This is a genomic window from Halovibrio sp. HP20-59 (genome assembly GCF_033052795.2).
In the GTDB taxonomy this organism is placed as follows: Bacteria; Pseudomonadota; Gammaproteobacteria; order Pseudomonadales; family Halomonadaceae; genus Vreelandella.
On sequence record NZ_JAWJUW020000007.1, the window covers coordinates 57,672 to 112,576 of the forward strand.

65 protein-coding genes and 2 pseudogenes (2 of these 67 cut by a window edge) are annotated in these 54,905 nt (G+C 55.0%); 51 read left to right on the forward strand and 16 right to left on the reverse strand.

The window, feature by feature from the left end:
• A protein-coding gene (locus tag RZA33_RS10050; RefSeq protein ID WP_317507673.1) for a cation-translocating P-type ATPase crosses the window boundary here: on the reverse strand, positions 1-2,104 show its 5' portion. 353 nt of this gene lie to the left of the window's left edge; 2,104 of the gene's 2,457 nt are visible here — the first part of the coding sequence; its start codon is at positions 2,102-2,104; its stop codon lies off the left edge, out of view.
• Between the two features lie 150 nt (positions 2,105-2,254).
• On the opposite strand from RZA33_RS10050, the gene RZA33_RS10055 reads away from it, so the two are divergent.
• Positions 2,255-2,479: a heavy metal-associated domain-containing protein gene (locus tag RZA33_RS10055; protein WP_317507674.1), complete on the forward strand. Its 225-nt coding sequence runs from the start codon at positions 2,255-2,257 to the stop codon at positions 2,477-2,479.
• A 36-nt stretch (positions 2,480-2,515) separates the two neighbouring features.
• The gene (locus tag RZA33_RS10060; RefSeq protein WP_317507675.1) at positions 2,516-2,815 is read left to right on the forward strand and encodes a heavy metal-associated domain-containing protein; all 300 of its coding nucleotides are present in this window, start codon (positions 2,516-2,518) and stop codon (positions 2,813-2,815) included.
• A 294-nt stretch (positions 2,816-3,109) separates the two neighbouring features.
• On the opposite strand, the gene RZA33_RS10065 is transcribed toward RZA33_RS10060, so the two are convergent.
• On the reverse strand, positions 3,110-3,436 hold the full coding sequence (locus tag RZA33_RS10065; protein WP_317507676.1) for a four-helix bundle copper-binding protein: 327 nt from the start codon (positions 3,434-3,436) through the stop codon (positions 3,110-3,112).
• Positions 3,437-3,629: 193 nt separating this feature from the next.
• Here RZA33_RS10065 and RZA33_RS10070 point away from each other — a divergent pair, with 193 nt between their 5' ends.
• Together RZA33_RS10070 and RZA33_RS10075 are read left to right on the forward strand one after the other, a co-directional pair.
• The gene (locus RZA33_RS10070) at positions 3,630-3,857 is read left to right on the forward strand and encodes a heavy-metal-associated domain-containing protein (RefSeq protein WP_317507677.1); all 228 of its coding nucleotides are present in this window, start codon (positions 3,630-3,632) and stop codon (positions 3,855-3,857) included.
• A 525-nt stretch (positions 3,858-4,382) separates the two neighbouring features.
• On the forward strand, positions 4,383-4,835 hold the full coding sequence (locus RZA33_RS10075; RefSeq protein WP_317507678.1) for a hypothetical protein: 453 nt from the start codon (positions 4,383-4,385) through the stop codon (positions 4,833-4,835).
• Between the two features lie 119 nt (positions 4,836-4,954).
• On the opposite strand, the gene RZA33_RS10080 is transcribed toward RZA33_RS10075, so the two are convergent.
• The gene (locus tag RZA33_RS10080) at positions 4,955-5,176 is read right to left on the reverse strand and encodes a hypothetical protein (protein WP_317507679.1); all 222 of its coding nucleotides are present in this window, start codon (positions 5,174-5,176) and stop codon (positions 4,955-4,957) included.
• A 50-nt stretch (positions 5,177-5,226) separates the two neighbouring features.
• The gene (locus RZA33_RS10085) at positions 5,227-5,736 is read right to left on the reverse strand and encodes a hypothetical protein (RefSeq protein ID WP_317507680.1); all 510 of its coding nucleotides are present in this window, start codon (positions 5,734-5,736) and stop codon (positions 5,227-5,229) included.
• 279 nt (positions 5,737-6,015) lie between these two features.
• On the opposite strand from RZA33_RS10085, the gene RZA33_RS10090 reads away from it, so the two are divergent.
• From RZA33_RS10090 to RZA33_RS10105, 4 genes are read left to right on the forward strand one after another with little or no spacing between them, the layout of a single operon-like run.
• On the forward strand, positions 6,016-6,237 hold the full coding sequence (locus RZA33_RS10090; protein WP_317507681.1) for a hypothetical protein: 222 nt from the start codon (positions 6,016-6,018) through the stop codon (positions 6,235-6,237).
• Entirely contained in the window at positions 6,221-6,541 is a 321-nt protein-coding gene (locus tag RZA33_RS10095) for a hypothetical protein (protein ID WP_317507682.1), read from the forward strand. The genes RZA33_RS10090 and RZA33_RS10095 overlap by 17 nt, the downstream gene beginning before the upstream one ends.
• A 5-nt stretch (positions 6,542-6,546) precedes the next feature.
• On the forward strand, positions 6,547-7,029 hold the full coding sequence (locus tag RZA33_RS10100) for a PH domain-containing protein (RefSeq protein WP_317507683.1): 483 nt from the start codon (positions 6,547-6,549) through the stop codon (positions 7,027-7,029).
• A gap of 7 nt (positions 7,030-7,036) precedes the next feature.
• Positions 7,037-7,405, forward strand: coding sequence for a hypothetical protein (locus tag RZA33_RS10105; protein ID WP_317507684.1), 369 nt, complete (start codon positions 7,037-7,039; stop codon positions 7,403-7,405).
• A 95-nt stretch (positions 7,406-7,500) separates the two neighbouring features.
• Here RZA33_RS10105 and RZA33_RS10110 read toward each other — a convergent pair whose 3' ends face one another.
• Positions 7,501-7,818: a hypothetical protein gene (locus tag RZA33_RS10110; RefSeq protein WP_317507685.1), complete on the reverse strand. Its 318-nt coding sequence runs from the start codon at positions 7,816-7,818 to the stop codon at positions 7,501-7,503.
• A 169-nt stretch (positions 7,819-7,987) separates the two neighbouring features.
• On the opposite strand from RZA33_RS10110, the gene RZA33_RS10115 reads away from it, so the two are divergent.
• From RZA33_RS10115 to RZA33_RS10200, 18 genes are all read left to right on the forward strand, one after another.
• Positions 7,988-9,646, forward strand: a complete 1,659-nt coding sequence (locus RZA33_RS10115) for a DUF4942 domain-containing protein (RefSeq protein WP_317507686.1) — start codon at positions 7,988-7,990, stop codon at positions 9,644-9,646.
• 84 nt (positions 9,647-9,730) lie between these two features.
• Positions 9,731-9,949 carry a hypothetical protein gene (locus tag RZA33_RS10120; protein WP_317507687.1) on the forward strand — a complete coding sequence of 73 codons (219 nt, stop codon included), beginning with the start codon at positions 9,731-9,733 and terminating at the stop codon, positions 9,947-9,949.
• 173 nt (positions 9,950-10,122) lie between these two features.
• Positions 10,123-10,431 carry a hypothetical protein gene (locus tag RZA33_RS10125; RefSeq protein ID WP_035557818.1) on the forward strand — a complete coding sequence of 103 codons (309 nt, stop codon included), beginning with the start codon at positions 10,123-10,125 and terminating at the stop codon, positions 10,429-10,431.
• Complete coding sequence (locus RZA33_RS10130) at positions 10,428-11,036, forward strand: thioredoxin domain-containing protein (protein ID WP_317507688.1); 609 nt, start codon at positions 10,428-10,430, stop codon at positions 11,034-11,036. The genes RZA33_RS10125 and RZA33_RS10130 overlap by 4 nt, the downstream gene beginning before the upstream one ends.
• Positions 11,036-11,680 (forward strand): OmpA family protein, encoded by a 645-nt coding sequence (locus RZA33_RS10135; protein ID WP_240719799.1) that lies wholly within the window; start codon positions 11,036-11,038, stop codon positions 11,678-11,680. The genes RZA33_RS10130 and RZA33_RS10135 overlap by 1 nt, the downstream gene beginning before the upstream one ends.
• Positions 11,677-12,456 (forward strand): hypothetical protein, encoded by a 780-nt coding sequence (locus tag RZA33_RS10140; RefSeq protein WP_035557823.1) that lies wholly within the window; start codon positions 11,677-11,679, stop codon positions 12,454-12,456. The genes RZA33_RS10135 and RZA33_RS10140 overlap by 4 nt, the downstream gene beginning before the upstream one ends.
• A 10-nt stretch (positions 12,457-12,466) precedes the next feature.
• Complete coding sequence (locus RZA33_RS10145; protein WP_045812323.1) at positions 12,467-12,880, forward strand: lytic transglycosylase domain-containing protein; 414 nt, start codon at positions 12,467-12,469, stop codon at positions 12,878-12,880.
• Positions 12,877-13,239 carry a TrbC/VirB2 family protein gene (locus tag RZA33_RS10150; protein WP_035557825.1) on the forward strand — a complete coding sequence of 121 codons (363 nt, stop codon included), beginning with the start codon at positions 12,877-12,879 and terminating at the stop codon, positions 13,237-13,239. Before RZA33_RS10145 ends, RZA33_RS10150 begins: the two co-directional genes overlap by 4 nt.
• A 17-nt stretch (positions 13,240-13,256) precedes the next feature.
• Positions 13,257-13,550: a type IV conjugative transfer system protein TraL gene (gene traL / locus RZA33_RS10155; RefSeq protein WP_008958346.1), complete on the forward strand. Its 294-nt coding sequence runs from the start codon at positions 13,257-13,259 to the stop codon at positions 13,548-13,550.
• 17 nt (positions 13,551-13,567) lie between these two features.
• Positions 13,568-14,107 carry a TraE/TraK family type IV conjugative transfer system protein gene (locus RZA33_RS10160; RefSeq protein ID WP_322976204.1) on the forward strand — a complete coding sequence of 180 codons (540 nt, stop codon included), beginning with the start codon at positions 13,568-13,570 and terminating at the stop codon, positions 14,105-14,107.
• Positions 14,104-14,796, forward strand: a complete 693-nt coding sequence (locus RZA33_RS10165; RefSeq protein ID WP_035557832.1) for a TraK domain-containing protein — start codon at positions 14,104-14,106, stop codon at positions 14,794-14,796. Before RZA33_RS10160 ends, RZA33_RS10165 begins: the two co-directional genes overlap by 4 nt.
• Entirely contained in the window at positions 14,789-16,276 is a 1,488-nt protein-coding gene (locus RZA33_RS10170) for a TrbI/VirB10 family protein (protein WP_101145385.1), read from the forward strand. Before RZA33_RS10165 ends, RZA33_RS10170 begins: the two co-directional genes overlap by 8 nt.
• A gap of 4 nt (positions 16,277-16,280) precedes the next feature.
• On the forward strand, positions 16,281-16,778 hold the full coding sequence (locus RZA33_RS10175; RefSeq protein WP_035557838.1) for a TraV family lipoprotein: 498 nt from the start codon (positions 16,281-16,283) through the stop codon (positions 16,776-16,778).
• Between the two features lies 1 nt (position 16,779).
• On the forward strand, positions 16,780-19,392 hold the full coding sequence (locus tag RZA33_RS10180; protein ID WP_317507689.1) for a TraC family protein: 2,613 nt from the start codon (positions 16,780-16,782) through the stop codon (positions 19,390-19,392).
• 9 nt (positions 19,393-19,401) lie between these two features.
• The gene (locus RZA33_RS10185; protein WP_113270589.1) at positions 19,402-20,184 is read left to right on the forward strand and encodes a M48 family metallopeptidase; all 783 of its coding nucleotides are present in this window, start codon (positions 19,402-19,404) and stop codon (positions 20,182-20,184) included.
• The gene (locus tag RZA33_RS10190; protein ID WP_035557846.1) at positions 20,181-23,162 is read left to right on the forward strand and encodes a hypothetical protein; all 2,982 of its coding nucleotides are present in this window, start codon (positions 20,181-20,183) and stop codon (positions 23,160-23,162) included. The genes RZA33_RS10185 and RZA33_RS10190 overlap by 4 nt, the downstream gene beginning before the upstream one ends.
• 96 nt (positions 23,163-23,258) lie before the next feature.
• Positions 23,259-23,678, forward strand: coding sequence for a hypothetical protein (locus RZA33_RS10195; protein ID WP_035557849.1), 420 nt, complete (start codon positions 23,259-23,261; stop codon positions 23,676-23,678).
• Positions 23,679-23,717: 39 nt separating this feature from the next.
• Complete coding sequence (locus tag RZA33_RS10200; protein ID WP_232774555.1) at positions 23,718-24,341, forward strand: RES family NAD+ phosphorylase; 624 nt, start codon at positions 23,718-23,720, stop codon at positions 24,339-24,341.
• A 445-nt stretch (positions 24,342-24,786) separates the two neighbouring features.
• Here RZA33_RS10200 and RZA33_RS10205 read toward each other — a convergent pair.
• A pseudogene (locus tag RZA33_RS10205) lies at positions 24,787-25,431 on the reverse strand (recombinase family protein).
• A gap of 630 nt (positions 25,432-26,061) precedes the next feature.
• Here RZA33_RS10205 and RZA33_RS10210 point away from each other — a divergent pair.
• The 4 genes from RZA33_RS10210 to RZA33_RS10225 are packed head-to-tail and all read left to right on the forward strand — an operon-like array spanning position 26,062 to position 28,385.
• Entirely contained in the window at positions 26,062-26,928 is an 867-nt protein-coding gene (locus tag RZA33_RS10210; protein WP_322976205.1) for a CHASE4 domain-containing protein, read from the forward strand.
• A complete protein-coding gene (locus RZA33_RS10215) occupies positions 26,919-27,473 on the forward strand; it encodes a GGDEF domain-containing protein (protein ID WP_317507690.1) in 555 nt (184 codons plus the stop codon). The genes RZA33_RS10210 and RZA33_RS10215 overlap by 10 nt, the downstream gene beginning before the upstream one ends.
• A 21-nt stretch (positions 27,474-27,494) precedes the next feature.
• Positions 27,495-27,818, forward strand: coding sequence for an EAL domain-containing protein (locus RZA33_RS10220; protein WP_101145389.1), 324 nt, complete (start codon positions 27,495-27,497; stop codon positions 27,816-27,818).
• Between the two features lie 18 nt (positions 27,819-27,836).
• A complete protein-coding gene (locus RZA33_RS10225; protein WP_317507718.1) occupies positions 27,837-28,385 on the forward strand; it encodes an EAL domain-containing protein in 549 nt (182 codons plus the stop codon).
• A 612-nt stretch (positions 28,386-28,997) separates the two neighbouring features.
• Here RZA33_RS10225 and RZA33_RS10230 read toward each other — a convergent pair.
• The 4 genes and pseudogenes from RZA33_RS10230 to RZA33_RS10245 form a co-directional block, all read right to left on the reverse strand.
• Positions 28,998-29,363: pseudogene (locus RZA33_RS10230) on the reverse strand (YeeE/YedE family protein); the annotation flags it as partial.
• Between the two features lie 110 nt (positions 29,364-29,473).
• Complete coding sequence (locus RZA33_RS10235; RefSeq protein WP_176304696.1) at positions 29,474-29,647, reverse strand: hypothetical protein; 174 nt, start codon at positions 29,645-29,647, stop codon at positions 29,474-29,476.
• A 69-nt stretch (positions 29,648-29,716) separates the two neighbouring features.
• On the reverse strand, positions 29,717-30,145 hold the full coding sequence (locus tag RZA33_RS10240) for a TIGR01244 family sulfur transferase (RefSeq protein WP_035557861.1): 429 nt from the start codon (positions 30,143-30,145) through the stop codon (positions 29,717-29,719).
• Between the two features lie 20 nt (positions 30,146-30,165).
• On the reverse strand, positions 30,166-31,077 hold the full coding sequence (locus tag RZA33_RS10245) for an MBL fold metallo-hydrolase (RefSeq protein WP_035558003.1): 912 nt from the start codon (positions 31,075-31,077) through the stop codon (positions 30,166-30,168).
• An 874-nt stretch (positions 31,078-31,951) separates the two neighbouring features.
• On the opposite strand from RZA33_RS10245, the gene RZA33_RS10250 reads away from it, so the two are divergent.
• The gene (locus RZA33_RS10250) at positions 31,952-32,074 is read left to right on the forward strand and encodes a hypothetical protein (RefSeq protein ID WP_268762340.1); all 123 of its coding nucleotides are present in this window, start codon (positions 31,952-31,954) and stop codon (positions 32,072-32,074) included.
• 153 nt (positions 32,075-32,227) lie between these two features.
• Here the strand turns inward: RZA33_RS10250 and RZA33_RS10255 are convergent, their stop codons facing one another.
• Positions 32,228-32,500, reverse strand: a complete 273-nt coding sequence (locus RZA33_RS10255; RefSeq protein WP_035557864.1) for a hypothetical protein — start codon at positions 32,498-32,500, stop codon at positions 32,228-32,230.
• Between the two features lie 705 nt (positions 32,501-33,205).
• Between RZA33_RS10255 and RZA33_RS10260 the strand changes: the two genes are divergently transcribed.
• The 3 genes from RZA33_RS10260 to RZA33_RS10270 all read left to right on the forward strand — a co-directional run bounded on the left by RZA33_RS10260 (position 33,206) and on the right by RZA33_RS10270 (position 34,910).
• On the forward strand, positions 33,206-33,832 hold the full coding sequence (locus RZA33_RS10260; protein ID WP_035557867.1) for a class I SAM-dependent methyltransferase: 627 nt from the start codon (positions 33,206-33,208) through the stop codon (positions 33,830-33,832).
• A gap of 457 nt (positions 33,833-34,289) precedes the next feature.
• Complete coding sequence (locus tag RZA33_RS10265; protein WP_157826462.1) at positions 34,290-34,442, forward strand: hypothetical protein; 153 nt, start codon at positions 34,290-34,292, stop codon at positions 34,440-34,442.
• 192 nt (positions 34,443-34,634) lie between these two features.
• Positions 34,635-34,910 carry a hypothetical protein gene (locus RZA33_RS10270; protein WP_035557873.1) on the forward strand — a complete coding sequence of 92 codons (276 nt, stop codon included), beginning with the start codon at positions 34,635-34,637 and terminating at the stop codon, positions 34,908-34,910.
• A gap of 243 nt (positions 34,911-35,153) precedes the next feature.
• Here the strand turns inward: RZA33_RS10270 and RZA33_RS10275 are convergent, their stop codons facing one another.
• On the reverse strand, positions 35,154-35,996 hold the full coding sequence (locus tag RZA33_RS10275; RefSeq protein WP_083024693.1) for a hypothetical protein: 843 nt from the start codon (positions 35,994-35,996) through the stop codon (positions 35,154-35,156).
• Between the two features lie 141 nt (positions 35,997-36,137).
• Between RZA33_RS10275 and RZA33_RS10280 the strand changes: the two genes are divergently transcribed.
• From RZA33_RS10280 to RZA33_RS10360, 17 genes are all read left to right on the forward strand, one after another.
• On the forward strand, positions 36,138-36,494 hold the full coding sequence (locus RZA33_RS10280) for a hypothetical protein (protein WP_035557876.1): 357 nt from the start codon (positions 36,138-36,140) through the stop codon (positions 36,492-36,494).
• Complete coding sequence (locus RZA33_RS10285; RefSeq protein ID WP_035557880.1) at positions 36,487-36,897, forward strand: DUF6573 family protein; 411 nt, start codon at positions 36,487-36,489, stop codon at positions 36,895-36,897. Before RZA33_RS10280 ends, RZA33_RS10285 begins: the two co-directional genes overlap by 8 nt.
• A 224-nt stretch (positions 36,898-37,121) precedes the next feature.
• A complete protein-coding gene (locus tag RZA33_RS10290; RefSeq protein WP_317507691.1) occupies positions 37,122-37,712 on the forward strand; it encodes a DUF6927 domain-containing protein in 591 nt (196 codons plus the stop codon).
• Between the two features lie 183 nt (positions 37,713-37,895).
• Positions 37,896-38,348 (forward strand): hypothetical protein, encoded by a 453-nt coding sequence (locus RZA33_RS10295; RefSeq protein ID WP_317507692.1) that lies wholly within the window; start codon positions 37,896-37,898, stop codon positions 38,346-38,348.
• Positions 38,349-38,597: 249 nt separating this feature from the next.
• Positions 38,598-39,830, forward strand: a complete 1,233-nt coding sequence (locus RZA33_RS10300; RefSeq protein ID WP_008958313.1) for a hypothetical protein — start codon at positions 38,598-38,600, stop codon at positions 39,828-39,830.
• Positions 39,831-40,018: 188 nt separating this feature from the next.
• Positions 40,019-40,480, forward strand: coding sequence for a hypothetical protein (locus tag RZA33_RS10305; protein ID WP_008958312.1), 462 nt, complete (start codon positions 40,019-40,021; stop codon positions 40,478-40,480).
• A gap of 152 nt (positions 40,481-40,632) precedes the next feature.
• The gene (locus RZA33_RS10310) at positions 40,633-40,974 is read left to right on the forward strand and encodes a single-stranded DNA-binding protein (protein WP_008958311.1); all 342 of its coding nucleotides are present in this window, start codon (positions 40,633-40,635) and stop codon (positions 40,972-40,974) included.
• A 223-nt stretch (positions 40,975-41,197) separates the two neighbouring features.
• Positions 41,198-41,602 (forward strand): hypothetical protein, encoded by a 405-nt coding sequence (locus RZA33_RS10315; RefSeq protein ID WP_317507693.1) that lies wholly within the window; start codon positions 41,198-41,200, stop codon positions 41,600-41,602.
• A 94-nt stretch (positions 41,603-41,696) separates the two neighbouring features.
• The gene (locus RZA33_RS10320) at positions 41,697-42,512 is read left to right on the forward strand and encodes a DsbC family protein (RefSeq protein ID WP_008958309.1); all 816 of its coding nucleotides are present in this window, start codon (positions 41,697-41,699) and stop codon (positions 42,510-42,512) included.
• A gap of 449 nt (positions 42,513-42,961) precedes the next feature.
• Entirely contained in the window at positions 42,962-43,420 is a 459-nt protein-coding gene (locus tag RZA33_RS10325) for a hypothetical protein (protein WP_317507694.1), read from the forward strand.
• The gene (locus RZA33_RS10330; protein ID WP_317507695.1) at positions 43,417-43,752 is read left to right on the forward strand and encodes a hypothetical protein; all 336 of its coding nucleotides are present in this window, start codon (positions 43,417-43,419) and stop codon (positions 43,750-43,752) included. The genes RZA33_RS10325 and RZA33_RS10330 overlap by 4 nt, the downstream gene beginning before the upstream one ends.
• Positions 43,753-44,219: 467 nt before the next feature.
• Positions 44,220-45,161, forward strand: a complete 942-nt coding sequence (locus RZA33_RS10335; RefSeq protein WP_317507696.1) for a recombination-associated protein RdgC — start codon at positions 44,220-44,222, stop codon at positions 45,159-45,161.
• A 195-nt stretch (positions 45,162-45,356) separates the two neighbouring features.
• Positions 45,357-46,133, forward strand: coding sequence for a ParA family protein (locus RZA33_RS10340; RefSeq protein ID WP_035557937.1), 777 nt, complete (start codon positions 45,357-45,359; stop codon positions 46,131-46,133).
• Position 46,134: 1 nt separating this feature from the next.
• Positions 46,135-47,304, forward strand: a complete 1,170-nt coding sequence (locus RZA33_RS10345) for a ParB/RepB/Spo0J family partition protein (RefSeq protein ID WP_113270575.1) — start codon at positions 46,135-46,137, stop codon at positions 47,302-47,304.
• Positions 47,305-47,309: 5 nt separating this feature from the next.
• Positions 47,310-47,591: a helix-turn-helix domain-containing protein gene (locus RZA33_RS10350; protein WP_008958302.1), complete on the forward strand. Its 282-nt coding sequence runs from the start codon at positions 47,310-47,312 to the stop codon at positions 47,589-47,591.
• Positions 47,592-47,679: 88 nt separating this feature from the next.
• Positions 47,680-48,693, forward strand: coding sequence for a hypothetical protein (locus tag RZA33_RS10355; protein WP_317507697.1), 1,014 nt, complete (start codon positions 47,680-47,682; stop codon positions 48,691-48,693).
• A gap of 108 nt (positions 48,694-48,801) precedes the next feature.
• The gene (locus RZA33_RS10360; RefSeq protein ID WP_113270573.1) at positions 48,802-49,863 is read left to right on the forward strand and encodes a YaaC family protein; all 1,062 of its coding nucleotides are present in this window, start codon (positions 48,802-48,804) and stop codon (positions 49,861-49,863) included.
• Between the two features lie 51 nt (positions 49,864-49,914).
• Here RZA33_RS10360 and RZA33_RS10365 read toward each other — a convergent pair whose 3' ends face one another.
• From RZA33_RS10365 to RZA33_RS10380, 4 genes are all read right to left on the reverse strand, one after another.
• Entirely contained in the window at positions 49,915-50,646 is a 732-nt protein-coding gene (locus RZA33_RS10365) for a hypothetical protein (RefSeq protein ID WP_113270572.1), read from the reverse strand.
• A gap of 350 nt (positions 50,647-50,996) precedes the next feature.
• Positions 50,997-51,953 carry a tyrosine-type recombinase/integrase gene (locus RZA33_RS10370; protein WP_113270570.1) on the reverse strand — a complete coding sequence of 319 codons (957 nt, stop codon included), beginning with the start codon at positions 51,951-51,953 and terminating at the stop codon, positions 50,997-50,999.
• Positions 51,946-52,269, reverse strand: coding sequence for a hypothetical protein (locus RZA33_RS10375; protein WP_113270569.1), 324 nt, complete (start codon positions 52,267-52,269; stop codon positions 51,946-51,948). Before RZA33_RS10375 ends, RZA33_RS10370 begins: the two co-directional genes overlap by 8 nt.
• 140 nt (positions 52,270-52,409) lie before the next feature.
• On the reverse strand, positions 52,410-54,905 hold the 3' portion of the coding sequence (locus RZA33_RS10380; protein ID WP_317507698.1) for a Tn3 family transposase. It continues 477 nt past the right edge of the window; the window shows 2,496 of its 2,973 coding nt (coding positions 478-2,973); the start codon falls outside the window, past its right edge; its stop codon occupies positions 52,410-52,412.

Consider the following 54,905-nt stretch of genomic DNA (forward strand, 5'->3'; position numbering starts at 1 on the left):
TCAGGGCCGGAGCATCGTTGATGCCATCGCCCACCATGGCGACCCGACCGTCCTGCTGCAACTGACGTACGCGATCGGCTTTGCCATCGGGCAGTACACCCGCGTGTACTTCATCGATGCCCGCCTCGCTTGCGACCCGCCGCGCCGCGCGCTCGTTGTCGCCTGTCAGCAGCACGGTCCTGAGCCCCGCCTTACGCAGGCTGGCGATGGTATCCTTCGCTTCGGCCCGCAGCGCATCACCCAGGGCGAGTACTCCCAGCGCCTGGCCGTCGCGCGCGACCGCGATCACGGTTCGCCCGGTTTCCTCCAATGCTTGAATGCGCTCTGACACCGGGGAGAGTTCAACGTCACGGCCCGTCAGGAAGGCCGGGCTGCCGACCAGGATCTTACCCTGTTCGGTGTGGGCGATGACCCCCTTGCCGGGTACCGCTTCAAAAGAGTGAACCTTCGGCAATCGCACCCCGTACTGCAATGCCGCGCTGACTACCGCCTGCGCCAATGGATGCTCGGAAGCGCCCTCGGCGGCGGCCGCGAGCGCGAGCAGATCCTCCTCGGTACCGTCGAGGACCTCGATCTCACGTACCGCCGGCCGCCCTTCGGTGAGGGTGCCGGTCTTGTCGAGCACGATCGTGTCCACCAGACGCAAGCCCTGGAAGGCTTCGCCGGTGCGCATCAGGATGCCCTGCTCGGCCGCCTCGCCCGCACCGCGCACGATCGACAGCGGTGCGGAGATCCCCACCGCGCAGGGATAGCCCATGACCAGCACGCTCAGGCCGGCGAAGATCGCCCGCTCCAGATCAACTTGCCCGGCCAGGAGCCAGGAGCCGAGCAGCCAGCCGATGAAGGCGAGCGCGGCAATAATCAGTACCGCCGGCGTGTAAACCTGCAACACCCGGTCAACCAGATGCAGAAGTCCGGGCTTGAGGGCGCGCGCGTCTTCCACTTCGCGAATGACCTTTTGCAGAAAGCTGTCTTCGCCAACGGCGGTGGCTTTCACCAGGAGGGTGCCGGTGCCGTTGATCGAGCCGCCGATGACGGATTCGCCTTCGGCTTTCTCCACCGGCATAGGCTCACCGGTGACGAGGGCTTGGTCCACGGCCGAGTGGCCGCTGACCACCTGCCCATCCACGGGCACACGCTCACCCGGGCGTAACCGCACGAGATCGTCGACCGCGACCTCCTGGATAGGCAGTTCCTGCTCCTCACCATCGCGCACCACACGGGCCGTTTCCGGCTGCAGGTCCAGGAGCCGCTTCACCGCCTGTGAGCTGCGGGTCTTGACGATGAGTGACAGCCACTCGGAAAAGATATGGTAAGTCGAGATCAGCACGGACACGGCGAAGAAGGCCGCCGTGGGATAATCCTGGGGCTGAAAGATTAGACCGATGACGCCGCCGACGAGACCGGCGAAGGCGCCCGCCTCCAACAGCACATGCTGGTTCAGGATCTTTCGTCGTAACGCCTGCGTGGCCATAAACAGGATGTGCCGGGCGATCCCGAAGACCATAACGACGGCAAACACCGCGGCAATCCACGGGATCGCGCCACTGATCTGGGTTTGCTCTCGGACCAGCACAAAACCCAAGGCCATGGTGCCCAGGGCGACGGCGCCACCGATAGCCGTTGCGAGGCCGCGCGCCCTGAGGACGAGAAAGATCATGCCCAGGAGGCTGAGCAGGACGACCCCCTGCACGATGATCGAAGCGAATCCCGTGCGTTCACTGATCAGCGTGATTGTAAGCAGGCTCAGCGCCGTCGCCACCAGAAAGCGCCGACCTTCATTGACCAGATCGCGCTCGTCCTCCTCGAAAGGACGCACTTTACGTGGATCGGAGACGGTATAGCCGATGTCGCGCAGGGTCTGCAGCAGCGCCTCGGGCCGCGCCACACTCGGATCATACTCGACCAGTGCCTGCTCGTGGGTGAGACTCACCGAGACCTTGTCGACCCCGTGCTCGCGTCCCAAGGCTTTCTCGATCGTCCCGGTGCACAGCGAGCAGTGCAGGCCGCCGATCCGTGCCCGTATGCGCGCCCGATCCGGTCGGCTGGCCGGCTCCTCGCTCCATAATGGCGCGCCGATGTCGGATGGTGTGGATAAGGTCATGGCGCTCTCCCTGAAGACAGTAGATTTAACTCTACAGCTTGGAGTACGGTCCAATGTCAAGCCCAGAGGGCAATTTTGCCAACCCTTGACCCTGGAGGGACTCCAACCCTTATATTCTTACGAGATGCTACGGGAATAAGGAGGCCAGAGATGATTGAGGGCTTAAGCTACATCGTTACCGGCGACGAGAAAATTCACTGCGAAGGCTGCGAAAGCAGGATTAAAAATGCACTTCAGCGCCTTGAGGGTGTGCATCAGGTATTTGCCAATGCCGAAGGGCAGAGCATCCGTGTGAGCATCGATCGCAGCCGAGTCAGCCCTGAGCAGGTTGAAGCGCGTCTTACGCAAATAGGCTATGACGTTTCACGTACCTGACCATCCCAAAGCTTTAGCTGAATCAGGATCAAACTTATGAAGCGATTCATCACAGGTATTGCCGCAATGCTGATGTTGGCGTGGGGCAGTTCCGCCGCAGCCGAAACCTATGTACTGACTATCGAAGGCTTCGGTTGCGACCTCTGTGCCCATAGCGTGCAGTCCCGGCTCGAGCAGCTCACAGCGGTTGAAGAGGTGCGCGCAAGCTTCGAAGACAGCGAGGCCTTTGTGCAGACTCAGGACGGAACGGTTCTGACCGAGGATAAAGCTCGCGAAATCGTCGAGGGAGCGGGGTTTACGCTCACGAACTATCAGCACGTTACAGCCGAACAGTGATGTTATGAAAACGGTGAGGCACTTGCGCCTCTGATGCTGGCTTCACGGCATCATTCTGTTGTGCGCTGGCCTTGTAACTATCGCCTAAGAACAAAGTCTCAGCAGGTATCTCGTTTCGCATAGGAACGCCGCTCAGCCGCAAAATGCTAATATCGTTCCTCGAGCTCACATAGATGCAGATAGGTCTCGATATGGAGGGGTGGCAATAGCCTCTATTGTCACCCCTCCAAGCTACTAACAGGTATTTGCACGGCCGCCCTGAAGCGAGACGGCAGACACCTGTCGCAGTGTCTACTAAGCGGCCATCTCGCGGCAAGCCGTTGCACATTGGCGGCAAGACTCGGCGCATTCGCGCATCAGCCCACCATCCATTTTCTCGCACTCGGCCGCGCAGGCATCGCAAAGATCCGCACAAGTTTGGCAGGCACTGTTTGATTGGGGCAGGCCGCTGCTCATGAGACGAATACAGAAGAGGCAGGCCTCAGCACAGGCATAACAAAGCTTGATGCACTGCGCATTCTCTTTCTTACCTTGGTCGATACACTCCGCAGCGCACTGCAGACACAAGCGGAAGCAGTTCAGAATGGTCTGTGTAGACTGGTCATTTGCTGTGTTGGTCATTATGTCATCTCCTTCGGTTCGATTTGACGGGCTCCGCCCGACGCCCTTAATGCTCTTCTTGGGCACCTCAAACTCTAGAAGGCTGGAGCGGCTCCAAGGCAAGGAGATGGCGTGACATTTTGCAATTTCGAATCGCTTGACATTCGAGCGGCTCTAACCCTTATTTTCTCTATGCTAGTTAGAGGATGAATTTATGTTCAAACAGGTCAATTATGTAATCGTTGGAGACGAGAAAATCCACTTTGGCGGTTGCGAGGCCCGTATCAGCAATTCGCTGCGCCGTCTGGATGGGATTTATGATATATCCGTAAGCGCGGATGAGCAGAACGTCTCGGTCAGTATAAATACCGATTTCGTGAGTCCCGAGCAGATAGAAACCTGTCTAGATCAGTTGGGTTACAAGGTCGTGACTTTATCTTAACCGTAAACGCGCATAATTATCTTACGGTGCTGCTTGCCGCTTGATAATGGTACCAAAGTACAGCGAGGCTATAACCTGCCGCTAGCCGCCTCCATCAGTGCTGCGTTGTCTTGCACCCGGCGAAGTGGCCATAGGCATCACCAAGAAGCAGTTCGTCTTCGAAGGGGGTTGTGTCCTCCATGTTGACCACCCTTCCACCCTTCCACCCTTCCACCCTTCCACCCTTCCACCCTTCCACCCTTGCTCACTTGGCCCGCATACCAGTATCCGGTTTGTAGGGAATGGCTACTCACACTGGTGAAGGCTGTCGCGGCTAATCATATGATCAGTCCCGGAGCTGTACGAGGCGGACCTCAAAAAGATCCGCAGCGCTTCGGTATTGTGCTGGGACGGATGGCAATGAGAGGACGATTTCGCGTGCGAAACATTAGGTAGGAGCTGGAATGATCTTACAGGGCTGCCTGAATGAGGAAACTATGGCAACCTTGATCGGCAAGCTTCATAGAAACTGAGTGGGGAAATGTTATGTCGGAGTGGACGTGCGACGTGTGTGGCGGGCCGATTAAAGGGGTCGAGGACGGCTGGGTTGAATGGCTGTCTGGGAATGATGGGGACAAAGATCGTAGCCTACGCTTGGTCCATAACCGGCCCAGCTCTCCCAGGGCAAATGGCTGCCAGTATGATGGGACACTGGAATACCGTAAATCGGGAAGCACGGTGGCTGACCGCGACCTGGGGTTTTTCAGCTCGCAAGATGGCCTAATGCAGCTGCTCGAGTTCATCTCCCTGGACCGCTTTGCCGAAAAGGAGGAGGTACTGCAAATGATCAAGCGACTGCATGTGCCTGGGTATGAGAAAGCGTATCGCCATCTTGACCACGCAGTACAGGAGGGAGTCTTTGAGCCCGATGGGCCTCGCAACTATCCAGATCAGTATCAAATCAAGCTCACCAACGAGTGGCTTGATTCGCAGCGATAGCCTCTCTAGTAGGCATTGCTCTGTTTCGCATGCGGAACAATTAAACCGGCCTCCAACGAAAGCGGGCAGCATACCGTCAAGGTTGCTGCCCGATCGCGTACTTGCAGTCTTGCATGGGTTTAACTCGGCTCAGTGTCCTGGTCATCGAGCGTTTCAGAGGCAGCGGAAAGGGCCGCTTCGGCACAGGCTGCCGCGTTCTCGCCGACTTCTTCGGGACTGAGCTTACCCCCTCTCTCACCAAGCAGAATGGCGTGCATGGCAGTCATCGTGAAGGCTTCCAGTCTCGTCATGTCCAAAGCAGACTTATCGAACCGCGAGGTGTTGCAATTATCGTCAGCCATTTTGCCCTCCAAAAGCTTAGCGGCCACTACTTGAGTGGCCGCTGGTCGAATCAGATTCGTTCCCAGTCACCACCGGCATTCTGACAAGTAGTGACATTCTGATCACTGTCCTCGGGGCCACCAGTAACAGTGATGTGGTAATCAATGCAGGTACGGCCTTCACCATCGACATAGGGATCGCTCTTGGCGATGTTCTGTTTCATGTTGGCAACGTCCTCGAACCCGACTTCGGATTCGCCCTGCAATGCGGTGAAAGCGCTTCGCATCCCCATATCTGCCAGTCCTAGCGCGCCAGCGCCAACAGCACCGTAGGCAGCACCGCTCATACCTGCTTTCCCGCCATTAACCAAACCCTGAACGCCCTGCATGTGATTGGCCGAGTTTGCGCCTGCTGCGCTGGCGCTATTGTTGTTGCGGCCTCCAAGCACATCAGCCACGCCTGTGATCGCGTTGACGGCTGAGTTCTGCAACATGCCAGACCCTTGCGGAGCTGCGCAACCGGCAGCCAACAGCAACATTGATGTGGCAGCCAAACCCTTGAGAGCACGCTTGATAGTCATTTCGATCCCCTTTTAATCCCTTGTTTTGGTGGTCTTAGGCAAAGCTACTGTCCAATGTATAAATTATACAAGACGACGTTTTCAATTTCAAACTCTGCGAAGCATTTTAAGACAACGTATCCTCTGCGCTACCCAGAGCCATCACAAGTGCAGCGTTACCCAGTGTATCGCAGAGCCGTTGGTCAGTAATCACGGCAATTAGTAATGACAAGGCATCAATAAAAAGTGTCATATATTTATAGTTAAAAAATGTCGTCTAGTATAGTTAAAGTTGGTATTATGGATTCAAATACTCTAATTGCGAACGCGCACGACGAGCTTTCCCTGCTCTCACGACTTGTCGTAGATCGGGCGACCATGCGCGAAACCAACGGAAAACTGACGCTGATCATTGATGAGGAGGGGGCGCGGTTACTGACAATGGAACGGGTGCGCCAAGAAATTGAGTGTGCCGTAAAGAAAGTGTGTGGGCTGGAGGTTGCCTATGAGCGGGCCGCGTAATTCCCGCCAGGCAAGACAGCTTGTTAGGCGTCTTGAACGCGACTGTGACCTGAAGTGGCCAGGTGGCGCTGACAACGCGGCTCTGTTTCATGATCGCTCAGCCAGTCGATGGGAACTCCACACACTCGAAGGCCCCTCGCTACCTGTCATCTCTGGCCCTACCCCTCTTACCCACTTGCTGCGAGATGGGTTCGTCCTGATCCGCTGGCCGGATGACAGCATCGAGCTTTTCCATGTTGAAAATGCAGAATCACAATTGAGCCACCGGCTGCACGAAGCGGAGGTGGCAGCAGCCGGGAGTTGAAATCCATGAATAGCAAGACCACCTTCCGAGTTAGTCACCGCGCCCTATTGGGCCACTGGTTGCTCGTACCCCTAGGGGCTGTGTTGCACTTTGCGCCTCATGCCCCCTTCGCCCTCGCTGGGGCGAATGCTCCAGCACCTCTGACGAACATCCTTTCCTGGGCAGGGATGGGGCTAGCTGCCTGGGGGTTGCTGAACGTCGCCTACCAGCGCCTTGCTCACGAATACGCAATCGGCTCCGATCGCGTTATAGAGCGGCACGGCATCATCGCCAGACGTGTTACCCCCCTGTTTATTCATCACATTCGCTCGACCGAAGTACACCAGACGATTGTGGGCCGCTTACTGGGATACGGGACGGTGGAAATGTCGGCGGCAGGCACTAGCACAAGCGAGGCTCGTTTTGATCGCGTGGCCAATCCAATGAAGGTCATGGCCTCAATTAACAATCACCTTGAAAGCCTTGAGGCTGGGACTGGAGGGGAGTAGTTAAATAATGGACTCACAAATTTCCGCACTTGCTGATGTTTTGATTCCTGGCCAGGGCATTGTGTCGACGGATTGCCACCAGGCTCAGGAACTATTGCCCCATCGCCAATTGCTCACGCAAGTATTTTTGAAGGCGATTGACGACCTGAAAAGCAATAACCTAAAGCACCAGGTGTCGGCGGCTGAGTTTCTGGCTGGCCCTGTTGCTGAGGAGTATATCGGCCACCTTGGTTTGCCTGAGTGGACGCCCAAGCTGGCGCTACTGATCCATGCTCAATGTGAGCTTCGTACTTGCCTTGAGATACCCGAACAGCTAGAAACGACCCTTAGCCAGTATGCACCGCCCGAGGCAGGCGAGCGCCGCGCCTCTTTGTGATTTGCTGGGCCGCAAAAGCATCTTCATCCAGGATGTGACGCAGCGGGTTGGCTAGCCAGCCCGCTTCCCCTGTCAGTATTCCCCGCCTTAGCCTTCTACGGTTCTCCGTTCTCAGAGTCGCTGCTAGTTAGTCTTGCCCCTCCTTGACACTCTAGCCATTCATCCAGCGCCAGCAGCTTGTCCTTGGGCAATCTCACCTCGACTGCCACGAACACCCGCTCTACTTCCGCCTGTATTCGCTTTGCTGCCTGAGAAACAGCAGCTCTGGACACGCCATGCTTATTGGCTGCTTCGGCGTATGTGTCGCACACCTTCGTAATCACCTCTACAGCTGCATTACATGCACGACCATTCATTCTAAGCCTTGCCAGTGCTGCGTATAGCTGTTGATTGCTGATGTTATCTGTGGGCATGCTCTCTCCTTAAAAGTGTGCGTTGAACACTTTATTACTTGTCGTAAACAGTTATTCTGTATTAAAGTGTTTACATCATAACGAAGGCAGCCGGTCGGCGTCACCTACGCAGGAGGCCAGGCACCTCGGAAACTCGCTTGTAATAGATCACTAAATAGGGAGCGGCACCATGATTCACGAAGCCATTGATAGCCACGACAGCACTGAATACCTTGGAGATATGGGCGAGTTCTTTGCCCCGGCCTCGACAGATATGGTCGATGGGTTGGTGGGGCGCTACAACGCAATGCGTAGGCGTGTGGAAGAAGTGGCGGCACTGCTTGATGGTGATCGTAAGGGTGTCATCAACTACTTCATCCAGGGCAACCGCAAGCACGACAACACACGTTACTCATCACTGTCCGCAGAGAATATTTTTATTGAAGAAGGCGCGATCGCAGCGCTGAACGCTGAATATTGGGACCGGGCCTTGAAGATGACCGATGTTCTCGACTTCATGCCTCAGACTCGCCGCAGCGAGTGGTGGGAGCAGATTAACGAGATGAAAACCCCGGACTTCACTGAGGAAACCGTCAGGGCAACCCTGACCGAGCTGCTAATGATGCGCGGCACCTTCCTAGCTGAGCGTGTCGACGGTATATTCCGCGCCCTAAGCCGTGAGCATGTTACCAATCGGCCTGAAGGTTTCTACAAGAGGATGATCCTCAATTATGTCGTCACTTCCTATGAGACGGTGAATCATGACCAAGCAGGCCATATCAATGACCTTCGCTCAGTCGTTGCTAAATTTATGGGCCGCGATGAGCCAAACTGGCAGGCCACCAGCCGATTGATTGATATTGCACGGCGCACCCCAGGCAAGCGGTTTATGGTTGATGGCGGCGCTCTGTACCTGAAAGTCTTTAAAAAAGGCACGGCGCATCTTGAAGTACACCCCGAGATTGCCTTTCGCCTGAACCAAGTGCTGGCGCATTTGCACCCGGCTGCAATTCCTTCCGAGTTCCGTACACCTCCCAAGCGAAAGCCTAAAGACTTTGTGCTAATGGATCGCCCACTCCCGTTTGCGGTCATCAATCTACTCAGCTCCATGCGCAGCGTACCTACCCGCTGCCCCAGCCACCTGCGTCATCTCGAAATACGGGCACCGAAGACAGAGAACCCTTGGGCGATTGAGTTCGATTATGGCGCGAAGGACAAGGCAGCGCTGGCTGAGGCTGAGCAGGTACTCATGGCTATCGGTGGGGTTAAGATGGGCAGTGATAACGGCGCGTCGTCGTGGTTTGAGTTCGACTACCACACCAAGCCGGTTTTGGATGAGATTGTTGCCAGTGGTTGCATCCCTGACCATAAGAGCCACCAGTATTACCCCACCCCGGAACGCTTGGCGTATGAGGTTGTAGAACTGGCCGAGATCAACGACGAAGATACGGCACTAGAGCCAAGTGCTGGCCAGGGCCATATTGCTGATATGCTTCCCAATGATCGCACTACCTGTGTCGAGCTGGCACCTCTGCATTGCAAGGTGCTGGCGGCGAAGGGGTTTCGCTGCCATCAAGCCGATTTTCTGGAATGGGCAAATACGGCCAGAAGCTACACCAAAATAGTCATGAACCCGCCGTACAGCAAAGGTCGCGCCCTGCATCATCTTGAAGCCGCAGCGGGTTGTCTAGCTCCGGGCGGGCGGCTGGTGGCTATCCTCCCCGGCAGCATGCGTGGCAAGGATCTGCTGCCAGGTTGGGAAATGGCATGGCCAGCTAGCTATCAGGGCGAGTTCACCGGAACTGGTGTGAACGTGACCATCCTGGTGGCCGATAAGCCCGCCCTGTAAGAATTGAGCTGGCGCGGTCGATGCGATCGCGCCAGCTTTAGCATTTGAGTTAGCATCCCGAAAACACATCCTAACGGAAAGGTAATGGATCAAGGGCGCGACGAGGCTTACCGCTTGTCTCATGAATTACACAAAACGCTGGGCAGCTATCAGCCCTCTCCTTATCTTCCTTGGTCGCCTGAGGATATGGCGTGGCTCGCTGGCGCTGATGATGCCTCTGGAGCGTATTCGACAGTCGATTATGAGCAAAGCAGCACCTCCCCCTCTCCTCGCTCTAAAGAAACCCAGCTCTCCCTGTTCTAAGCCTCCCTCGATAGTCGTTTTCATCTCCCTCTAAGCCTTGGCAAGCGCCAGCAAAGCGACTCGCGCAAAAAAAATTTCTACTTCCCCCGGTTAAGTGTCAGTGGCTGCCCTATCTACCTGCGAGGCCCATTAAGGGCACCTATGAGAGAGCACCGCTGGGAGGCGGAATTGAGATGATGGCGATGCGAGGCAGCACGCTTATTGGCGTGGCCATATTAGTATGGGTCGCATGGATTGTTCTGGCGACCGATTCAGAAGCTCGAATTGAGCGTACCTGTCAGCCCGTTCTGTGGTTTGGCAATGTGGCAACTTCACTGACGCAGCTAACCTTTCCTAAGCAACAGGAATCGGTGCATGAGGCGTTTGAATCAGCTGACTATGCATGTCGCTTTACCGTGTGGCGCTTGCTGCACGAAGACGCCTGGATCGAAAGCCACCAAGGTAACGAATCTAGTGATCAGTCGGGGGAGAGCGACCAATGATTTCCCCTACCCGCCTGCTACACCCCATCCGTAGAATTCTCGGTGTCACCGTGGCCACCTTGGGGCTCGCTGCTGGCGCTCATGCCGGAAATGATCAGCCTCTGGCGCTGGTTGAGTTTGCCAGCTTCGATTGCCCGCACTGCCAGGCCATGGACAAACACCACTCTTCTATTCAGGCAGCCGTCGAAGCGGCGGGCCTGGAGTACCGCTATGCTCCTCTGCCTTCCCATACCGGCCTTGAACGAGCATGGCGCGAACGCGCCTATTACGCATCTCGTTCTATTCCAGGGGTCGCCAATGACGTTCGCAAAGCCTTTCTCACGGCTGGCGAAACCGGGGTTCCCCTCAAGGACTATGACGATGTGCTGGCGCACCTCCAATTGCATGTTCCCCAAGTTCGGTGGAACGAGTTTGCGGACGACCATATCAGCGATCCCAGCTCTGTCGAGGCGATTGAGCGAGCAGCGAGGCTTGCTGGTTGGGCAGGTCTTCGTGAGTACCCTGCCTTTGTCGCTGTGTCTCGTTCTGAAGTGAAGCTATTGAGCCTGTCGGGAGACGTTGCCGAGAGGGCCGAGGCGGTAATCAAGTACCTGGAGAACCTTTGATGACACTGCGAAACCCTGTGCTTGCTGTCGCGCTGACAGCTGTTCTCGCTGGCTGTGCAGCACATCCTCCGGCTCTGGAGCACGCACGGACGTCAACGCTACCTGAATCGTATAACACGATGACCAGTCGGCATGTGGTGATCCCTGCCTATACGCTTCAAGGGGTCAACGCGACCCGTACCACCAACTGGTACTACGGGGCTGGCCAGGGGCTTGATCGCTACGCTTACGGCGGCACCGTTTACGACGAGGCCTATTGGCAGCAGCGCCATGCCTCAATGCTGGATGACTACAAGGACGCCATGGAGTCTGTGCCTCTGGCGCGCTTCCATTTCGAGTTCGACTCAACAACGCTGACGCCTACCTCTCAGCGTGAAATGGCTTCCTTCCTGGAAGGAGAAGACCTGGCTGGCCGTGTGCTCATTGTTGGGTACACCGACCATATCGGCCCTGAGTCCTACAACATTTCACTCTCACAGCGCCGCGCTGATGCGATCGCGGGACAGCTCCATTTGGCTTGGCCAAAGGCCCGGTTCCTGACGGAAGGGCATGGCATCTATCCCAAGTTGGTTGACGGCACGACTGATGAAGCGCGGGCGGCAAACCGTCGCGCCGAGATTTTTTACCTGGAGGCAGACCAATGAACGTCTTTATCGCCCACGCCCAGATTCTACGAAAAGAGACGCCAAAGGAGCGCGGTCGTTCTGGCCTGATGGTGCTCAAGGTTGGTAAGAACAAGCGAAGCACAGAAGCCCTAATCCAATCTGTAAATCAGATCATTGTCCGAATTCCGAATCATCTATCTGATCGCGCAGCCAAGCTGGATGTTGATTCTTACATTGAAATTTTCGGCCATGTTGGCGGCATTGTGCGCCGTGCACACCACACGGGTGAGCAGCACCTGAGTGCCGAGTTGGTGGCCAACAACATCCAGCCGGCTGCCCCGATGATCGAGGGCAACATCGAAAAACATCTTTTCAATCGTTTCATTGCGATTGGCTTGCTGAGGGGGGTGAAAACTCCCGAGAAGGAGGGACCACCCTCCACAGCGTACCTGCAGATCGGCCCTGACCGACCGGACCTGGGGCGCTCCTTTCAGCATACCGGCGTGGTGTCCATGGCTGCTTTTGGGCGCGTTGTCGATCGACTTGTCGAGTACGAGGCCGGCACCGCCCTTCATGTTGAGGGACGAGTTACCGGCCTATTGCGAAAGATCCCCAAACCAGGAGCAGAAGGCGGCTTCGAGGAAAGTCTGGAGGTCGGGCTGGTGATGGATCGTGTCAGCCCCACTGCCATGGTCGCTGAGCGGATGATGACGCCGTTTGATGTGGCCAAGCCTGAAGCGCAGAACACCCCAGAAGAAACCAACGACGAAGCTGGCGCTGGGGAATCCGCGGCAGTGGCTGAAGAACAGCGCTAGGAGGTGGTCAATGATTGCCCTACCTGATTGTGTCCCTGAAATCGCTGATTACTACCAAGTACCCATCGAGATTGTCGCGGCAGTGCGTCTTCAAGAGAGCGGCAGCCGAGGGCAATTAGTGGGTCGCATAGGTCCGAACAAGAATGGCACTTACGACCTAGGCGCTATGCAAGTCAATACATGGTGGCTCGACCAGGAAACCAACCGGAATTACCTCCAGCAATGGGGAATTACCGAGCGTGAGTTGTTGGAAAATGAGTGTACGAATTTCGCTGTAGGGACGTGGATTCTCTACGACAACATCACGCGCTACGGCGAGTGGGAGGCGGCATTGGCCGCTTACAACGCTGGGTCGCCGAATAGTCCGGCAGGCCAGCAATACGCAAACGAAGTCCTCGCGACATTAGGAGATCAGTACCAATGACTACTTCCGTAGATACCCAGGCCACAACCAAGCAGGGCAAGCTCGCTCATCTAGTCGAATGCCTCCGCATGAACAAGAAGCGAGCAGCAGAGCGCTCACTGTTGGTTGCTACTACCGCTTTCCTGGCGATGCCAGCATGGGCACAGGAAGACTTTGAAGACTTCGCTGACAAGGTTGAAGAGCTGGCGCATGGGCCCTTCGGTATCGGCATTTCCATTCTGGCGCTGATCATCGGTTGCCTGGTGGGCCTTGGACGTCAATCTGCTGCCCCTGCGTTCCTGGGTCTAGGGATCGCCGGTGCCTTTGCGGTCGGCCCCTTCATGATCAAGGAAATCTTCAGCTGGTTCTCAGGCACCTGAGTTAGGAGTCGCGGGTCATGTCTAACGAGTCCTATCGGATACCGCAGGATGTTGATGCCCCTATCCCCATCTTCGCCTGGGAGATGACCGAGGTGGTTGTCGCCATCATGGTGATCGGCGTGGGCATCATCATGCGGTTTTTTATCCCAGGCCTATTTGCGGGGATCTTTCTCATGATGATGGCTAAGAAGATGCGTGCCGGCCAGAAGCGGGGACAAGTGCAGCATGTCTTGTGGCGGATGGGGCTCAAGTTAGACCCGCTGCTTGGCAAATACGCACCTAGGCCAATGCGATTGGAGTACATTCGCTGATGAAATACCTCAATGCATTGCGAAATCAGTGGGTCGCTGCCAGGGGCTGGATGTTCTGCACCCTGCTCCTGACTGGGTTGCTGATCTATGTCTTGCAGAGCTATGTCCAGCTCAGCGCCAATATGCCAACCCGGCTGGTTCCCTACAACCTGCACGTCGTGGATGGGCCGGTCGAGGTGGGCGCCAGCGCTGGTTATACCGATGCGAGCTACCTCACTGAGATAGCCATGGCGGATGCCCAGCTGCACAGCTCTTGGACCCCAAGGAACGTGAGAAGCCAATACGCTCGGTTCCAGAACCGGATGACGCCGGCCCTCTATGCCAAGGTCGGCAATGATCTACAAGCACGGATTCCAGACCTGGAGAAATCTGAGCGTACCCAGGCCTTGTTCATTGAAGGGACCCAAGTCCTAGACGGCACAGTGCGAGTTTATGGGCGCTTGCGGGCTTGGCATGGCACCGAACAGATCGAAGACGAACCGATTGCTTACCGTGTCCGCTATTCCTTCAGCGGTGGCGTTCCGTATGTCGCTGGTTTCTCTTTGGAGGACGAATGAAAAAGCCTAAGATGCAGGGGCTGGTCATGGTGGCGGCGCTTGCCGTCGCCACCTTTGTCAGCGCCAGCGATGATGTCCAGAAGGTGGTTGTATCCACCGATGCTTATAACCGGCTGGTATTCCCAGAGCCGTACTCTACGATTGTTATCCCCCCCGAGGCCGAGTTGCGTGACAACCCTGTGCCGACTGATGGCAAACGTGGTCTCCTCATCCGTCCTGCAGACGAAGCCGACCCGTTCTCTATCTTCATCCAGCTGCGAAGCGGCGAGGCCTTCACGGTGAAGCTAGCGCCGGAAAGCGGCATCGATGCCCAGGTGTTCCGGTATCGAAACGCCCCTGACCTATCCGCAGAGCCCGAAAGGGAAAGCCGGCCCAAGGATCGTTGGATTGCTGACACTATCCTGTCCGCTTTCCAGGGGGCTCGCCCTAGCGGGTTTGAGCCGGCTGGCGCCCCGCCTAGTGCCCGACTTGAAATGCCTAATGGCGGCACGCTCAAGCTCACAGCGGAAACCCAGTACCGTGGTTCCGGCCATGTCGTGAATATTTACCGGCTGTCTTCTGATACCTCCCTTGAAGTCGAGCCTCGTGACTTCTACCGCGATGGCGTCGTTGCTGTTTCCTTGGAAGGGGACACGGTAAGTGAGCGCGATCAGCCCCGAATGATCGTCGTGGAGGTTGACCGTGGCTGAAGATCAGAACAACCAGCAGCCGAATGAATCGGGCCAGGACAAGCCTTCTAGGGTGGCCAAGGCCCGAGCTAAGTCCAAGGTAGTCTCTCAGAGCCTGTTGGAGCGAGCGCAGGGAAGAAAGTGGCTTCTATATGGTGGTGGGGCCTGCCTAGTCATCTGGCTTGTGGCAAGTAACGCTATTAGCGCACGAGACAACAGTAGCAATAAAGCGCCCCCTCCCCCGGAATTTATGGACACCACGCCGGATACACGGCATGGGGAGGAAGTCACTATTTCCCGACTTCAACAACAGTTAAGGGAGGCTCATGAAGAATTGGCAGACCAGCGCGAGAGTCAAGAGCAGAGGGATGCACGACTTCAGGCGCAGCTCGAAGAAATGCAGGCTGGCATGGAATCCGAACGCGAGCAAACGCGGGAAACCATGGAGTCGCTGCGCACACGACTAGCCGATATTTCTAGCGGAGATGATGGCACCAGTGAGGTTCGCATTGGCACATCTTCAAACAGAAGCACCGACGCCAACCGTGCCCCGTCTGACTATCTTCGCCCCCCCCGAGGCGACGACGCTAGCGCGGTACCTCCGCCCCCGGTAGCGCGTCGAGATGGTGACTCTGGCCGTGCCGGTTTACCCCCGAGGCAACAATCGTCGACACAGGGCGGCGTCATTCCTTCACAGTTTCCACAGCTCCAGAAGGAAGAAGGACCGGCTGACCCGATCGTACTCAATGGCTCAAGTGGTGAGTCCAGCGCTCGCATCTTACGTAATGAAGCGGCTCAGCAGGATGACGAAGAAGAGGATCTGGGGCCACCTAAAGCTGGGTTCCTCCCTATGGGGTCGTTCTCTGAGGTGGCAATGTTGACTGGCGCTGACTTTGGCGCTGCCGAGCGTACCCGCAACAACCCTCAGCCGGTGCTATTCCGCATTCAAAACGATGCATTCCTACCTGGCAGTGCGCGGTATCGCCTCGCTGACTGCTTTGGTATGGGCGGTGGCTACGGTGATTTGTCGAGCGAGCGAGCGCATATCAACGTCTCTCGTATTTCCTGTGTCGATACACGGACTGGAATGATGCTTGAGTCTCCAATCAATGGCTACATCGTGGACTCGGATGGCCGTCTGGGGCTTCGCGGCAAAGTTGAGCGACGTGCTGGCGCCCTGCTGGGTAAGGCCATGCTTGCTGGCTTCGCAGAAGGCGCCAGCAGCATTGCTGCAACAGCAGCTCAAGGTGCTGAATCGGCTGTCACAGGCAGCGGCGTTGTCACCACCATCGACCCGAACAGTGTCGCCGAGGTTGGCATGTACGGCGGTGCAGGCCGCGCGATGGAGATACTGGCAGAGCGTTACATCGAAGAGGCTGAATCCATGTTCCCGGTGATCGAGGTTCCATCAGGGCGCCGTGGCACTGTTGTAATCCAGGAAGGCCAGAAGCTCGAGTGGGAAGCCTACGAGCTGGCCGACAAGATGCCGAGCGAGGGCTAATACGATGAGCTTAAAGTTGATGATCCCCTTGACCGCCCTGCTGTTCCTCGGTGGGTGTGCCACTGTCCAGCATGATTGTGAGCTGGGAAGCGAGTGTGTCGGTACCGGCGATGTTTATGAAGCTGCGGTGGCAAATAGTGGTTCCTCTGAAACAGTGATGGAGGGCCGTAAGGATGGCTCAGAAGCTGAAGAAGAAAAGATCGAGCAATGGCGACCCTATAGCGGGGGAGGCCTAACCGATATGCCTGTCTACCAGCCAGGTAAACCGGTGCGTATCTGGGTGGCGCCATGGCGCGGTGATGACGGCATTCTACGATCGGGCGAATACCTGTATGTGACTCTGCCTGATGACTGGAGTTATGGCCAGCTGCGTGACGATGGCATTGGGGCAGGCATGATCGGACCTTCTCCGGGTGTTCAACACATCGCGCCGAGAGGGCAAGACGCCAGCGTGAATCCTTATCGCATTCAGCCGCAAATGCAGATCGTCCCGGAGAATTGATATGAAGATAACCGCGATGACTCGTATGCGGCACCAAGTGCGCCGCATGATCCAGCAGGGCGCTCCCGATTATGGCGATCGCGCCCTCCCCCTCCAGGCAGCCGAGGCGCTGACTGAGCGGGATGATCCCGCGAGCCTGCTCCCCTACATCGACTATGAAGATAACTACTGTGTCCGGGATGATGGTAAACATCCTCAGCTTGGCTTCGGCGTCCAGTTTGCGCCATTGATGGTGGCTGGCAAGGACATCGAGGAGCAAATCGAGTCGCTGATTACGCGAGCGCCAGCGGACACGGTTATCCAGTTCGTCGCCCATAGTTCGCCGGCCATTGAGGACCGGATAAATACCTGGCAGGCACGGCGGTTACGTTACTGCAAAGACCCTATGCTCCAAGAGCTGGTAGAGCGCCGTAGCAAGCACATGCTTGACGCCGCGGCCGGGAACAAAAGCCTCCTACCGAATGAGCGTCTATATCCCCGGGAGGTGCATTACTTCGCCTTTTTCACCATGACCTTTGGCGGTGACCCAGAGCATGCTGAAGAGATTCGTTCATGGCGGCACATGTGCGACGAATTCCGGCAGTCGGTGATGGGGACATTCAGCTCTATGGGCCTGTCCCCTGCCCTGATGAACGAATTGGGTACGCGACGTGTGCTGCGCCGCATAGCCAACCCACAAATGGTGCCAGGGGAGCTTCAACGCCTGGAGGAGGAAGGTGGTCACTTCATTGATTCCATTTTCGATAAGCGCACACGCATTCGAGTGAAGTCCTCGGGTGCAGTCCAGTTTAGCGACAATGAAAGGGAGGTGGATGTTGTCCCTTTGACCATCGACACCTACCCGGACTACCTGCGTCTCTACATGACAGGTGACATGCTTGGGGAGTTGAAGTCGGCGACCGATCGGATCGCGCCGGCCTACTGGATGTATACCACCATCTACAAGCCGAACACCGAAAAGGCTCGTGATGACATCACCATGCGAATGGGCATGATCTCAAAGCAATGCATGAGTGATTCCGAGTGGTACAAGGGGATGATGCCGCACCTCTTCACGCGGCGTAGAGATACCCAGCAGCTGCTCAACGATACTCGCTCAAACTACTGCCCGGTACGCATGTGGTCGGGGATCAATATCATCACCGAACCCGAGCGAGCAGCTTCGGACGCGGACTATGTTTCCTCGTTGTGGCGGAAAGCAGGCTTCAGAGCCTCGCGTGAACGCTATATCTCGCTGCCTATCTGGTTGTCGTCTTTGCCATGGGGCTACAACCCACGCATGGACAAGCCTACATCAGGCCTTCAGCGGGCACAGATGGTGTCCAGCCTAAACGGCGCTTGCGCCTCAATCTGCCAGGGCGATTGGGGCGGTAACGGGCCAGTAGTACGCAAAGACCCACAGGGGAACCCTTACCTCTACGCAAACGGACTGTTGCTGGTTTCTCGCCGCGGTCAAATGTCGTGTATCGACATTTTTGATTCGGCCACCTCATACAATTTTTCGGTGATCGCGACCTCGGGTGCGGGTAAGTCATTCCTTGCCAACGAATTCGTTACCGACATGCGCTGTCGTGATGGCGTGGTCCGTATCATTGACGTGGGCGGCTCTTATAAGGAGCTGTGTGAACTGCTGGGCGGTCAGGAACTGAGGTTTGATCCTAACCATCCGGTCTCACTTAACCCATTCTGGGGTATCAAAGGCAAGCAGCGTTACGACGATGATGAAGGTGGCAGCGAGATCGCAGAAATGATCCCGGTGCTGAAGGATGCCATATCTCAGATGGCGTTCCCCCTAGGTGAGCCCGACAACTACGAATACCAGTTGATCGAAAAAGGCATCCTTGAGGCGCACGATAAACATGGCGAGGTCATGGAAACCAAGCATGTCTATCAGTGGCTTGAGTCCCGGGCAGACAGTGATCCGGTGGCCAAGAGTATTGCGTTGCAGTTGGAGCCGTATGCCGTAGGTCGGCATGCCGCATGGTTCAACGGTGAGCCCCAGCTGGATCTTTCCAATGAGTTCACCATACTCGAGCTGGAAGAGCTAAACGTCGATCGTGAGCTTCGGAATGTGGTCATGACACTCCTGATGGCTCGGACGACGCGGGACATGTATCTGCGCCCACGCAACATCCCGAAAATGATGCTGATCGATGAGGCATGGGATCTACTCGCGGACCCGAAAAGCGGGAAGTTTATCGAAACCGCCTTCCGGCGCATCCGTAAGTATTACGGCAGTGCCGGCTTCATTACTCAGGGCTTTAAGGATACCGACCTGTCGCCGGCCGCTCAGGCTGCCTTCGACAACGCGCCATGGACATTCGTACTCAAGCAGTCTGGTCCCTCGCTGGACTACGCCCAAAAGAACGGTAAATTGGGCGGTGAGGATGAATTCCTGTTCGATATGCTGCGCGGTGTGAAGCCCGGTGCCGGCTATTCGGAGGTCTTCGTCAAGCACGAGAGCGGGGGTGGCCTTTTCCGCTTTGTGGTCGATCCTTACTCCTACTTCCTATATTCGACCAATCCCAAGGACCAGGCACGCCTGATGAAGCTCACCGAGGAGGGCCACAGCACCCAGGAGGCCATCCGCATGCTGGCCGAGGGCAAAGGGTAGGCTTGGCCTATGCTAGCGCTTCTGTCTGCCTTTTCGGCCTGTTTCGCTGGGGCGCTTGGTTTTACTGTGATGGTGGTATTGCCGGTCGTGGTCTTCATTGGCTTGCCCCTGGAGTTTATGCGCCCCCCTGGCGAGCTGATGACTGTCACTTGGCTGGCCAAGGCCACCTTCCTCGCAGGTGGGGGCCTGACTGCCCTCGCCTGGCTAGGGCTTAGGCTGGCGCCAGCCAGTTACCGGATCGGCCGACTATTCCCAGGGGCTCGTGAGATTGCAGATCATGTCTGGGTTTACGAGACCCCTGCCCTTCAGGCCTATGCAATACCGAGCCTTACGGGTGGCGTTGTAATCGTTTCCCGGGGCGCCCTCAATCTGCCTCCTGATGAGCTTGAGTGGCTGCTGGCGCACGAGAGGTCACACCTTCGCCGCGGCGATGCGTCTGCGAGCCTATACTGGTGGACGCAGCACAGCATTTTGCGGGTGGCGCTTTGGCTGGCGCGGTTGATCTATACAATTCTTCGTCCCATTCCCCTGATTGGCCTGTTGAGCGGCTTGTACTTTTCTGTGGCGAGCTTGGGGATTCGCTTGGCATTAGGGCTTTTCAAAGTCTTGGACCGCCACTTAGGGCATCTAATGGAATATCGTGCCGACCGTGACGCGGCGCGTGTTGCCTCTCCAATAGCAGGCTGCCGGCTTCTCAGTAGGCTCTCTACGGGTCTTGAATCGAGCTGGGGGCTTTTCTCGACACATCCGCCGACATATCGGCGTATCAAGCGCCTGGAGCGTATGACATGAGTTTGATGGGGTATCGCTCGACACTGCTAAGATCCGTTATTGCTCTAACTATCTTCTACAGTCTCGCCGCGGCTACTGCTTTTTACTTCATGGGGCCGGAAACGCTGCAGGAGTGGCTAGCTGGCGCTGGCTTTTGGGTAGAGGGTGACGAAGAGATAAACCCCGCGAACGCGGCATCAGCGGCCACTGAGGTCGTCCTGGCAAGGTTGCGTGTTGTCTGGCCATGGTTAGCCGGGGGAATGGCTGCTGGCTCTGTGATCGTTCTGCTCATAGTGGGAATGGGATTAATAACACGTCGACAGCGCGCTAAATCTCGCGGTGAGTTCCGGGGCATGGATCTCTCAATTACGTACATGCCTTATCCTGATCCGATTAACTTCAAGCCAGTGAAAGCGCAGCTGTCGGGTAACGTTCCGGCACATCACATGCCGCTAATTAACCAGTTGCTCGGTTACCTCCAGGCTCACCCTGATGCTTTTTGCGGTGACGGCCACAGTACGACACTGCTTGAGCACCATCTAGGCGTGATCGATGAGGCCTTCGAGTACGAAGGTGCCGATCCCCTCCTCCCTCTTGCCGCGGCAGCACATGATATTGGCAAGACTGTTTCGCATGCGAAACAGGACGGGCAGTGGGTCCGCCTATCCTACCACGATAAACAGAGCGGGCGTCTGTTGGCAAAGTTCCCCGCGTGGTGGGAGCTGCCTGAGGATGAGCGAGCCATACTGTTGCTGGCAGTAAAATACGAGCATTCTCCCAACCTGATGCCAGTGGCTTTCCCTGGCCTCAGTAGCAAGGGGGTGCGCCGCGCAGTCACTCTCCTCCAGCAGCTGCGAGAGATAGACGGCCTCGCTACACGAGGCGAGAAACGCAAGGTGCTTGAGAATCTGAACGTCCAGGAGCTGGCGATCGAAACGTTCTTGCGAGTGGTTCCCCAAGTACCCTATCAGGTGAAAGGTTTAGCGAAGCGTGTCAAAGCGGCAGGCTTCCGCGTTGGTGAGCGGCTTTACCTCTCCGAACATCATGTTCGGGAGACAGCCCTTTCCAAGCTGGATGATGACGTTGCCGCGGCCTTTGGCGGTGACTTTCGAGCCCCAGGTAAATCAGGGGAGTTTACACAGGTACTTTTGGCAGCATTGGCCGATCGCGGCTGGCTCATCACTGAAATCGAGGGAGTGCCAGAGGGGAGCGAAGCGGCGAAGACCTGGACGTTGCCATCTGACCAAGCGTTGTGGCGGGTACGTTCCGGCATAATCGAGTTCAGGGGAATGATCGCGGTGGAGCTGCCAGTAGAACACCAAGGCCTATACCCGCGAGAAACCGCTTATGAGGTAACCGTCCTCGGCCCCCAGGGCAAGCACAGTAGCAACGCTGGCGTTGCGCCAACAAAAGACAGTGGTAAGCGGGAAGAGCGCATGACTAAGCCTAAAGGTATTCCAGCGTCAGACGTATGTGATGTCAGCCTGTTTGCTTCAGTGCCTACGGGTACGGGTGATGCAACGAAAACCAGTGGGAATGCTGCACAGAAGAGTTTAGGGGCAGCGAGCAAAACCTCTACATTCAGCCATGAATCACTCACGAATACCGACGTGGCTTCCGCCTGGCTGCTAGATGATTCCCAGGCGGCAGGTGGGAATACTGCACAGGAAGAGACGCGACAGCCCACCCCTTGCGGTGGGGATGCTGCACAGAAAGGCAATGGCACCCAGAACCAGCAGGCCTCCGCAATGGTTGAAACAGGCGAAGGAAAAGATATAGCCGGTGCCAAGCCGATGGATGATCTCCATGCGGCAGGTGGGGATACTGCACAGGAAGAGACGCGCCAGCCCATCCCTTGCGGTGGGGATGCTGCACAGAAAGGCAATGACACCCAGAACCAGCAGGCCTCCGCAATGGTTGAAACAGGCGAAGAAAAAGATATAGCCGGTGCCAAGCTGATGGATGATCTCCATGCGGCAGGTGGGAATACTGCACAGGAAGAGATGCGCCAGCCCACCCCTTGCGGTGGGGATGCTGCACAGAAAGGCAATGGCACCCAGAACCAGCAGGCTTCCGCAATGGCTGAAACAGGCGGAGAAAAAGTTATAGATGGTGCCTGGCTGCTGGACGATTCTCATACGGCAGGTGAGAACACTACACAGGAAGGCACGGGCCAGCCAATACCTTGCGGTGGGGATGCTGCACAGAAAGGCAATGATGCCCAGAATCAGCAGGCCTCAGCCAAAGCTGAAACAGGCGACGAAAAGGCTATAGTTGGCGCTTGGCTGCTAGAGGATGTCCCCGGTGTCGGTGGGGATATTGCACATTATGAGCAGGATGGGATGAGTAATTCCATTCATACTAAGACTCCAGCAGGATTTAAAAGAGAATCAGAGGGAGCTTGGTTACTAAATGAGATTGTTGAGGCGGCCGGTGGGAACGTTGCACAGATAGCGACCAATGACCAAATTTCGCCCACAACAAGCGGGGGGGATGTTGAACTGATCGCTGAGCAAGCCGAACCCACGAATGACTTTTCAGAGATTAGTCAGCTGACGCTAGGGGCTGACGCAGATAACCATAGTGATGTTTCGGCTGAGCTGGGTGACTGGAGCCCAGAGGCCGATAACGCACCGAATGATACCCATATTCAACTTGGCCTGGGGGAGGCAATGCTGGCCACAGCTGAGCATGAGTCCCCAGTGACACAGCCGAGCCATCAGCCAGTCCCTACTGTCATGGTTGATAAAACGACGCAAGGTGCTACAGAACAGCAGAAATCGGCTGTGTCTGGGCAGAAAGATGTACGGACATCCTCACCTATCCAGCGACGCCTGAAGAAGCGAGGTGGGACCTCGGCTGGTCGCCAAAAGGCTTTAAACAACGAAGCGCCAGCGGATAAAAGCGAACAGACAGGCCAAGTGAAAGCGAGCAGAGGGTCATCCAAGCCTGCCGGTGCCAAGGCGGAAGTAAAAGGAGTGCCTAAGCTGTTCAGTTGACCAAACATCACCTTGCGGAGATGGACTTCGAAGCGCTGAAGTTATATGATGCATTTATGTAGCAACATCGCTGCATTTTTGCAGGGAAAATAGGCTATGAGCGTTGAAGCAATCATCGAGCCGTCCGATTACGTTGCTCCCGACACTTTCAATCAATTCCTCGCTGACTTGAAAGCTCGGGCACGGCAAACCAAGAGCCCAATCATCAGCCCGAGGATGTTCTGCCTTGCCCTGGGCATGGATGTACAGACGCTGGCCTCGCGGGCGCATGTCCACCGCGTTACTGTAAACCGCGCCCAGGGGGCTGAGAAGCTGCAGACTTACTTACGGGATGCGGTGCGAGTCATGGGAGCAGCGGCTGACATAAATGGTAATTTTCAGGATGCCGCGTTCTGGTTTCGTAATGAACCGATCAGCGCATTCAATTTCAGGACACCAGAGCAGTTGGTCAGCGAGGGACGAGCTGAGGATCTATTGAACTATGTTCAATCACTTCACGCAGGCGCGGCTGGATGATCCTTACCAGCCTGGCAGATCAACCAGCCTATCGTGTCCATGTCCCCCGCTGGGCCATCGCCCCCCACAAGTGGCGCAGGCGCCGCCCAGCATGGCGGTCGCCTCAATCGTATCGGGGTTCCCGCACTCTACCTTGCTCTGGAAGAGCTGACCGCGCTTGAGGAGTGCCGGCAGCTCTCGACCCTGATGCCACCCGGTCTTATTGTGAGCTACACGGTAGCGTTGGCCACAGTAGTGGACTTCAGCCATGGGTACACGGCTGACTGGGACTCTCTCTGGCAGGAAATGGGTTGTGACTGGCGTAGAATTTTGTTTAATGATCGCGTTGAACCGCCCAGCTGGTTGCTCGCTGACCTAGCCTTGGAGGCTGGTGCTAGCGGCATACTGTTCCCGTCGTTGGCCAATCCACGGGGTGTAAACCTCGTAGTCTACACCGACGCCTTCATTTCACGTCACACCGCCCCTACCTCTCTTCGAGACCTGTCATACGGGAATGAGAAGAGAAGGATGCAAAATCATGATGATGTGCTGATTGTCCGAGGCGATGCTGATCTACGTTGCTACTGGCTAGCGATGGAGGGGCAGCCCTTTGCAGATGTCGAGCCAGCGGAGTTCGGGATCGAGCGGCAGAAAGCGCAGGTAAGGTTCCTTACTTGGGACTGATCCTACTCTGCCACAGTAAGGCTATCAATTGATGGCAAACGGAGAACCTGCCCGTTAAGCATGGGTTATACGGGCTTGTAGTTCGCCCAGACTGTTGATTTCACGCTTCCCCAGGCTGTCTGCTGAGGGAGGCATTTTCAAAACCGCTTGATCCATCCGGTCAGTCATGCTTTTTGAAAGCTCGAATAATGAGAAAAGCTATGAACAGCGCTAAGTGGAATAAGTTGCTAGCTCGGTGGTGCCTTCTTAAAAATCAGTATCAATTGGGTTCAGGGGACTGCAGCCAGTCCAAGTTCTTACTGGCCTATCCTTAAATGCTCCAAGTTTAATACTATTATGCTTACACATATCGGCTGATTTTCTGCCATCTTTGATCATAAAGTCGATATAAAGCATCACTATTAGGCTAGAAGTGTCCGGAGAACACAGAGCAGTCCAGTTTTCTTTACACATGAAGCTTGCCCCTCCAGGTGTTATTTTCAGAAGACGATCGCACTGCGTGTCTGAAGTCGGTTGCACTGTGGTCTGGGGCTTCGGACTGGCTGGCCTCCAAAGCGGCGTAAAGGGCCGTCTTGCTGACCTTGATGCGTGCGGCGGCCTCGCGGATGCTCAGCCCATTGGCGAGGTGCTCCCTTGCCCGCTTCAGCTTGTCGTCGGTGACAACGGGCTTGCATTCTCCTTTGCGCCCACGGGCGGCGGCAGCGGCCAGCCCCGCCTTGGTGCGATCACGGATCAGATCACGCTCGAACTGCCCCAAGGCGCCGAACACGTGGAAGATCAGCCGCCCACCCGGCGTGGTGGTATCGATGCTTTCGGTCAGCGACCGGAATCCGACGCCACGCGCGTCCAGAGTGCTGACCACTTCGATCAGATGCGGCAGTGAGCGTCCCAGTCGATCCAGTCGCCACACAACCAGCACATCCCCGTCGCGCAGGAACCCCAGCGCGGCTGTTAGGCCGGGTCGTTCTTCCTTGGCCCCGGAGACGGTGTCATCAAAGATTCGCTCGCACTCCGCCTTGCGAAGCGCATCGGTCTACAAGGCGGTGTTCTGCTCTGCCGTCGGGACCCGCGCATAGCCAATCAGCGCCATTGACTGCCCCTTTTGTCCGCTAATCCGTCCGTTTATCTTATTGTCCCAAAATACATCAAACAAGCTGTTGTCGGACAATGTCCGGATTGGCCGCCTAATGATCGTTTCTCGGACAGGCTGCATTGTGCGCCGCCATGCTGAACCAATTCGAGGATCGTTTGACACGGCTCGTTCACAAGTCCGCTGCACACCGGGCGAACCGCCCAATGTATGGGTACAACCACCTTCTGACAACGACAGGCAATCAATGGGCTCAACACACGCGTTCGACGCGCTGATGAATATGGCGGGTTCATCGTTCCGTCACCATCGCTCGCTGCCCTGACTGCCGGCAGCCGCGGTGCCTCCAGCAGTGCTTCTCTATCCAGCGTTAAAGGGAGTGGTGGCCGATTACGGGTGAATAAAATACGCTTTCAGTGTAACTTCCTTACAGATAAGTTATGAGCTATATCACAGTCTGTTCGCACAAGCGCGACAAGCGACGGGCGACGAAGGCTCTTTGGCGAAAGAGCACGCGGATACTCTTCTTAAGGCTTCGACATGGACAACGTGTAAGTGCACGCCGGACAAGAACGCGGGGATAGCGCCCCTCAGGACGAATTGGCCTCCATCGAGTCCAGTGAACGGCTTATGAGAGCCCTGGGGCGCGGTCTCTTAATCAGCCTGGTCACGATCTTGATCGCCGTGGCCGGGGTCTTCGGGGTGGTGATCCTGTCGTCGCAGTCGCTCGATCGCTATGCCGAAGCGAAGTCGCGGGAGCAGGTGCAGCGACTGCTCGATCTCGAGCTCGAAGAACTGGCCAACCGCAGCCGAGATTATAGCTGGTGGAACGAGGCCGTCGAGCTGGTAATCTACCAGCGAGACACCGACTGGGCCATGGAAAACGTCAGCGGTTATCTGCAGAACCAGTACGGTACCGACTGGGTAGTGAGTCTGGATCGCGAGGCGACACTGTTCCACGGCGTACACAAGGGTACGGAACTGGAGGCGCTGCCCGAGGGCCTGCTGACCGCCGAGTTCAAGCAGCTCATGGCCGAGGCCATCGACACCGATTTCGCCGACCCCGAGCCCGCATCTGACATCCTGGATATCCAGGGAGCGCCTGCCCTGGTCGCCGTGTCGCCGTATGTGGCCTACGACCCGACCCCGTATGCCACCGATCAGGCGCATGGCTATCTGATCCTGGTCAACTACATCGACGAGGCCATTCTGGGCGCTTGGCGTCGTGATTTTCAGATCGAGGCCCTGCGTCTGCTGCCTGCAGCGGCAGCTCCCCCTCGGGAGACAGGCCAACTGGCGTCCCTCCCCCTGGCAACACCGAGCGGCGAGCCGCTGGGCACCCTTCAATGGCGTCCGGAGCATCCTGGCCAGAGCCTCCTCACACAGCTCCTACCCTGGGTGATTGGAGGCGTGCTACTGATCCTCGCGGGCAGCCTCTTTTCTATCGACGGCTGCGAGCCTATGGCAGGCTGGCCCATGGTCACCTCATGGAATTGAGCACCAGTCGGGAACTGCTTTTTCGTCAGGCGAACTACGATTTTCTCACCGGATTGGCGAACCGGTCGCTGTTTATAGAGCACCTGAACCACGAGTTGGCGCGCTGCATCCGCCATAAGCTGAAGGCCGGAGTCCTCTACGTTGACCTGGACGGTTTCAAGGCCGTCAACGACACCCTGGGCCATACCGCCGGCGATGAGCTGCTGTGCTGGGTGGCCAAATCCATGGCGAAGCTCGTGCGCACCGAGGACGATGTGGCACGCTTCGGTGGTGATGAATTCTGTCTGTTGCTGACCGACGTCGCCTCTGAGGAAGATGTGTCACGGGTCGTCGACAAGATTCATGCCCTGCTGGCGGGCCCCGTTGAGGTGGGCGGCAAGCACATGCTGGTCGGGGCGAGTATCGGGATCGCGATGATTCCCGACGACACTCAGGATCTCTCCGATGTGTTCCGCTATGCCGATATCGCCATGTACCAAGCCAAGTCGAGGGGCACAAACCTGTTCTGCTTCTATGATGCAACGATGGAGGAGCGCTCGCAGTAACATGCAAGGCTGAAGGGTCTGTTGGCTCATTGCCTGACCCATGAAGAGCTGTACCTGCGCTATCAGCCTATCTATTCTCTGGTGAGCCGTGAGATCACCGGCATGGAAGCACTGCTCCGGTGGCGCCACAAGGAACTGGGGGAGGTGTTGCCGGCCGAATTCATTCCCGTGGCGGAAGAAACGGGCCGGAATATCACGGTCTCGATCAATATCTCGGCCAAGCAGCTGCGCGACCTGACGTTTCCGTTCAAACTGAAACAGCTGCTGGAAAAACACGGCGTGGAGTCTTCCAGCATCAAGCTCGAGATCACCGAGAGCCTGTTGATCTTGGAAAGTGACAACTAGCACCGTGTACTGCTCGACCTGGCGAAGCGAGGATACCGCCTGGTGCTGGATGACTTCGGCACGGGGTATTACGGCCTTGGCGACCTGGGCCGCTATCCCCTGGAAACGGTCAAGATCGACAAGTCGTTCGTGTCCGGCCCGAAAGCCTCCTCGCTGAACGCCTCGCTGGTCAAGACCATCGTCTTCATGGCCAACCACTGTGGCATGAAGACCATCGCCGAGGGGATCGACACCCCCGAGCAGGAAGCGTTCGTGCGCGATACCGGCTGCACCCACGGCCAGGGCTTCCTCTTCAGCCGTCCGACCTCGGTGGCCGACATCATTGCCCTGATGGCCCCGCCCTCGCCTTCCCCAACGGCGTCCTGGAACGAGAGCGTCTCGGTCTCGGGGCATGCCCCATCAGGCGCCAGGGAGTCATCCCTGTGTCCGGCCATGCACTATCGTGGTGCATGGTCGAGCATTGTAGTTGCCCGTTGCCCGTTGCCCGTTGCCCGTTGCCCCGCCCAAGGCCCACTGGCGTGTCGGGCTGGCTGGCCTTCAAAACGGCGTAGAGGGCCGTCTTGCTGACCTTGATGCGTGCGGCGGCCTCATGCCCCAATTCAAGTGTCACCAAGGCTCCGATGATGGACGTTCGGAACTGGGCCTGTGCTCAGGTCGGACAGGATGGTCACGCCTTGCTCTGCAATTGGTGATGTATCTGATGCCATGCCTCGACCCGCCCATGGTGCTTAGGAGGACTGAGCATAGTCGAGGTTGGTGAAGGCGATTGCTGAAACAATTCTTTCAGAAGACCACTGCACACCGGGCGGTCCGCTCGATGCGCTGGTGCAGCCGTCTTCTGAAAATGACACCAGGACTTCCTGGAGGGGCAATTTTGCGTAAATAAATTACGTTAAATTTTCTACGTAAAGAAAACGTACCTATTATTCGGATTTATAGAGCCATGGTCACTACTACGCGTCCGCGAATGCGGCCGGCGAGCAGATCATCGACCGCCTCGATGGCGTCGTCGAGGGCGATGGAGCTGGTGATAGCATCGAGCTGCTCGGGAACCAGCAGCTGCCCCAGACGCCGCCAGGACTCGACGCGATCCGCGTAGGCGCGCATCACGCTGTCGATCCCCGCCAGGGGCACGCCGCGCAGGATAAAGGGCGCGACGCTGGCGGACAGGTCCATGCCCTGGGCCAGACCGCTGACGCCGTGACCACTAGTACAGCCGCTGCCGACTTTTGTCCCGACGCCGACCAATAGACCTGCCAGCAGCATCAGCCCGATATCTCCCGCCGGCTGACCGATGACCTCATCCGGTGCGCCGGAGACATTACCTAGCCCACCTCCCAGTAAAATAAGGATGAGTGGGCCGCTGAACAGACCCAGTAGGAAGGCCAGGCGCCAAGCCGAATCTCCTGCGGGTTGCTCCAGCAATAGTCCGGAGAGGATTCCGCTGACGCCGGAAATACGACCCAGCGTTGCCATCAGCCATACAGCTGCCAGGCCGATCAGCACACCGCCGATCAAACCGGAAAGACTTGCCGCTATGTCCACGTTGTGTCTCCTCTATGTCAGGTATTTGAAATATGCCGGACAAGCCGTGTCGAAGCATCGTCATTGTCGGGATCGCTCAGCTCTGCAGAAGAATGAGCGTGCAAGGCATGTCAAGCATCGAACGTGTTCAGGAAGACATTACCGCTGAAATTGCGTAGGAATGCTGTCTTCAGCAGGCGGTTCATCTCTGGCCCCTTGACCTCGCAAAGGTGCAGTTGTAACCCCGCATCACTCAAACGCGGGTTGATCGACTGCAAACTATCCAGTGCCGAGGCATCGATCAAGTTGACGGCCTGGCAGCCACTGAGCGATGGGGAAATAGCGGCGCAAACTGGCCATGCCGGTCAGCGCTATTAGTTGTCATTGGCCTGGTTTTCGAGGCTCTCGCGAAGCGGCTCTAGGTCATAGCCGGCCGACTTGGCAGCACCGACGAGTTCCGAAATCGGACGATGCGAGACCTGTGAATAGGCCCAGAGATGAGCGACCCGTGTGCCGGTCCGGCAGAAACCGATCACGGGAGTCGGCGATAACTCCAGGGCATCGGCAAAGGCGGCAATGTCCTGCTGGGAATACTTGCCGGGCTTGACGGGAACTTCATGCCAGACCATACCCAGTGATTCTGCCTTAGCCTTGAGAGCATCGGGATCCGGCTGGTCATCACTTTCCCCACGCGGGCGATTGGAGATAATGGTGCGGAACCCTTGCTCGGCGAGCTGTTCAAGTTCGTCGAGGCGAGGTTGTGCTGTCACATAAAGACGATCATCGAGCGGTTTGATATCCATAGGTTACCTCCTTGGTCGCTTTAGGAGCGCGCCTCATCCCAGGCGGCCCCCGGTAGAGCATCGAGGGGAATCTTTAGGTAACGACGACCATTATCCTCTGGCTCTGGCAGGTCGCCGCCCCGGATATTGACTTGCAAGGCGTGCAGGATCAGTTTAGGCATGGGCAGCTTGGCGTCACGCTCGTTACGCAAGGCGATGAAGCTGTCCGCTGTCGGGCTGTCTCGGAGATGAATATTGGTTTCGCGCTGGACTCTCACCGTGCTTTCCCACTCTGGCTCGCGATCGCCGGGCATGTAGTCGTGACCAGTAAAGAGCCGAGTGTCGTCCGGCAGTGCCAGGATGGCCTGAATGGAATCCCACAGTTTGTGAGCATTGCCCCCGGGGAAATCGGCACGGGCCGTACCACCATCCGGCTGAAACAGCGTGTCGTGCACGAACGCCGCATCGCCGATGACGTAGGTGATCGACGCCTTGGTATGGCCGGGCGAGAACATAATCCGGCCTTCTATCTCGCCCACGTGGAAAGTATCGCCCTCTACAAAAAGGTGATCCCACTGGCGGCCGTCATCCGGAAAGTCGGGCCAGTTGTATATATCCTTCCATAGCGCTTGCACTTGTGTAACGTAAGCTCCTATAGCCGTTGGTGCTCCTGTCTTTTCCTTTAGATACTGTGCTGCCGAAAAATGGTCCGCGTGCGGATGGGTATCCAGAATCCATTCGACCTTCAGCCCTTGGCTGGCAACGTAGCCCAGCAATTCATTCGCATGGTGCGTTGCGATAGCGCCGGACTTTTCATCGAAATCTAGGACTGGGTCGATGATTGCGCAGCGCCGAGTCACAGGATCGCTAACAACGTACTGCACGCTAGAGGTCCGCATGTCGTAGAAGCCGACAACATCTGGCTTGCCTGGCGAGTGTCGAAACGTTTGCATGGCATCCTCGGTTGTTGGTAAAAACGTTACTAGGTTAGAACAAAAAAACATAATGTCTAGCATCAGCAACCAAACCGCACAAATCATTTATCGCGGCAGCCTTCAAGGAGAAACACCTACTCTGTTTCGCTGGATTGACCCATTTCAGGGCTTCGTGGACTATAATGATGCGATAGAAATCCTGATGAGGATGAAGTTTGCCGACCTGTGCTAGATCATGCAGGGCCAAGCTGACGATACTTGCAATGGCAAAAATCCCCATTGGTAAGGAGGCTTGTTATAGCTGATCATGGCCGTGTACGGCGGGCTTTGGGTGCGTGCGTAGCTACAAGGGCATGCTCGACAAATACTTTGCCATCCATGGCTTCACGGATCGCAGCCAACACGGCTGACACAATCAACCGCCAGTCTGGGTATGCGGCTCGACTAAACATGACTGATTTCCTAAGCATTCCTACGCAGGTTTCCGTCGGCCCAACGAACTGGACCGGGAGGAGATATCGAGCATGCACTGAAGCAAACGTCGCAAAGCTTAGATTGGCTGGGGTCTTCCTAGGAGAAACAGTGCTGACTTCTGCCAACTGTGACCATTAGATATCTAGCGTGATTTTTGTCCATTTACCCTTCTGCAGCGTGGAATTCGGGCTCAACGAGCTCGAGGAGTATGCGCTATAGGTGCTGTACAGGGACTGAAGTACTGACTTTGTAACAATCAGCCCACGAGGAAAGGGTAAGAAGATAGCTCGTGCAAATCGACAAAAAGCGAATCCAAGTCAGGATGAAATTCAAGGCGTGGCGTTATCGGCAGGAAAAGCTAAGCGAGGTGTGCTTAACGTAACCATTACTGTAAATGAGATAGAAAGGGAGAGAAACAATGATGGATGGAATGATGAACGGTGATGCAATGATGTGGGGGATGGGGCTGATAGGGCTTCTTGTCCTAATACTGCTTGTGCTCGGTATTGGGGCTCTCGTTAAGTATCTATTTAAAAAATAAGCGAGACCTTAAAAGCGGTGAGGATACTGAGGGCTCTCAGTGAGTACAACCATTTGCTTCCCAAGTTCACACAAGGGCAGATAGCCGGCATATACGAGTGCCATGTTATTCCAACTGAGGCGCGGGACATCCGCAGCCACTCATTGCCTGTTGCTAAAGAACAAGTACTATACGAGTGCGGCAACCCCAAGCACGAGGAGCAGGATTACAAGCAGACAGAGCAGGTCCATCCCACCACATCATCAATCCGCCGCAAGCCACCATTTCGCCCATCGTCAGTTCTTCTCCCTGTAGTGTCGGTTTCTCCTGCATTTCAATCTGCACCGGATGTCCGGCGGCTTTCCACTGCGGATAGCCCTCGGTCAGGCTTATCGCCTTAGAAAAGATTGGTATTCTGACAGCGATATACCCCGCCGTCTGGAGCATCGGTAAGCTCTTTACCGGTGCCTGGTCAGACCGGGTGGGGCGTCAGGGGCTCATCGTCTGCCAGCAGTGGTCATTGTGGTGTTTGCTGTCTCCGTAGGGTTTTCGGGATTTGCGACGGGCGCGTTCCTATTGGGATAGGTAAAGCGATGGTTTATCCTACCCTGTTCGTCGTCATCGGTGATGTCGTGCATCCAGCGTGGTGATCCTCGGTTGGCATCTATCGCCTCTGGCGTGATCTTGGCTATTTCTTAGGCGCTATTATCGCAGGGGTGGTAGCGGATACACTGGGACTGGCTGCGGCGTTGTGAGTGGTGGTGGCTTTGACGTTCGCCTCGGGCCTATTCTCGACGCTGCGCATGAAGGAGGTACTCCAGATCACCGCACGGTCTCAGCGCAGCTGGATCCCTAACCAAGCTGGGAAGTGATTTACCGACCATCTCCTTGCCCATAGGCCCGGTCACGCCCGCGCCAAAAAGGAGAAAGACATGACGAGCATCACTCCTTCTTCTTGCCCGATGGGTCTTGGGCGCAATAGTCGTAGCAGTAGACATTGCCGGAAAGTTCAACACCTAGGACGGGAAAGAGCGCGTTGTAGTGCCCCAGAGATGGAGGGCAACAAAGGGCACAAGCTGGCTTAGCGGGGGTGCTATAGGCTTACAACACAATGATATGAGTTTTATCCCTATCGAATGTGGAGGAAGTGCCATGGGTTTTTATAGCCGCCACATACTGCCGCATCTGATCAACCTGACGATGGGAGCGGGGATGCTTAAGAAATATCGTCAACGTACCGTGGCCAAAGCTCGGGGGAGTGTCTTAGAACTTGGATTTGGATCTGGAGTTAACCTACCTTATTACAACCCTGAGCTTATAGAGAAGTACTATGCAGTGGAGCCGGATGGTGGCCTTTTAAAGCTTGCGCAAAAGCGTATTAACAAAGCCCCTTTCAAGGTGGAAGTGCTGCAAATGGGCGCAGAGCAGATAATACTACCTGATGACAGCATAGACACGGTCCTGAGTACTTGGACACTCTGCACGATTCCGGACATAGAAGCGGCTCTAGCCCAGGCGCGAAGGGTGCTCAAGCCCGGGGGACAATTGATTTTTGTCGAGCATGGACTCGCGCCAGAAACCCGCGTTGCCAGCTGGCAGCAACGGCTGACTCCGTATTGGAAGCGTTGCGCCGGTGGCTGCCATCTGGATCGGCAGACAGATGTGTTGCTTCTCAATGCCGGCTTTGTACTCCAGGATCTGGCTACAGGCTATCTCGGTCGTCCCAAGACCATGACGTTCATGTATGAAGGCGCGGCCAAGCCTCCCGCTGTCGGGTGAGTGAACTGGGTTCGCTGGCGGTAGATGGCGAACTCCGGGGCGCGAGATGTGAAAAAAATCAATTACATGCTACATAGCTGCTGGTGTAGCCCAGCATGCATGGCGGAGCCAGCGGCCCAGTAACGTGATCGCCAGCATGTTATGTCTCTCCACCCCTGTCTCGGTACGGTCACCCTCGGCTCTATCTCGGAGTGACATTCTGGTTTTTATCTTGAGCCCAGGTAATGAGGTCTCGGGTTCAACAGTGGTTTACGAGGCTCAACAGGCCCAGTACCCGGCAAACTATCGGCATTATGGTGCTTTTCTTAATTGGCATTGCCCTAATCGCCAGTGTGGTCTTTCGCTAGGCCACTGCTTTTGCATCTGCCGTTCTGCATGTTAAGGACGGTAGGTCTATGCTATCGCTGGATCGGCGATGTGTGCGGCCTCGGCCTGCTGTGGGGGGGTGAAACTGGTCATGGGCCCCGTAGTGCGAACGCCTTTCCCCGCCGCCTCTAATCTCTTCGCCAAGGTAACGGTGGTGGCCAAGGAGAAGGGTCTGTTGATCTACCTTCGGCGCACTCTGAACGGCCTGCTCGATGAACTGCTGACGCAGACCAGTCTCACCTGACGCTGGTCAAGAACGACGCAACGAGCCGGACATTGGCATCGGCAGGCGGAACCGCGCTAGTCGAGTCGCCCGCGTGATAGCTATCGTTCACGGAAAATTCGCTGTGCACCCTATTTACGAACCTGAGTGTCACCCTGCCCCCCTATCTCCTCTTGAGACCTGTAATCCAGCAGGAATGAGAGGAGTAGGATCATGAGCGTAAAGTTTCAACAATGGGTCGCCACGGTACGACGAAGGATGCAGGATGGCCAGCCTCTGCTGGGGCCGGACAGCCTGCAGGCACTGACAGACGATGTACGAAAACTCGGTCTTGGCGCTATGGGTGCCGGAGTTCTGGGTTTCTTCGCTCCTAGCGAGAAAATCACTCTTGGTGCATCAGTTGCCATGTTTTTCGTAGGTGCTATCATTTGGGTAACAGGTATTGCGTTTCTTGTAAGAATTGAGCGCAACAGTGCAGAAAAGGATTGAATTTATGAGCCCTTTTGGATGGTTAGTTACAGCTTTTGCAGTCTTTATGGCGGCCGTGTGTTTATTCACGTTCGTTCAAATTGAACGCAGCAAGCATCATCACCATCAGGACGGCAGCAGCAGTTAGCTGAATTCTGGCGATTGTCATTCTCGTCAGAACAAGAGACATTGATCTCACATTCAACAAGCTCTTCCTTCGCGAAGAGCTTTTTTATTTCCGGTTACCAGAGGCTGGCGGATGGTTCAGCTAACCACTTCCTTGGCGAGGGAAAAGGCCACAGCCACCAGTGCAAGGCAGCCCAACGCCAGAGGATTGGTAAGAAAACGACACACTGCATAGCGGTATGGATGGGCTTCAATGCGGTCTTTCGTGGTCTGCAGGCTTGCAGCCTTTCGCTTGAGCTTCGCTATCTGCCCTTCCTGTTCTTCCAGCTTTCGCTGCTGATCAACTAGCCAGTCACTCGCATTCACCTTTTGGATATTCAATCGCCAGGCACGCTCGGCATCGTCAGTCGTCAGGTTTTCAGCAAGCATGTATTTTGATCGAGCGGTTATCTGCGATTCGGTTTCACTAGGGATGAATTCAATACCGAACTGCTCATAGAACCGATCACGCCTAACCTTGTTATTTCCATCGTGTGCGCCTGGCTTTTCATCTTGCCACGACAGCTCGATCTTCATTACCTCTGCCAACGGCCACTGCCTGGCCCAAGTGACGATCTCTGCCATCAGGTAGGTGCCGATACGAAACCCGCGTAAACCGTTAAGAATCATTTGAATATCTGCGGGACCTCTGCATTCACCGTGAGTGAGTCTGACCCGCTCCCTATCTGTTGAGCTTGAAGGCGAATATGCAGCTGACCATTCGAGTTCATTTCCCTCAGGAGGCCGCTGGGTATCGATCCGTTTGACTCTAAGCGTGAGTCGAGCGCCCTGGCCAACAATTTGTTCTATCCGCTGGATCATCAAAATCGCGTCTGGGGTCTCGCTGTTGGGTGTCTCTCGGTGGCGAACCTGGATAACACGCAGATTCTCTCTGGGCGCTCCCTCAGTAGTGCTGTCCTGGGCTGTTGCTTTACCGACCATAGGCATCTCCTGAATTGATTGTTTCGCATGCGAAACAGGTAGGGGGCTACCAATACCATACTTTTCAACGTCAGCAAGGCCCCTATCTCTTCTTGAGACCTGCTTTGCAGGAATGTGAGAGAGAGAAGAGAGAGAATCCCAATGGAAACATTTGGCGAGCGTTTGGAAACGATCATCTACAGCCGTCGCGGCGGTAACTTCGGTGAATACTTAGGCGTTGAAGGTCTGAGCCGGAGGGTGCGAATAAGCGAGCAGGTGTTCAAAGTCCGCTCATGTGTGGATGTGGATTCTGACTGGATGTGGGAGGTTACGCACGAACCAAGCGGCTTGTCTGAGCGTTCTAATGAACGCTGGGGGCTATGCTTTGCTGCTGATCGACTGGCTCGCGTTGTTAGACGTGAGAGCGCCTGGAAGTTGCCGACTGGGCCTGAGGTTACACCCATCCCAATGGCTGCTTTTTTGGCGTCACGCCAACAGGGGGCTACAGCTCATGTTTGATGAAACTGACATGATCCATAGCTATTCCCGTGCGGATGCCATCGAAGATGGCAATTTGGTAGATGTCAGCGAACGTGCTGAGCACGCCGCCGGCAACATGATGGGTTTCAAGGTGCCTGTTGCCATGACTGCTGCAGCCTGGGAGGCTTTGGTGGCGTGGCATGACGGTAGAAGCCCTCATGAGATGCAGCAGCAAGAGGATAAGCGGTTAGGCGATGTATTGCTTGTCGCCCTTGAGGCTGCTGCGAGAGAGCGCAACGAGAGATATATCGACTTCATCGTTGATGTGATTGAGCAATCCGAAACCGGCTCTATCGTTGTGCCAAAACATGTTGTTATGACTATAGGTCCTGGGGATACCCCTAAGCCGGTGATAACGATCATGCTACCCGAGGAGGACTGACGCGATCGCGCAGTTATCACTCCTCTTTCTAAGCCCCTAGTCAGCCTTGTGCTGCCTGGGGGTTTTCTATTTTAGACGCCCGGGAAGCATGGGCCATGCTTTTGCGGCTGGCTCTGCAAAAGGCGCCAGCCGCTCTGTTTCGCATGCGTAACATTTTCTGTCAGCTCCTCCCCTACCCCTTGTTGAGACCTGCAATTCCGCAGGAATGAGAGAGGAGCAAGATCATGGGTACATTGTGCATACCAAAGCCGTCTGACCGTAAAGCCTACCTGGACGAGGAATACACCAACCAGGATGGTTCTATCGAAGTGCTGAAGTCGAGCTTCGTGGGCTCTACCTACTACGCTGCGATCAAGATCCAGCGGGCAGTAGAGGCCCCGGAGCAAGCGCCAATTGAGTACACGATAGCGGCGGTCGTGAAGACTAGCTGTTCGCAGGGTGAGTTTTGCTACAAGTCGATGGATGAAACGATGGGGCCAGTCTTGTCACAGTGCCCTGCGTCCATTCTCAAGCTGCTATCCCCTCTTGGGGAGCTTGAGCGGCTAGGGGTAGTTGCAGGGCTCAGCCTGGAGTATGCCAGCGAATGGCGCGAGAGATGCCTAAAGCATGTTGAGTCGAAGAAGCAGCGTGTGCGCCTGAAAGATGGCGATCGCATAAAACTCCCGTACACAGTACGGTTCGTTGGAGGCCTGGAGTGCGACACGTTCACCAAGGTAGATTTGCCTCGTAAACGTAATGTTTTCAGGCCTGAGGGCTCGTCCGGTTTGGTAAGGCTTCAGGCCCGCCACCTGGATGATGCCGTAGTGCTCGCATAGTTATTCAAGCCCCCTCTGCTGTTCTCAGCATGGGGCTTTTTCATGCTGGCGCGAGCCGTTCTATACCACTTGACACGAAACCCCCTATCACATCCTGAGGCCTTTACCGCGTCCGCGCTCTCTTCATGAAGGCCCACTGCATCACTCGATACTGCATCACACCAGTGCCACATGGAGGCCGTTATGTCTGCCCTAACGCATGAAGACCGCTTATTTCTTCGAGAGCTACAGAAAAGTATCGCTGCCAGTTGCGCCAGCTATTTTGATAAAACGTTCGGCACCAATGTGCTGCCCGCGACTGGCGCCTCGATCACCATTGAGGGTGAAGTGAAGATGGACATGTACGATCACGCGCCAGGACTCGCCTTCTATGAGACGGATTCCTCACGATCTGTGGTTGTGCCTCCATACACTGAGTATTACAAACTTCGTGAGCTGGCTGAGTCAGGTTTTGCTGCGTGTTATCAGGTATGGCGTGAAGCCGAAGACGTATATGAGGGGTTGTTCAGACCTTTAAACATGCGTATCTGCAATAGTGATGGGGTAGTCATTGACCTGTACGAACGGGGGGCTAGCTCGAAGACACTATTCCCCCTGGCCAATGGACCGAAACGGCAGCTCGTATTGAGGAGCTGAATCGTGAGGGTAGCTTCCAGTCGGGATGGGACAATTTTTCTACAGCCAAGCGGATGCATCGGCAGGCCTCTCGGTTACAGCAGTTGCTCACTCTTTCACGTCACAGGGCGAATAGCGCTGCGTGAAGCTGCCAATGTGGCGATGCATGCGTCCTCTTTGTTTCGCGTGCGAAACACTTAGCTGGTCAGTAACTCCCCTACCTCCTCTTGAGACCTGCAATTACGCAGGAATGAGAGAGGAGCAAGGATCATGACGACACAGACAGATAAGACCACCTGCTGGATACCGAAGTGCCACCTTCCCGCGCTGCGCGAGAAGGTAGAACGGCTCGACCGCAAGGCCAAAAAGCTTGGCATGGCACCCTTTGAGATCAGCGTCCTCGAGGAGGCTGTAAAGCCTTGGACTCGTGAGACGGTGGATCTTGAGGATCGACTGTCGCACTTTAGGGTGGAGAAGATCGCTGCCGTCAAAGTCTCAATCAGTGGCGAACCCCCGAAGTTGGACGGGTATCGCTTGCTGGCGCGAATCGACATGGCAGCTGACAAGGCGGCACGGGTCACCCCCTTGGAGTGGGCATATAGCCGATTGCCCGAACCTTACAGATCAGGCGATGCCACGGGAGACTGCAGCCATTGCAACAAACGGCGTGAGCGGCGCTATCTCTTTCTGATGGAAGAGATGGCAACTGGTGCGGTCCTAGAAGTCGGAAAGACATGCCTCAAGGACTATGTTGGTCACCAGGGTGCCGAGTCGATGATGGCCCGCGCTCAACTATTGGTCTCTATGATCAATATGATGGAAGAGATCGATGAGGTGGGCTTGAGCGGTGGTCGCCCGCCAGAGGCTGTTATTGAGCTGAGATGGTTGGTGGCAGCGGCGGTACGGCAGATCAGACAACGAGGCTTCGTGTCTCGTTCTCGCGCTGAGGAAACCGGCGACTTGGCGACAGCAGAGATCGTTGGTGAGATGGCCCGTTCAGCTCCGATGATCAGCAAGGGGATGAGGGCATTTGAAAGTGAAGACGTGGCTCGGGCTGATGCGGTTATAGCTTGGGCGCGGCAAGTGCTCCCTCTGCAGGCTGAGCATAGTGAGTTCGAGACGATGATTATTCATCATGCTCGGTTCGATATGGTCGGGCTAAAGCGCGGCGTCGGTGTTATGACGGCGGCTGTCACAGCCTACGATCGACATGAGGAGTCAGCTATTAACAGCGAGTCAATGATGGCACTCGGCTATGCTGGCGATCCAGGCGATCAATTAGAGATGGAAGTAGTGCGCAAGCAGTCCTTTTCGTCAGATACGCGATGGGGGCTGATGTGGAAGCACATCTTCTGTGACCTCGAAGGCCGATACATTGTCTGGAAGACAGGCAAAGCCCTTGAGGAGAAAAGGGTTGTATTGAAGGGGCGCGTTAAAAAGCACGACGAGTACCGGGGGATTCCTCAGACCGTCGTGACGCGCTGCTCAATTAGACCAGCATGATTCACAGCCCCTGCACCTTTCGGTCAGGGGCTTTTCTATGCTGGCGCACTCCCTCTCTTGCCTTTTTAGCTGATGAAATGTTCCGCATGCGAAACACCGCGCAGGCCGACCTGAGCTGACCGCTTGTGGCAGTCCCCGCCCTATCTCCTCTTGAGACCTGCATGGCAGGAATGAGAGGAGAGAGTGACATGAATATTGAGCTAATTGTAAATCAAGAAGATGCCGTAGCCTTTGGGCGTGAGTTCGGCGGCCTGAAACTTGATGACCTCAATGATGATCAGGTGGCGTTTGCTATCGACTCAGCGCAAGGCTCACGTTTCATACTGCCCCGGCAGGCCGGTCGACGCTGGCGCCAGCCAACGCCTCGACAAATGGCAGACTTGGGAACGGATGTGAATGTGGCATTCGAGGTCTTCTCGCTTGGAGAGCTGGAGGGTTTTGCATTCTCTGTCGAGGATGGAACTGTCATCCAGGTACGTCGCCCTGATCGCGAGTTGCATCGGGAAAGCACTCTAAAAGCCATTGAGAGCGTCGACGATGCATTCGTGGTGAGCTTTACCAAGAGAGCTTTCAGTAAGTTTCTTCTTAACTTGGCGCATTGGAGTTATCTCCAACCCAAGGCAAGAATCATTCGTCATCGTCCGCGGTGACCCCTTCAAAGCCTCCTCGACTCTTCTGAGTCAGGGGGCTTTTTCATGTTTTTATAAAAAAATCGTCCTGGCTGGCTCCTTAGTGTCAGTAGCGCCCCTATCACCCAACGAGACCCATTACGTTGGGAATGTGAGAGAGAGGAGATATGAACATGTGGGGACAGACTCTACAGATTGGCCACATTGGCGAACCTGAAGCACGGACCAACGGCAGTGGCAAAACTTACGTTCGGTTCGGTATTAACATGGCCAAGAAATCGGGCGATGAACCGATGTGGCTTAACTGCATCCTTGGTGGTCGCTTTGCCGAGGTTATGAAAGATCGCCTGAAGCGCGGTCAATTGGTCTTTGTTGAGGGCGAGTTGTCCTTTCGCAAGGCTGACAACGGCACTGTGTACACAAACCTCATGGTGGACACTTGCCGAATCCTCCGTGATCCGCGTAGCGCTGGTGCTGCCGATGATGGAGACGATAAAGTGGAATTTCCATTTTGATGTTCTATTCACAGCCCCTGGTTTATTCCTGGGGCTTTTTCATGCGTAGACGATAGGCAGGCACATGAGTGAGACAGACCAGATAACCAGATACCGATCTCAGCATCCCTTGGCCAGGGTCTTGCCCTTAGCCGGTGGCGTGCTGGGTGCGATGGCGTTCGCTATAGCGGTCATTCCCATAAACCTCCCATGGGCCTCGTCTAGCACTGGAATACCAGCCGTAGTGACGTTCGATACCGCCAAATACGTTAATGCCCGGCGTGCAGCAGCCAGTGAGCTGCTAGGGGACGGCGAGGTGCGAGATTCCGCCGTTTCCACATTGGCTCGTGTAGACAAGGGTGTTCGGCCTGCGATCGTAGAGGCCGCAAATGGCGCCATGGTCATAGTCCGACAAGCAGCCGTCTTGGACGGCACCATCCCTGACATCACAGACACCGTGTTGGCTGGATTAGGCCTGCCAACAGATGCTCCTACGATCGAGACAAATCTTGATCGTCATGGAGACACCACTTATAGCGCCTCGAACCTCTATGAGGAGGCACGAGAGCTGGTCAGCCGTGCAAACCAGCAGGCGCGTGAGCGAGCCGCTTCGCAGAGCGAAGCGGGAATTGAAGAGCTGCTGCCCTGAGCAGTAGATGACTAGAACCTGATGTGGCCATGCCTCGCATGGCGAAGACTTCGCCAGTACCGCTGGCGCTTAACTTTGCTCAAGGAGCTTATAGATGAAACACCTTACTTTGATCGCCTCCGCTGTTGCAGTCGCCTCCGCTCTTATCGCTGGGACAGCCATTGCCAATGACGACGATACCGGCGCTAGCATAGAGCTTCCGAAGGCCGTGGCTGACCTGGGCATTCCAGGCTCCAAAGTCGACAAGACGTTCGATACCGGGCTGGACGGTATCAATGGTTGGGTCATTAGTGTCGAGAACGACACTAATGTGATCTATACCACTGAGGACGGTAAGCATGCGTTTATCGGTATGATCCTAGGTGAGGGTGGTGAAAACCTGACGCAGGCTCACATGGAGCAGCACATGGAGAATAGCCCGCTGGCCAGCATGCCGAATCGAGCAGGTGCTCAGGACAACGGGTTTGAGAAAGAGGAAGAGGCCGCAGCACTCGCTCAAATTGAGGAAAGTGCCGCCTACGTTGAAGAAGGAACAGGCGACAAGGTTCTCTATGTTGTCTTCGATACGCAATGCGGTTACTGCCAGCAGATGTATCAAACGTCCAGAGCACTCTTGGATGAAGTGACATTCCGCTGGATTCCAGTGGGCTTCATGGGAGAGGGCTCACTCCACCAGGCCGCACAAATTATTGACGCGGAGAACCCCGCTGAAGTGCTGGCCACTATAGAAAGAGGCGGCAGTGTTTCCGAATCCCCCAGTACCGAAGCTATGAACATCGTGAGCGAGAACAGCAACCTGATCCAGCAGTTGGGAATCCGCTCCACACCGAATACGATCTACAAGGATGAAAACGGTGAAGCCCGCATCGTCCGCGGCGCCCTTCGTGCAGCTGAAATCCGCAACCTGTAACCTCCCGCACCTTGAAGAAATGCGCCCTGTCTACCCTAGAGGGAGCCGGGGCGCCCAGCTAGAGGGCACCCCATGTCTCTACAAGATCAACGCACTGCCAACATTGCGCGGCGAGCGCTTGAAGGAATGTTTCCACAGTTCGCCGTGAACCGCCTATTCCCACGTCAACCGCTCAAGGTAGGCCGCGGCACACGGGAGAAAACTGTTTACCCCTTTCGCTGGCTACACCGCCCCCTGACGCTTGAACAGACACGCTGGATCGCTAACCGGTCAGTTGACTACTGGATGCGGTGGTTCATCGCTTTTGGCGTGTCCCTTTTCCTCTCTGTCAAACTAGGCCCTCCCTACGGGGCTTTTCTTCATTTTGGTTTTACGCTACTTGCTGCCTGGACCTTAATAGGTGTGGCCGTAGCTGTTGGAAGGAATAGGAAGACTCCGAGGATAGATGCATGACGCAAAGCAACGAACATTGGTTAGCCTCGTTGGGGCGGGTACTGACCGGGCGACGTAAGCAGTCGGTGGAGGCTAACCGAATTGATCCAAGTGATCCAGCCATCACGAAGATGACGATTTCTCTGGCCCTGGATCTTCTTAATGAGGATCGATCGCATGAACGTTTCTCGCCGAGAGATCGCGTCTCATGGAAGTGGGGCATGAAGAACAAGAGTGTGCCACTAGCCAGGCAAACCGCTGTTGTTCTAAAGGTCCGACAAGATCCCATCACCGATAGTACCCAGTCACCATCATCAACTTATTACGAAGAGCCCTTGGATGTGCTTGTAGGTATGTATACCCACGAGGGCATATTCAGAGAGCTATGGATAGATGGGCGTCGTCTTTGCTTGCTGACCGATCAACGCTTAAACAGCCCTAATGATGGCTTTTATGGGGCGCAGGGTGAAGAATGATTGATGCTAAGGGCGCCGCAGAAGGCCCGAAAATGTTCGATGAAATACTGACCATTGTGGCTAAGGAGCAGCTTGGCTTGGATGGGAGCTACACAGTCTATGCGGTCGAAACGGAACAGATTGATGAGATCAACCTCGAGAAAGTGAAAGGCCTGGAAGACATCCATCTTCATTGCTTCACCGTAAAACTCCCCCCTGGCTTGGCTAGGGTTAGCCTTGCCCCTCGCGACGGTAATCAATGGCGTATGGATGAGGCAGTTCATGGGGTAGTGGATTATGGCCATGCAGCTCGAGAAACCCTGAGCGCCAGCCATGGTGGCAACGATCGCTGAATATACATCCCCTCCGTCAGTGGAAAACACTGAATGCATGGGCTTGCCTAAAGAGATATAATTCATCGTCTGGTATAGATACAATATGAATAGATATGACAGCCGACTGGACCAGCTGAATGAGCTTCCCCTCACCAAAGAAGATAAACACTTCATACTTCACTGCCTTCGTGAAGGAGGTGTGGTTGATTATTCACCCGTACTCGCGGCATACCAGGCGTGCTGGCACAATGCGGCCGAATCAGCCACTGTTCCGCAAAGAGATAACGTGGGGAGGAGGGCAGCTAACACCTTTCTGCGAGAGGCTTTGGGTGTTGAAGCACTTGGCCATCCCAGGTAACTGGCCATCAGTCCGCCAGCGGTATCTAGGGTAGGGGAGGAGGAGTTATACCGTTATCTTTTACTTACCTTCTAATAGATGGCATTTTTCCCCCTACCTAAAGGCATGAAACCACAGGGGCCTCATCATGTTCAACAATGCATTGTTATACCGCGCTCATAGCTCATTTCCTGAGTCAGAAGAAATGACCAACCTCATTCAAAAACACCTTTTCCGAGGTTGTGCTCCCACTGAGGCCAGAAGGGTAGGGTGGGCGGCGGTTTGTGGTGAAGTATTAACATACTCCCTCCAGTCTCAATATCTCATTCTTCGCTTTCGCCGGCAGGAGCGTTTGCTCCCGGCTGCTGCGGTAAAAGAACTGGTGGAGGAGAGGGCGGCTGAAATGGAGAAGGCCTCAGGTAGCCCACTGCGTCAAGCGGAGAAAAAGCTACTCAAAGAGCAAGTCTACGAAGAGCTACTACCCACCGCACTGAAGCGCACCGGGCATTTCCTTGTGGCTATCGACATTAAGCGGAACTGGATTCTCGTTGACGCATCAAGCCGAAAGAAAGCCGAAGAGGCTCTTGACCTGCTGCGTCTCACGCTGGGGTCGCTCAAGGTCACGCCGCTAGCTACTCGCGATCGACCCACAGCTTTGATGACCCGCTGGCTGGCTACCCCATCTGAGCGTGCTCAAGGCTGGATGCTTGGCGAGTCTTGCCAGCTCGAATCCCCTTCTGGTGACGATGGTGTAATTAAGGTTTCAGAGGTCGATCTCGATAGCGACGAGATACAGCAGCACCTTGATGGTGGCCGCATCTGTTCAGCGCTCTCGATTGCTCGGAAAGGCCAGCTGGCGATGCAGCTTCTGGATGATCTAGCCCTAAAGAAGATCAAATTCGATGACGCACTGCTTGAGCAGGCTGACTCGGGTGATGATGAAGCATCAAAGTTTGATACGGATGCTCATATTCACATCCCAGCTCTTGCGGCCGTTGCTGAGGAGCTGATAACCCTACTGGGGGGTGAATCAGTCCCTACGCTAGAGGATACCCCTGAGGATGCTGTTCAGGCATCTAAAGCAGCCTGAACCCTACTCATATCCTGTCTTTGGCTTGGCTCTGTCCAGGCCTTTTTTATGCGCTAGATAGATCGGTTTATACTATTTGCCGTATCAGTTTATGTGGATTATCATGTTTCGCATGCGTAACTTGGCAAGGATCGCCGCCGTTTGCACAAGGACATTCTCAACCTGTCTTTTTCCAGGTCGGCTACCGGGAACTCCATGACCAAAATAATCAGTTTCTCCAATCAGAAAGGCGGGGTCGGAAAATCGACCATTTGCCTTCAAACAGTCTTCTACCTCGTGGAGGCGGGCTATCGCGTACTAGCAGTTGATTTCGACCCACAGGGCAACACCTCTAGCCGGTTGAGCCAGAGCGATGAGGCAACCTATACAGGCACACCATCAGTCCGGTTGTTCGATGAGAACATGCATGAAATCAAACCGATGAAGTGCGTGCGCGGAATGGATCTGATTTGGACAACCAAGAACGATCCAGAGCTATCTGAGATTGAGTCCCTACCGCTCAACTGTGTGGTCAACCCGATCACAAACCTGAAGGCTAGCGGCATACTGGATAATTACGATTACGTGCTTGTCGACTGCCCCCCTAGTTTGGGCCGTAAGCTAGTAGCTGCACTCACTATGTCCACTCATGTCATTTGTCCGGTGCAAGTAAGTGGTTTCGCACTGGATGGCGTAGAGGGTCTGCTGAACACGATCATAAGCGTTCAGGAGGAGCTGAATCCCGAGTTGGAAAACACCGGGATGGTGATCAATAACCTCAAACGCGGTTTCGAGGAGGACATGATCACGCGAGATGAGCTTCGCAAGGCGGTGCCGGATCTGGTCTACAAATCTGAGATTGGCGTTAGAGGGCAACTCGACGTGGCCAACCTCAATGGCGTACCCGTTTGGAGCATAAAAAAGACATCGGCACGAGAGGCTGGCAAAGAGATCCGTGCAGTTATCGAAGAACTCATGGAAAAGGTGGGCTGACATGGCATTAGGACAACTAGACAACCTGCAAAGCCTCTCACGCCGCTCTAAAGGCGCCAAGGAAGTATTGGTGCTGGATACAGCTGAAGTGGTGCCGAAAAATGGCCAAGTCCGAGAGAAATTCGGCGGTATTGAGGAGCTAGCCGACTCAATTAAGTCGCATGGCCAGGAACAGCCGATCATCGTATCTCCTAAGGATGCTAACGGTAAGTATCGAATTCAGAAAGGTGAGCGCCGTTGGCGTGCATGTAAACTGGCCGGTGTGCCGGTTGAGGCGATCGTCAACAAAAAGGACCAGGAGGAGCTGGACGAAACAGCCGGCGAGCTGATTGAAAACATTCAGCGGGAAAACCTGACTCCGATGGAAATCGCCAAGGGGATTCAGAAATTCATTGACGCTAAGTGGAAGGCCGTCGATGTGGCTAAGCGTCTAGGTAAATCGCGTGGTTATATCTCGCAGCACCTATCGCTGCTCAAGCTCCCCGAATGCGTACAGAAGCTATACGAGGAAGATGTCACGGCTGACCCCGAATCGCTGAATTCGCTCAGGCAGATTTATCAAATTGCGCCAGAGAAGGCTGAACGCATTTGCGAAAAGGCCTTAGTAGACGGAATCAGCCGAAAAGCCTGCCGTGAGCTGCTGAAACAGGCAAAGGGTGGCACTCTGGCTGAAGACCCTGAAACAGTTCCCATGGAGGCTCAGGTTCCAGCGCCAGCTCTAGGGACGAATGATGACCAGCCACCACTGAGCGGATTCGACTCATCCCCCTCCGCTGGAAACTCTGGCATGGGGAACACTGTTGATGATGTCCAGCCCGCAATGCCGCCCCAGTTTAACGAGAAAGATGACTCCTCTCTTGGTAAGGGGGATGTTGCACAGGAAAAGCCACCGAGACCTAAATCGGCCACTAATACTGAGCAACCCCAGCCTAAAAAGGCTGCTGGCGCCGAACTTGATACACCAGCGCCAGTAATGGCAAAGGAGCCCACCCGGGCTCGGGTCGTGGTAGGCGTTACCGTGAAGGGCGCACAACGTAGTGGCATGCTACAGACTGATCGTATCGATCATGAGCCTGGCTATTGCTGGGTTCGACTAGATAATGATGAAAAAGACACACTGAGGGTAAGAGTCTCTGACGTTCAGCTACTTGGTGTCGAGGGTGAGGACTGACCTCTATGCCGAGCCTATCGCGTGACACACAGCGAAAATACGACATTATCCGTGCTATTGACCACATGGATCGCCCAAGCCTTCAGGACATCTCTGAAGCTACGGGCATCCCGGCTGGCACGGTTAAACGGCAGCTGACTTCGATCCGGGAAGAGTTTAAGGTAAAAATCCTCTTTATTCGTGACCCTAGCTCACCTGAAGGTGCAATGGGCTATTACGCACTTGAAGGCTGGGGAATCTTGGACCCAAACTCCTTTCGAGTGCATTTTGGAGACAGCACTTCCTAGCCAGCTGACACCCGGGGAGCAAATAGCTCCCCGAATTATGTCAAACCAGCCCCACCTTTCTGAGCCAGTCAACACGGAGTCATCAGCAGTGCCTGAACCCGACCATCCCCCACTGAATCTCATCAAGCAACCTGTTTCAATTGGTCATGAAGACGTAGTTAAAGAGCTTGCTACTTTTAAGGTCGAGCTGGATAGATACGCACGTAAGACAATTGGGCAACCGTTGCTTAATGACATAGTGGACAATGATCGAGGAACCTGCGCACTACACCCAGATTCATTAATAGCTGTGCTGATACCTTTTTTAAACTGGGAAGACCAGAATGGACAGGCTTATCGAGCCTTTGTAGATCCAAAACATGTTATTGGGGCAAGCATCAAAGGGCATCCTGAGAACGTGCCACCAGAGGAGGTGGTGAATAGGATCGAGCGCTACGCGACCTACTTTGGCTCAAGGGATAACGCCTTATATGTCTGGTACAAGCCACTTGGGATATTCATTGCTCATGAGGGAAAACACAGGGTCGCTTTTATGCGATCGCATGATCAACCGGCTATAGCAGCGTGGGTTCAGGAAGCTGATTATCCAGCTCCATCTCGAATTACGATAATTGAGCCCAGCGATGAACGTGACGAATGGTTAGCAATGCTCGATGGTCGCTACATTCAGGTACTGCGGCGTCCGAACATTGCAAGGAAAATACTTGATGCTTACGGCGTAAAGACAACGAGCTGGCAGAATATAGATCATCTACCAGATGAAAAGATGGTGCGATTGGCGATTTACGAGCGCCGGCTTCATCGACCAGCCAGAACACGGAAGGAAATCGATAGGACTCTTGATCTGCAGGCTCATCTCGCTCGAATGGCCAAGGACAGTCAGGAGCAGTATTTTCATTGTCATGATCTCGGCCCATATCGTCTTGACTGGAATCGCAATATTGTAGTGATGTGCCTCATGCTATTTACAGGTTTATTGCTAGTAAAGTTTGATCATGACTGGTCGATCAGAACAGGGATTGGCTTGGTGGGTGTAACATCTGGCATGATGCTTAGCCAGAAACTGACGAGGTTCACAGGCCCGCGAAAGCTAAAATCATAAATGAATGAGAACGAAACTAACTTAAAAGGCTCGCTAAGGCTGATGACGACCAAACATACTACAGATTTTAGCCTAATATCCCGCAGTACAGCCTCTTAAGGAGCGAAAGTGCTTGGAGAAAATATTAAAATTGGCAATCGTCGGGTATGGATGCACAAAGCTATCAACCACCCTGACTTCGCATCTGAGAGCGTACTCACAAGAGATCCATGGAGCTTCGTAGAGCTTTGGCTTAAGCGACAGAATAAGAGTGAGGCACTATCCTTCTGGTCACAGGCACGAAGGTTCCATGAAGCCGCTAAGTATATGGATGTTGAAGCGTCGCCACTGTCCCTTTATTACTCTTTTTTGAACGCAACCAAAGCTCTTCTGGTGGTTCGAGGCGCCACACATGCAGAGAATCATGGTGTAACCGGAGATAGGCCAGCAAAAGCCAAGGCTAGCTTGGCTAATGAGGCCATAACTTTTAAGTCTGGCGGTATCTTGCCAGCTTTGTGTACGTATCTCGGCGAAAGCACCGTCACGCACACCGCCGAAAAGTACAACCTCAAAGACTTACTCTGGAATGTACCTTTTGTGCATAGAGCATTCTTGCATACCTTCAGGTCGGCCCCAGAGCTCTTCATACCGTTAGAAAGTGCTTGCTACGTAAAACATCCAGACCCCAAGGCTCGTGAATGCTGGTTCCAGGCTGAAGTGTCGCCCAGATATGCAGATGGTCGGATGCTCAGAAATATCCCTCACTCTTTTGAATGGTTCACTGAAGACGGTAGAACATATATTCGCCGAAAAAAGCGCTTCAATTGGTGGCGAGGTAAAGCCCCACAGGCTGAAAAACTCTTGGCCCAAAAGCGGCTAGGCACATATCACAGCAAGACTCGTCGGATCATAGTTCCTATCTCTGGGAATCGCGACTTGTGGTACATCAAACGAAATCTGAGCAGCAACCCACCATCTGAGCGCCACGGTCTTACCATTATATTTGCTGCGATGCATCGGCTGAGCGAATTAGCCCGTTACGATCCTAATGGCCTAGAGAGACATCTCTACGGCACATCGAACTGGTTAATTACGGAATTCATGACAAATTCAGCAGATCAATTCATTGATCAGATGGCGTCGGAAATTACAGGGTTTCAGTTTTGGCGACCAGCCATACGAACCCCGTGAGAACTGTCAATGTACGATATGAATAGCCGACAAGCCGATTGACTGAGCTGGCTACTGTGATCCCTCTAAGGCTGACGTCAATCCAGCCCAGGTACTATACAGCTCGTTTTCATAACATTCCTGCTCAAGGCTACGCGCCAGCACGTCACTGGCGACAAGATCCAATTGGGTCTGAAGGCTTGCAACTGGAATAACTATCTCCGTGGTTTCCCATAGCTTCTTCTGTGTGCTGCGAGAATCAACTCGGTAGCGGGACCAGTGCGGTGAAGCCTCCACAGAGCTGATGGTTTCAACTAGCTGTGCCAAGCACTCTGGAGGAATTTTCTCATCGGCTAGCTTGGCTGCCTTTTTCAGACTATTCAGAATTTTCCGCAGGTCATGCTCATTATTTAGAGAACGGCGATGCCGATTTGTAATCATAATAGCCTGCCCAGGTTTGATCTGGTTCCGACATTCAATAATCTCAAAACACCACTGCAGTAGCCTTTTAAGAATCAACTCCGCAGCGTGACGCTGAAGATAAAAAGCTGGTAATCCTATCTCATCGAAGCTACCACGTGCCTGCCCTTGCTCAACGAGCAAAGAGGCTGCAGTCAGATAGGCCCCCACATAAGATGGCTGGCGCCAAAACCCACCCATGCGAGCGATGCCATTCTCAAAATCACTTTCCGCTTGGCTGGGGTTCTTCCCACCAACGAAAACATCTCGAGGGTCGGTCGCAGGGTGACGGGAGTAGAGAGGTCCGATGCTCCATAAACCGTTTACTTCTCGCTGACCAGTCATTTGCTGACCCCTTCCTGATGAATTAGGCTGTATTTGCCGCGCATGGCTACCCATCGATCTGGGGTTGCTACAGGATGGCCACCATGGACTGGGTTCCGGCATTGCCACCCCTTCGTGGTCAGCTCGGCACACTGCGCCATGTACCCGGCTGCTTGCCAGGCGAGGCAGTCTCCCCGGGTAATACCATAGACACTGGCAAAAGCTGCAGCCGGATCGCTCCAGAACACCTCGAGCTGACCTGGCGTTAGCGTCACGGTTATCTTTCCAGCTAGGCCATCGTGGCTGGTGTTGAACGTTATGTCACTGTTAGATGACACCCATAGCTTGGGGTGAAGCACTGCTCTGTTGTTTCATATTCTTTTCATCGCCTCCTCCAGGCGCCTTTCCGCACTTCGGTCATAGCGTTGTGTGGTGACTAGGTTGGTATGGCCTAGAGCGTATTGCACCGTGAGAACGTCGACACCTCGATCTAGCATATTCGTAGCGAAGGTGCGGCGAAAATCGTGAGGCGCGCACTCCTTAATGCCCGCCTGAACGGCCCTTTCTTTTATGATGAAGTACACAGCTTGGTCAGTAATACGAAGATCAGTAATCACACCATGTCGGCGCACTCTAGGGAAAAGAGGCCCGACATCCCGCCCCAACCGGGATTGCCATGCCATGACTTTCAGGAACGTTTCATTGGGCAGAAAGACGAGGCGTTCCTTGTTACCTTTGCCCAGAATCCTGATCGACTGCCGGCCGCGGTCAATCATCTCGATGTCTATGGATACACTCTCCGATCGACGCAGCCCCGTGTTGACCAGTAAGTGGAGTAACACGGCATCTCTCTCCCCTTTGGGGGTCTCGTCTGTTTCGCATGCGGAACAAAGGGCTTGGATAGCTACATCATCAAGGTGTACGCCCTTCGGCAACCTTGAGCCCCTGACAGACTTGAGATCGCTGATCTGATGGTGGCTCTCACTATCCATGCGACCCGCAACCCAAGCCTCACGCGCCACACCTTTCATAGCAGACAATGCAGTATTAATAGTGGATGGAGCCTTGCCCAGTTCACTCATCATCTCGATGATTGAGCGCACATGTTCGCGCCGGATCATATGCCACGGACAACTCTTAATGTCATGACCGCCGCTAAGGTAGGCAACTTGCTGGAGGTGAGATCGCATCGTGACCCGGCTACGGCGGGAGCCAAGCCCCATAAGGTAAGAGAGCGCGGGGTTTCCCTTGGCCTCTGTCAAAGAATTCGATGCTTCAGCAAGGCCCCCAGTGACGTTATAAGGAATCATCGCTAGTGAATCAGCCATTTCCGGGGCCCCCCTCTAAGCTGGCAATGTGTTGCTGCAAATAATCAGCCTGGTCTGCAGAGCACATAACAATATCGAGCAAATCCCCGCTTTCATGCATCACCTCGTAAAAATCTGATGCGCTTGGTGCGGACTCGACATAGACTCGCTTGCGACGCAGCCCGCCCGGGATCGTTAAGCTCAAGTGCTCAAGAACTGCATCGGCGTCCTCTAGGACACTAACAATATCGCCCGTATCACGGACAATGACCATGAAATCGTTGGTAGTGATGACCGCATATCCTGCGCGGGGTGGCATAATCAAGTGATCAAACATCCAATTGCTCCCTTTTGGTTGTGATTTTCCCCCTGATCAGGGTTAGTGCCTGGCTTCAGACTGGGCAGCGTCCTGGCACCAATAGAGGGTCGGCAACGATTCTGACGAAATCCTCCAAAATGTGCCTTAACCTATTGTATTTAAATTATTTTGGCGTTGTAGCTCATGGGTGAAACCTGCCGATCAAAATCAAGCGTATAATCGCCAAATCGGTTGATATGGTCCGTGCGGTATGGGGCCAGCCCTTTGAGAATATCGTGATCAATATGATGACCGCGCTCTTTGAGATCTTTAAGGGTTAACGTCATCGACTCCACATTGTGAAGAATGACCAGGTTGGCCACCAAGTGGTTATATTTGATCACCTTCCGTTGCTCGTGACGGATATTCTCGGCGATCACCCCCTCGCCGCCGAAGAACAGCCATTTCACGAACTGGTTGAACTCTTCCGTTTTGTTCGTCTCCGCATGAATGGTTCGCCGCAACTCCACGCTGCCAATGTAGTCCAGAAGAAAGGTTGTCCGAACGACCCTCCCCAGTTCCCGGAAAGCAAAGTAGAGTTTGTTCTTGAGGCTTGCGGTACCTAAACGTCGCAGTACCGTGGACGGTGCGATTTTTCCAGCCTTAATCGATAGCGCCACCCGGAGCATGTCCGGCACATGGGTTTCAATCAGTTTCCAGTTGATAGTCTCGCTGAACAAAGCATTGATGTGCTCATACCGTTGGCGTTTGTCAGACTTGTAGAACACCAGCTGCTTCAGATTCCGGATGCGGGGCATCAGGTTGATACCCAGCAGGTAAGCCAACCCGAAGACGGGCGCACTTTGCGCCTGAGTATCGCCATGCAAGGTGTCAGGCTGGATATCGGAATCGTTTTTGATTAGCCCGTCAAGGATGTAAATGGCCTCATAAACGCCGCAAGGGATGAAGTGGCTGAACAGCGCGATGTATTTGTCGGAGACGTGGTAGTAGCCCACCCCGCCGTAGCCACCGTACCGTATGTGGTATTCCGATAGCAGATTCTGTTCGTACAGGTTCCATTTTGTGCCATCGGCGGCAGCCCGCTGGCCAGTTCCCCAGTGTCGCGGCAGCCGGTAGCGGTTGTAGGCATTGATAACCTGCACAATGGCCTGCTCCAAGCGCTCTTCGGTGACATGCCGCAGGTTGAGCCAGGACACCTGCCGGCGATTAAGTGTCGTGATGGATCGGGCGGTCTGAGTTGGCCCGAGATTGCAGCCATAGCAAAACAAGGTCGAAACAAAGCGGGTACGGGGGTCTTCCAGCTTGCTCTCAAACCCGGAAAGTGGTCCAAAGCGTTTGTGGAGGCCCAGCCATTTTTCGGCTTCCACCAGGATGTCGAGGATATTCTTTTCGGGCAAATTCTGGGATAACTGCTTGTCGATCTCAGCTAACCCATCCGGAGGCGCCGTACGACGGTGCTTCCGGATCACCAGCTCTTCACCATGGAAGACGGCGTATTCATTCTCCGGGAAGCCACGGTCAATGCGGTCGGCCGTTTCGCTCAACCGAGAGTGGGCTTGTGCCACAAAAGCGGCTGGATCGGATTCGATATCAATCATCGCACTGTAGTCCGCTATCTGGGCATCATAGACTTTCCAATCCACCAGCTGATCGCGGTAGTCACTATACTGGTCGCTGTTCGCGACCGCGAGATCGCCGGAAATCAGTTCACGCTTCACCTGTGTCAGTACGCCCAGCTCGAAATACTTCCGGTAGACCATGCCGGGCGGTAGCTGGCTTGGCCCCGACCCCAATACCAAACGGCGCCAACGCTCCGGTAGCCAAGACACGTCGACGGGTTGAGTACTGAGCACAAGGCATTCCTTACGGCTGTGCCGGTGCTTTTTCAGAGTCGCAATCGCCTCAATCAAAGATTGATCGTGGCTGGTTGCCGCCAGATCCAGTAGTTCAAGGCAATTGAATAACAGGGGGCGTAACGGGCGGTAGGGTTGCAGCATGAACGGGATGAAGTTATTGCCAGCATAGGCCATGTGTTCCTCACACTCTGCCAGTAATTCATCAGGATCGCTCTGGATGGCAGCCGCCACTCGGGCACCTCGCTCGGAGTCCGTTGGCGCTTCCTGGACGGCGGTCAGTACGTCACGCAGTTGAGCCACCAGCCTGTCCATGCGTTTCATGTGATCCAGGTGATACTGGTTCAGGTTGGCTTCTGCCTTGGTCTTGATGTTGCGCATCTTGCGAACAAAGATGTCGACCGCATCGTCCATCGCGCGACGCAATTGGGCATGGACCAGCAGAACCATCAAAGCGTAGCGTTTGGTGCTTTGCATGGCCTTGATGTTGGCCGCGCCCAGCGCTCGTGCTTCCAGTATGAAGTGGTGATATTTGGCGGCGGGAATGTGATCAACAGCGGGCAATTGTTGACACCAACCCTGAAGCCATTCCAGGTGCTGAAGATACTTCTTCACTTCCGTATTGGTCGGCTTTTTGGGTTCCTGTTTCAACTTATGCCAACTGGTATGAGGGGAATCATCCGGCACTTGCAGCAACTGGTCAAATTCGTTTTTTTGATGCGCTGTCAAACCCACATTGAGCGTCCGAAAGTAACCGGTATTGACCGTGCTGCGAGCCTGACGCGCGGTCCGTTGCAACGT

Coding starts and splice junctions, on each gene's coding strand:
- RZA33_RS10150 (WP_035557825.1), top strand. CDS start 12,877: ATGACTACTTCCGTAGATACCCAGGCCACAACCAAGCAGGGCAAGCTC.
- RZA33_RS10070 (WP_317507677.1), top strand. CDS start 3,630: ATGTTCAAACAGGTCAATTATGTAATCGTTGGAGACGAGAAAATCCAC.
- RZA33_RS10095 (WP_317507682.1), top strand. CDS start 6,221: ATGAGCGGGCCGCGTAATTCCCGCCAGGCAAGACAGCTTGTTAGGCGT.
- RZA33_RS10090 (WP_317507681.1), top strand. CDS start 6,016: ATGGATTCAAATACTCTAATTGCGAACGCGCACGACGAGCTTTCCCTG.
- RZA33_RS10310 (WP_008958311.1), top strand. CDS start 40,633: ATGTGGGGACAGACTCTACAGATTGGCCACATTGGCGAACCTGAAGCA.
- traL (WP_008958346.1), top strand. CDS start 13,257: ATGTCTAACGAGTCCTATCGGATACCGCAGGATGTTGATGCCCCTATC.
- RZA33_RS10135 (WP_240719799.1), top strand. CDS start 11,036: ATGACACTGCGAAACCCTGTGCTTGCTGTCGCGCTGACAGCTGTTCTC.
- RZA33_RS10305 (WP_008958312.1), top strand. CDS start 40,019: ATGAATATTGAGCTAATTGTAAATCAAGAAGATGCCGTAGCCTTTGGG.
- RZA33_RS10060 (WP_317507675.1), top strand. CDS start 2,516: ATGAAGCGATTCATCACAGGTATTGCCGCAATGCTGATGTTGGCGTGG.
- RZA33_RS10265 (WP_157826462.1), top strand. CDS start 34,290: ATGGGCCCCGTAGTGCGAACGCCTTTCCCCGCCGCCTCTAATCTCTTC.
- RZA33_RS10350 (WP_008958302.1), top strand. CDS start 47,310: ATGCCGAGCCTATCGCGTGACACACAGCGAAAATACGACATTATCCGT.
- RZA33_RS10245 (WP_035558003.1), bottom strand. CDS start 31,077: ATGCAAACGTTTCGACACTCGCCAGGCAAGCCAGATGTTGTCGGCTTC.
- RZA33_RS10285 (WP_035557880.1), top strand. CDS start 36,487: ATGTTTGATGAAACTGACATGATCCATAGCTATTCCCGTGCGGATGCC.
- RZA33_RS10085 (WP_317507680.1), bottom strand. CDS start 5,736: ATGACTATCAAGCGTGCTCTCAAGGGTTTGGCTGCCACATCAATGTTG.
- RZA33_RS10345 (WP_113270575.1), top strand. CDS start 46,135: ATGGCATTAGGACAACTAGACAACCTGCAAAGCCTCTCACGCCGCTCT.
- RZA33_RS10175 (WP_035557838.1), top strand. CDS start 16,281: ATGAGCTTAAAGTTGATGATCCCCTTGACCGCCCTGCTGTTCCTCGGT.
- RZA33_RS10120 (WP_317507687.1), top strand. CDS start 9,731: ATGGATCAAGGGCGCGACGAGGCTTACCGCTTGTCTCATGAATTACAC.
- RZA33_RS10275 (WP_083024693.1), bottom strand. CDS start 35,996: ATGGTCGGTAAAGCAACAGCCCAGGACAGCACTACTGAGGGAGCGCCC.
- RZA33_RS10370 (WP_113270570.1), bottom strand. CDS start 51,953: ATGGCTGATTCACTAGCGATGATTCCTTATAACGTCACTGGGGGCCTT.
- RZA33_RS10180 (WP_317507689.1), top strand. CDS start 16,780: ATGAAGATAACCGCGATGACTCGTATGCGGCACCAAGTGCGCCGCATG.
- RZA33_RS10200 (WP_232774555.1), top strand. CDS start 23,718: ATGTCCCCCGCTGGGCCATCGCCCCCCACAAGTGGCGCAGGCGCCGCC.
- RZA33_RS10165 (WP_035557832.1), top strand. CDS start 14,104: ATGAAAAAGCCTAAGATGCAGGGGCTGGTCATGGTGGCGGCGCTTGCC.
- RZA33_RS10075 (WP_317507678.1), top strand. CDS start 4,383: ATGTCGGAGTGGACGTGCGACGTGTGTGGCGGGCCGATTAAAGGGGTC.
- RZA33_RS10320 (WP_008958309.1), top strand. CDS start 41,697: ATGAAACACCTTACTTTGATCGCCTCCGCTGTTGCAGTCGCCTCCGCT.
- RZA33_RS10325 (WP_317507694.1), top strand. CDS start 42,962: ATGACGCAAAGCAACGAACATTGGTTAGCCTCGTTGGGGCGGGTACTG.
- RZA33_RS10340 (WP_035557937.1), top strand. CDS start 45,357: ATGACCAAAATAATCAGTTTCTCCAATCAGAAAGGCGGGGTCGGAAAA.
- RZA33_RS10210 (WP_322976205.1), top strand. CDS start 26,062: ATGAGAGCCCTGGGGCGCGGTCTCTTAATCAGCCTGGTCACGATCTTG.
- RZA33_RS10270 (WP_035557873.1), top strand. CDS start 34,635: ATGAGCGTAAAGTTTCAACAATGGGTCGCCACGGTACGACGAAGGATG.
- RZA33_RS10280 (WP_035557876.1), top strand. CDS start 36,138: ATGGAAACATTTGGCGAGCGTTTGGAAACGATCATCTACAGCCGTCGC.
- RZA33_RS10110 (WP_317507685.1), bottom strand. CDS start 7,818: ATGCCCACAGATAACATCAGCAATCAACAGCTATACGCAGCACTGGCA.
- RZA33_RS10195 (WP_035557849.1), top strand. CDS start 23,259: ATGAGCGTTGAAGCAATCATCGAGCCGTCCGATTACGTTGCTCCCGAC.
- RZA33_RS10055 (WP_317507674.1), top strand. CDS start 2,255: ATGATTGAGGGCTTAAGCTACATCGTTACCGGCGACGAGAAAATTCAC.
- RZA33_RS10100 (WP_317507683.1), top strand. CDS start 6,547: ATGAATAGCAAGACCACCTTCCGAGTTAGTCACCGCGCCCTATTGGGC.
- RZA33_RS10300 (WP_008958313.1), top strand. CDS start 38,598: ATGACGACACAGACAGATAAGACCACCTGCTGGATACCGAAGTGCCAC.
- RZA33_RS10290 (WP_317507691.1), top strand. CDS start 37,122: ATGGGTACATTGTGCATACCAAAGCCGTCTGACCGTAAAGCCTACCTG.
- RZA33_RS10130 (WP_317507688.1), top strand. CDS start 10,428: ATGATTTCCCCTACCCGCCTGCTACACCCCATCCGTAGAATTCTCGGT.
- RZA33_RS10065 (WP_317507676.1), bottom strand. CDS start 3,436: ATGACCAACACAGCAAATGACCAGTCTACACAGACCATTCTGAACTGC.
- RZA33_RS10375 (WP_113270569.1), bottom strand. CDS start 52,269: ATGTTTGATCACTTGATTATGCCACCCCGCGCAGGATATGCGGTCATC.
- RZA33_RS10250 (WP_268762340.1), top strand. CDS start 31,952: ATGATGGATGGAATGATGAACGGTGATGCAATGATGTGGGGGATGGGG.
- RZA33_RS10335 (WP_317507696.1), top strand. CDS start 44,220: ATGTTCAACAATGCATTGTTATACCGCGCTCATAGCTCATTTCCTGAG.
- RZA33_RS10255 (WP_035557864.1), bottom strand. CDS start 32,500: ATGCTCCAGACGGCGGGGTATATCGCTGTCAGAATACCAATCTTTTCT.
- RZA33_RS10105 (WP_317507684.1), top strand. CDS start 7,037: ATGGACTCACAAATTTCCGCACTTGCTGATGTTTTGATTCCTGGCCAG.
- RZA33_RS10190 (WP_035557846.1), top strand. CDS start 20,181: ATGAGTTTGATGGGGTATCGCTCGACACTGCTAAGATCCGTTATTGCT.
- RZA33_RS10260 (WP_035557867.1), top strand. CDS start 33,206: ATGGGTTTTTATAGCCGCCACATACTGCCGCATCTGATCAACCTGACG.
- RZA33_RS10140 (WP_035557823.1), top strand. CDS start 11,677: ATGAACGTCTTTATCGCCCACGCCCAGATTCTACGAAAAGAGACGCCA.
- RZA33_RS10215 (WP_317507690.1), top strand. CDS start 26,919: ATGGAATTGAGCACCAGTCGGGAACTGCTTTTTCGTCAGGCGAACTAC.
- RZA33_RS10115 (WP_317507686.1), top strand. CDS start 7,988: ATGATTCACGAAGCCATTGATAGCCACGACAGCACTGAATACCTTGGA.
- RZA33_RS10240 (WP_035557861.1), bottom strand. CDS start 30,145: ATGGATATCAAACCGCTCGATGATCGTCTTTATGTGACAGCACAACCT.
- RZA33_RS10185 (WP_113270589.1), top strand. CDS start 19,402: ATGCTAGCGCTTCTGTCTGCCTTTTCGGCCTGTTTCGCTGGGGCGCTT.
- RZA33_RS10365 (WP_113270572.1), bottom strand. CDS start 50,646: ATGACTGGTCAGCGAGAAGTAAACGGTTTATGGAGCATCGGACCTCTC.
- RZA33_RS10330 (WP_317507695.1), top strand. CDS start 43,417: ATGATTGATGCTAAGGGCGCCGCAGAAGGCCCGAAAATGTTCGATGAA.
- RZA33_RS10080 (WP_317507679.1), bottom strand. CDS start 5,176: ATGGCTGACGATAATTGCAACACCTCGCGGTTCGATAAGTCTGCTTTG.
- RZA33_RS10145 (WP_045812323.1), top strand. CDS start 12,467: ATGATTGCCCTACCTGATTGTGTCCCTGAAATCGCTGATTACTACCAA.
- RZA33_RS10125 (WP_035557818.1), top strand. CDS start 10,123: ATGATGGCGATGCGAGGCAGCACGCTTATTGGCGTGGCCATATTAGTA.
- RZA33_RS10295 (WP_317507692.1), top strand. CDS start 37,896: ATGTCTGCCCTAACGCATGAAGACCGCTTATTTCTTCGAGAGCTACAG.